The sequence below is a fragment of the Mesonia profundi genome (genome assembly GCF_031085155.1).
GTDB classification, from domain to species: Bacteria; Bacteroidota; Bacteroidia; order Flavobacteriales; family Flavobacteriaceae; genus Mesonia; species Mesonia profundi.
In genome coordinates this window covers 1-42,543 of record NZ_JAVHUL010000025.1, presented here as the reverse complement: position 1 = coordinate 42,543, position 42,543 = coordinate 1, and the positions used below count along the sequence as shown (strand labels likewise).

The 42,543-nt window shown below is 35.9% G+C and carries 37 protein-coding genes; 22 read left to right on the top strand and 15 right to left on the bottom strand.

Features of this window, described 5'->3' with window-relative positions:
- Window positions 1-346 precede the first annotated feature (346 nt).
- The 3 genes from fumC (at window position 347) to RBU60_RS09980 (ending at window position 4,199) form a co-directional block, all read left to right on the top strand.
- On the top strand, window positions 347-1,744 hold the full coding sequence (gene fumC, locus RBU60_RS09990; RefSeq protein ID WP_308864775.1) for a class II fumarate hydratase: 1,398 nt from the start codon (window positions 347-349) through the stop codon (window positions 1,742-1,744).
- A 96-nt stretch (window positions 1,745-1,840) separates the two neighbouring features.
- Window positions 1,841-3,460 carry a sulfatase-like hydrolase/transferase gene (locus tag RBU60_RS09985; protein ID WP_308864774.1) on the top strand — a complete coding sequence of 540 codons (1,620 nt, stop codon included), beginning with the start codon at window positions 1,841-1,843 and terminating at the stop codon, window positions 3,458-3,460.
- Window position 3,461: 1 nt separating this feature from the next.
- Complete coding sequence (locus tag RBU60_RS09980) at window positions 3,462-4,199, top strand: hypothetical protein (protein ID WP_308864773.1); 738 nt, start codon at window positions 3,462-3,464, stop codon at window positions 4,197-4,199.
- Here RBU60_RS09980 and RBU60_RS09975 read toward each other — a convergent pair.
- Window positions 4,196-4,807 carry a class I SAM-dependent methyltransferase gene (locus RBU60_RS09975; protein WP_308864772.1) on the bottom strand — a complete coding sequence of 204 codons (612 nt, stop codon included), beginning with the start codon at window positions 4,805-4,807 and terminating at the stop codon, window positions 4,196-4,198. The two genes, RBU60_RS09980 and RBU60_RS09975, sit on opposite strands and share 4 nt — an antisense overlap.
- Before the next feature lie 112 nt (window positions 4,808-4,919).
- On the bottom strand, window positions 4,920-8,108 hold the full coding sequence (gene ccsA, locus RBU60_RS09970; RefSeq protein ID WP_308864770.1) for a cytochrome c biogenesis protein CcsA: 3,189 nt from the start codon (window positions 8,106-8,108) through the stop codon (window positions 4,920-4,922).
- Between the two features lie 120 nt (window positions 8,109-8,228).
- Between ccsA and RBU60_RS09965 the strand changes: the two genes are divergently transcribed.
- The 7 genes from RBU60_RS09965 (at window position 8,229) to RBU60_RS09935 (ending at window position 15,937) form a co-directional block, all read left to right on the top strand.
- The gene (locus RBU60_RS09965; RefSeq protein ID WP_308864769.1) at window positions 8,229-8,987 is read left to right on the top strand and encodes a Rossmann-like and DUF2520 domain-containing protein; all 759 of its coding nucleotides are present in this window, start codon (window positions 8,229-8,231) and stop codon (window positions 8,985-8,987) included.
- Window positions 8,971-9,480 (top strand): KdsC family phosphatase, encoded by a 510-nt coding sequence (locus RBU60_RS09960; RefSeq protein ID WP_308864767.1) that lies wholly within the window; start codon window positions 8,971-8,973, stop codon window positions 9,478-9,480. Before RBU60_RS09965 ends, RBU60_RS09960 begins: the two co-directional genes overlap by 17 nt.
- Before the next feature lie 2 nt (window positions 9,481-9,482).
- A complete protein-coding gene (locus tag RBU60_RS09955) occupies window positions 9,483-10,397 on the top strand; it encodes a geranylgeranylglycerol-phosphate geranylgeranyltransferase (protein WP_308864766.1) in 915 nt (304 codons plus the stop codon).
- Window positions 10,388-10,981: a Maf family nucleotide pyrophosphatase gene (locus tag RBU60_RS09950; protein ID WP_308864764.1), complete on the top strand. Its 594-nt coding sequence runs from the start codon at window positions 10,388-10,390 to the stop codon at window positions 10,979-10,981. Before RBU60_RS09955 ends, RBU60_RS09950 begins: the two co-directional genes overlap by 10 nt.
- An 84-nt stretch (window positions 10,982-11,065) precedes the next feature.
- On the top strand, window positions 11,066-11,605 hold the full coding sequence (locus RBU60_RS09945; RefSeq protein ID WP_308864762.1) for a mechanosensitive ion channel domain-containing protein: 540 nt from the start codon (window positions 11,066-11,068) through the stop codon (window positions 11,603-11,605).
- Between the two features lie 58 nt (window positions 11,606-11,663).
- On the top strand, window positions 11,664-14,153 hold the full coding sequence (locus RBU60_RS09940; RefSeq protein ID WP_308864761.1) for a PIG-L family deacetylase: 2,490 nt from the start codon (window positions 11,664-11,666) through the stop codon (window positions 14,151-14,153).
- Between the two features lie 110 nt (window positions 14,154-14,263).
- On the top strand, window positions 14,264-15,937 hold the full coding sequence (locus RBU60_RS09935) for a sodium:solute symporter (protein ID WP_308864760.1): 1,674 nt from the start codon (window positions 14,264-14,266) through the stop codon (window positions 15,935-15,937).
- 210 nt (window positions 15,938-16,147) lie between these two features.
- Here RBU60_RS09935 and RBU60_RS09930 read toward each other — a convergent pair whose 3' ends face one another.
- Entirely contained in the window at window positions 16,148-16,993 is an 846-nt protein-coding gene (locus RBU60_RS09930) for a DUF2911 domain-containing protein (protein WP_308864759.1), read from the bottom strand.
- A gap of 142 nt (window positions 16,994-17,135) precedes the next feature.
- On the opposite strand from RBU60_RS09930, the gene RBU60_RS09925 reads away from it, so the two are divergent.
- The 3 genes from RBU60_RS09925 (at window position 17,136) to RBU60_RS09915 (ending at window position 21,611) form a co-directional block, all read left to right on the top strand.
- Window positions 17,136-19,397 (top strand): zinc-dependent metalloprotease, encoded by a 2,262-nt coding sequence (locus RBU60_RS09925; protein WP_308864758.1) that lies wholly within the window; start codon window positions 17,136-17,138, stop codon window positions 19,395-19,397.
- A 94-nt stretch (window positions 19,398-19,491) separates the two neighbouring features.
- On the top strand, window positions 19,492-21,021 hold the full coding sequence (locus RBU60_RS09920) for a helicase HerA-like domain-containing protein (RefSeq protein ID WP_308864757.1): 1,530 nt from the start codon (window positions 19,492-19,494) through the stop codon (window positions 21,019-21,021).
- Complete coding sequence (locus RBU60_RS09915) at window positions 21,021-21,611, top strand: pseudouridine synthase (RefSeq protein ID WP_308864756.1); 591 nt, start codon at window positions 21,021-21,023, stop codon at window positions 21,609-21,611. Before RBU60_RS09920 ends, RBU60_RS09915 begins: the two co-directional genes overlap by 1 nt.
- Here the strand turns inward: RBU60_RS09915 and RBU60_RS09910 are convergent.
- The 4 genes from RBU60_RS09910 to RBU60_RS09895 form a co-directional block, all read right to left on the bottom strand.
- Window positions 21,599-22,273 (bottom strand): N-formylglutamate amidohydrolase, encoded by a 675-nt coding sequence (locus RBU60_RS09910; RefSeq protein WP_308864755.1) that lies wholly within the window; start codon window positions 22,271-22,273, stop codon window positions 21,599-21,601. The two genes, RBU60_RS09915 and RBU60_RS09910, sit on opposite strands and share 13 nt — an antisense overlap.
- On the bottom strand, window positions 22,270-23,493 hold the full coding sequence (locus tag RBU60_RS09905; RefSeq protein WP_308864754.1) for a carboxylate-amine ligase: 1,224 nt from the start codon (window positions 23,491-23,493) through the stop codon (window positions 22,270-22,272). The genes RBU60_RS09910 and RBU60_RS09905 overlap by 4 nt, the downstream gene beginning before the upstream one ends.
- Window positions 23,483-24,934 (bottom strand): RimK family protein, encoded by a 1,452-nt coding sequence (locus RBU60_RS09900; protein ID WP_308864753.1) that lies wholly within the window; start codon window positions 24,932-24,934, stop codon window positions 23,483-23,485. Before RBU60_RS09900 ends, RBU60_RS09905 begins: the two co-directional genes overlap by 11 nt.
- A gap of 116 nt (window positions 24,935-25,050) precedes the next feature.
- Entirely contained in the window at window positions 25,051-27,009 is a 1,959-nt protein-coding gene (locus RBU60_RS09895) for an endonuclease (protein WP_308864752.1), read from the bottom strand.
- Window positions 27,010-27,269: 260 nt separating this feature from the next.
- Here RBU60_RS09895 and RBU60_RS09890 point away from each other — a divergent pair, with 260 nt between their 5' ends.
- Window positions 27,270-27,911, top strand: coding sequence for an NAD(P)H-dependent oxidoreductase (locus RBU60_RS09890; protein WP_308864751.1), 642 nt, complete (start codon window positions 27,270-27,272; stop codon window positions 27,909-27,911).
- Here RBU60_RS09890 and ribB read toward each other — a convergent pair.
- The 8 genes from ribB to RBU60_RS09850 all read right to left on the bottom strand — a co-directional run bounded on the left by ribB (window position 27,908) and on the right by RBU60_RS09850 (window position 35,573).
- Window positions 27,908-29,053, bottom strand: coding sequence for a 3,4-dihydroxy-2-butanone-4-phosphate synthase (gene ribB, locus RBU60_RS09885; RefSeq protein ID WP_308864749.1), 1,146 nt, complete (start codon window positions 29,051-29,053; stop codon window positions 27,908-27,910). The two genes, RBU60_RS09890 and ribB, sit on opposite strands and share 4 nt — an antisense overlap.
- 29 nt (window positions 29,054-29,082) lie before the next feature.
- The gene (locus RBU60_RS09880) at window positions 29,083-30,588 is read right to left on the bottom strand and encodes an LptF/LptG family permease (protein WP_308864748.1); all 1,506 of its coding nucleotides are present in this window, start codon (window positions 30,586-30,588) and stop codon (window positions 29,083-29,085) included.
- On the bottom strand, window positions 30,589-31,233 hold the full coding sequence (locus RBU60_RS09875; protein WP_308864746.1) for a LolA family protein: 645 nt from the start codon (window positions 31,231-31,233) through the stop codon (window positions 30,589-30,591).
- Window positions 31,234-31,242: 9 nt separating this feature from the next.
- Window positions 31,243-33,681 (bottom strand): DNA translocase FtsK, encoded by a 2,439-nt coding sequence (locus RBU60_RS09870; RefSeq protein ID WP_308864745.1) that lies wholly within the window; start codon window positions 33,679-33,681, stop codon window positions 31,243-31,245.
- 65 nt (window positions 33,682-33,746) lie between these two features.
- Window positions 33,747-34,121, bottom strand: a complete 375-nt coding sequence (locus RBU60_RS09865) for a diacylglycerol kinase (protein WP_308864744.1) — start codon at window positions 34,119-34,121, stop codon at window positions 33,747-33,749.
- 124 nt (window positions 34,122-34,245) lie between these two features.
- Complete coding sequence (locus tag RBU60_RS09860) at window positions 34,246-34,494, bottom strand: DUF6952 family protein (protein ID WP_308864743.1); 249 nt, start codon at window positions 34,492-34,494, stop codon at window positions 34,246-34,248.
- On the bottom strand, window positions 34,475-34,789 hold the full coding sequence (locus tag RBU60_RS09855) for a thioredoxin family protein (RefSeq protein ID WP_308864742.1): 315 nt from the start codon (window positions 34,787-34,789) through the stop codon (window positions 34,475-34,477). Before RBU60_RS09855 ends, RBU60_RS09860 begins: the two co-directional genes overlap by 20 nt.
- Window positions 34,790-34,937: 148 nt before the next feature.
- The gene (locus RBU60_RS09850) at window positions 34,938-35,573 is read right to left on the bottom strand and encodes a peroxiredoxin (protein WP_308864741.1); all 636 of its coding nucleotides are present in this window, start codon (window positions 35,571-35,573) and stop codon (window positions 34,938-34,940) included.
- Between the two features lie 222 nt (window positions 35,574-35,795).
- Between RBU60_RS09850 and hutI the strand changes: the two genes are divergently transcribed.
- The 8 genes from hutI (at window position 35,796) to RBU60_RS09810 (ending at window position 42,262) form a co-directional block, all read left to right on the top strand.
- Entirely contained in the window at window positions 35,796-37,034 is a 1,239-nt protein-coding gene (hutI, locus tag RBU60_RS09845; protein WP_308864740.1) for an imidazolonepropionase, read from the top strand.
- A gap of 7 nt (window positions 37,035-37,041) precedes the next feature.
- Window positions 37,042-38,019, top strand: coding sequence for a formimidoylglutamase (locus RBU60_RS09840; protein WP_308864739.1), 978 nt, complete (start codon window positions 37,042-37,044; stop codon window positions 38,017-38,019).
- A gap of 15 nt (window positions 38,020-38,034) precedes the next feature.
- Entirely contained in the window at window positions 38,035-38,838 is an 804-nt protein-coding gene (locus RBU60_RS09835) for an MBL fold metallo-hydrolase (protein WP_308864738.1), read from the top strand.
- A 125-nt stretch (window positions 38,839-38,963) separates the two neighbouring features.
- Window positions 38,964-39,206 carry a tyrosine-type recombinase/integrase gene (locus RBU60_RS09830; RefSeq protein WP_308864736.1) on the top strand — a complete coding sequence of 81 codons (243 nt, stop codon included), beginning with the start codon at window positions 38,964-38,966 and terminating at the stop codon, window positions 39,204-39,206.
- A 17-nt stretch (window positions 39,207-39,223) separates the two neighbouring features.
- Window positions 39,224-39,484 carry a tyrosine-type recombinase/integrase gene (locus tag RBU60_RS09825; protein WP_308864734.1) on the top strand — a complete coding sequence of 87 codons (261 nt, stop codon included), beginning with the start codon at window positions 39,224-39,226 and terminating at the stop codon, window positions 39,482-39,484.
- Window positions 39,485-39,664: 180 nt separating this feature from the next.
- The gene (locus RBU60_RS09820; RefSeq protein WP_308864732.1) at window positions 39,665-40,087 is read left to right on the top strand and encodes a GNAT family N-acetyltransferase; all 423 of its coding nucleotides are present in this window, start codon (window positions 39,665-39,667) and stop codon (window positions 40,085-40,087) included.
- Window positions 40,088-40,299: 212 nt separating this feature from the next.
- Complete coding sequence (locus tag RBU60_RS09815; RefSeq protein WP_308864731.1) at window positions 40,300-40,623, top strand: hypothetical protein; 324 nt, start codon at window positions 40,300-40,302, stop codon at window positions 40,621-40,623.
- A 388-nt stretch (window positions 40,624-41,011) separates the two neighbouring features.
- On the top strand, window positions 41,012-42,262 hold the full coding sequence (locus RBU60_RS09810) for a GmrSD restriction endonuclease domain-containing protein (protein WP_308864730.1): 1,251 nt from the start codon (window positions 41,012-41,014) through the stop codon (window positions 42,260-42,262).
- Window positions 42,263-42,543: the final 281 nt, after the last annotated feature.

Sequence of the window (42,543 nt, the reverse complement as noted above, 5' to 3'; positions counted from 1 at the left end):
GAAATGGAACTAAAATTAAAAGGATTTTTTAACAAAGCGGCCTAATAAAATTAGTCACAAAATTACTAGGAAGTCCATTCATCACAAACGGCTAAAAGAGATCTCTTTTAGCCGTTTGTGATTTAAAACGAATTTAATAAACTTGCCTAGGTTCTTGATTTCTACTTACAATTTATTTACTAATGCGCAATTCACTCCCATCGGCTCAATAAACCTGACTTATTCCCTAAAAACTAATAAAAAAAGACTTGTATTTGAGAGAATACAGACTTATTATGAGAACTTTTTACGCTATCATAGCGGAAATCATTAAATTTGTAACTACTTACAAAAAACTTACAGTTTCATGGAATATAGAATAGAGAAAGACACTATGGGCGAGGTAAAAGTACCAGCCAATAAACTTTGGGGAGCGCAAACCGAGCGTTCTAGAAATAACTTTAAAATAGGTCCCGCGGCTTCTATGCCTTTAGAAATCGTTTACGGATTCGCTTATTTAAAAAAAGCTGCGGCTTACACCAACGAAGAAGCAGGAGTACTTCCTATAGAAAAGAGAGATCTTATCGCACAGGTTTGTGAGGAGATTCTTGAAGGCAAGCACGATGATCAATTTCCATTGGTAATCTGGCAAACCGGATCGGGGACACAAAGTAATATGAACGTAAATGAAGTGATCGCTAACCGCGCGCATCAATTGGCAGGAAAAACCATTGGTGAAGGCGATAAAACGCTTCAACCTAATGATGATGTCAACAAATCTCAATCTTCTAACGATACTTTTCCTACAGGAATGCATATTGCTACCTATAAGAAAATTGTGGAAGTAACGATTCCTGGAGTAAAACAATTAAGAGATACACTTCAGAAGAAAGCAGAAGAATTTAAAAAAATAGTTAAAATTGGACGGACGCATTTTATGGATGCTACGCCATTAACCTTGGGACAAGAATTTGGAGGTTATGCTTCTCAGTTGGATCACGGTTTAAAAGCTTTAGAAGCCACGCTTCCACATTTAGGAGAATTAGCTCTAGGCGGAACTGCTGTAGGAACGGGATTAAATACGCCTAAAGATTACGCAGTAAATGTAGCAAAACATATTGCCAACTTTACGGAACTTCCTTTTACTTCCGCTAAGAATAAATTTGAAGCCTTGGCAGCTCACGATGCCTTGGTAGAAAGCCACGGTGCCTTAAAACAATTAGCGGTTGCCTTAAATAAAATAGGAAACGACATTAGAATGTTGGCCTCTGGACCTCGAAGCGGAATTGGAGAAATTAGCATTCCGGCAAACGAACCTGGTTCTTCTATTATGCCAGGAAAAGTGAATCCTACCCAATGTGAAGCTTTAACCATGGTTTGCGCGCAGGTGATGGGTAACGATGTGGCGATTAGCGTTAGCGGTATGCAAGGACAGTTTGAGCTGAATGTTTTTAAACCCGTAATGGCAGCCAATTTATTGCAAAGTGCAGAGCTTATTGGAGACTCTTGTGTTTCTTTTGAAGAGCATTGCGCCGCAGGGATTGAGCCTAATCAAGAACGTATTGATGAATTGTTGCAAAACAGTTTGATGTTGGTAACTGCTTTAAATACCAAAATTGGATATTATAAAGCCGCCGAAATTGCCAATACTGCACATAAAAACGGAACTACCTTAAGAGTAGAAGCCGTGAATTTAGGCTACACCACTGCCGAAGAATTTGATGCTTGGGTGAAGCCAGAAGATATGGTGGGTGAGATAAAGTAAATTTAATAAGTCGGGGTTTGCAGATTTCTTCTAAATTTGTGAAGAATGCTCATTAGATTTTTAAAAGCTTAATTGGCATAATAGATTGACTATCTCATGTTTACTAAAAATAATCTTGCACATCTTATTTTATTATCAATTCCGCTATGGGTGTTATGCCTTAGCGGAATTTTTTTGATTCCCCAACAAGCACATTTTATTCGGGAAGTGTGTAATTTTGTCTTGCTCACTAGCTTTCTTTATAGTCTTTGTTTTCTAATTCCTTCCCAAAAGCTAAAAGCCATATGCTCTTGGATCATAGGTTTTTTACTGAGCCTTCTTTTATTGATAAAGCTCAATTTTTATCATATTTATCAGGTAAAACTGAGCGCCTCTGCCCTATTTGTCATTTTTGAAACTAATGCCCAAGAAACTTCAGAGTTTCTAGAAGTCTATATAAGTAGTACGTTTTTATTTTTGGCGGGGATTTTCATCTTGTATCTTTTGGGTTATGGGTACTCGCTTTTCAAGAGAAAAATAATATTCCAGCTTGACCTAAAACCTTCGTTCCAAATAATTCTAAAAATAGGATTGCTTGGTCTTGCGGTACTTTCAGCGTACCTTATTCATTGGAAGTTTTCTGAATTTAATATTCTCTACACCACTAAAACTTCTTACGCAGATTACAAAACCACCAAAAAACTGATTAAAGAAATGCTGGCTCAACCTACTTCTCCTTATTTAAAAGAGGTAAAAAAAGACCGCAAGGCTCCCAAAATTGGAGTCGTAATTATTGGAGAATCTACCAATAGAAATCACATGTCGCTATATGGATATTATCGAAATACAAATCCGCTATTAGCGAAACAAAAAGAATTATGGATTTCTAAAGATGTAATAACGCCGCACGTGCACACCGTCATCGCTTTAGACAAGATTCTCACCTTAAATTCATTTGAGAATAAAAGAAGAGAAGACAATGCTTCGGTGATCCAATTAGCCAATCAAGCGGGATACAAAACCTTTTGGCTTTCTAATCAGCGGCCCGTAGGCATCAACGAATCTGTGCCTACTTTAATTGGTTATGCCGCGACTGAGAAGAAATTTTTAAACACCGATAATTATAACCGAAAAAGTTATGACGAGGTTCTATTACCCGCATTCAACGAGGCTTTACAAGATCCTGCACCTTACAAAATGATTTTCTTGCACCTTTCGGGAACGCATTTGGGGTATCAGGAACGTTATCCTAATACTTACGAGCATTTTAAAGACATCCCAAAAACGAAGTTTCAACACGAGCGAGCCTATGGGTTTATCAACCAATACGATAATGCTGTTCGCTATAATGATTATATCATCAACGATCTTTTGGAGCAATTAAAAGCACAGCAGACCTCTTCTTATATGATTTATTTTTCAGACCACGGGGATGATGTGTTTGATGATTATGATAATGCGGGACACAGCGAAGATATTGGCACCAACGGAATGTTCGAAATTCCTTATATTACTTGGGTTTCTCCGCAATTTAAAGAGCAGTTAAAATCAGATTTAGAGGTTACTAAAATTGAGAATCGGAAGTATTTAATGGATAAATTTATTCACGCTTTCGCGGATTTGAGTCAGATTTTTTTTGATGGTTTAGATAAAACTAAAAGTATTTACGATTCTACCTACGTTGAAAAACCAAGGCTGATAAAAGGTAAAATAGATTATGATGCGCAAAAATACTAAGATGATTTTTATTGCTATACTTGCTCTGGTTTTGATTTTGGCGATTGCATATCGCTACAGCAGCAAGCGCGTTGAATTTTACGGCTTCTACGATAAAGTTTGGGCTCATCGAGCAAACGATCTTAAAAAGCTAGAAAGCAGCGAAGCCCATTTTAAAGGTATCGAACTGGATTTATTGTATCAAAAAGATGGTGATTGGCTTGAGGTGAATCATCCTCCCGCCCCATCTACGGGTTTGTCTTTTCAAGAATATGTGAATCATGTGAGCAACAAAAAAATAGGCATGTGGTTAGATCTTAAAAATTTGACGGCAACAAATCAACAGGCGGTATTTAATCGTATTGATACAGGTATCGCTTCCGCGGAAATCAAACGAGGTCAGGTAATTATTGAATCTTCAAAAGCAGAACTTCTAAATGTTTTCCAAGAAAAAGGCTATCGCGTAAATTATTACCTCCCGCCAAAACTTCATGAAAAAACGAAGGAAGAGTTAAGCAAAAGCCTTCAGGAAATCAAAGCACAGCTTAAAAATAACCCTAACTTAGAAATCTCGACCGATTTTAATGATTATTCCCTAATCGCTAAACACTTTCCGAAAAGGAAAAAGAATTTTTGGGTGTTGCACAGCACGTATTCTCCAAAAATCTTGATCAATTATACAGAATTGAGAACAATGCTTCAGGATTCAACCGTACAAACGGTGTTAACACCTTACAATAATTGGAATCAGTATTTCTAAATCTTCTCAAAACTACAAAACAAGAAATTTTGAGTGGTATCAAACGGAGTTAAGTGATCTTCCGTAAAGCAAGTTAACGGAGTAAAATTGTCTTTAAATTTATCTTTCAAGTCTTCTTCGGCGTATTGGGTGATCTCTAGTCCGCTACATTTTAAAGGTCCGTTTTTAGAGAAGGTCCCCATAGCCAAATAACCGATGACATTTTTTGAAACGATTTTGAGGTATTGAGCAATCTGTTCTTCCGAAGTTAAGAAATGAAAAGCAGCTCGATCGTGCCAAACATCATAAGTAGTTTTGGGGGTGAAGTCTACCACATCACTTACAATCCAACTTACCTTACTGGCTTTAGCACCCAATCTAATTTTTGCTTTCTCTAAAGCTTTTTCTGAAATATCTAAAACGCTAATGTTCTCATAACCTTCTTTTAGTAAATGGTCTACTAAATTGCTATCGCCTCCGCCCACATCTATAATTCTTGCTTGCTTATTTAGCTTAAACGAATGAATAAGAGCTAAGCTAGTTTTAGGATTTTCTTGTGTCCAACTCACTTCATCTGGATTCTTGGTTTGGTATACATTTTCCCAGTGTGTCTTTTTAGTAGTTTCCATATTTTGAAATTATGATTTTACTATTATTTAATTATTTTCAACAAATCAAAAAAGCTAAGTCACAAGTAACTTAGCTTTTTAAACTCTTATTTCCAATATTTCATCAGAAGAATTATTTCTTATAAAAGCGTTTATATTTTCTGTAAGCTACAGCTCCTAAAAGTGCCCAAGCTCCAAACGCGATAAAGATAAATTGATAGCTGATGATTTGATCTCCACTTGCGTAAGAGTGCAATCCAGTAAGGTAAAAATTAACTCCAAAGTATGTCATTAAGATAGAAGCAAAAGCGAGAATCGCTGCCCAGTTAAAGGCAAATCTTCCGCGTAAGCCTGGCACTAAACGCATATGAATTACAAACGCATATACCATAATACTAATTAATGCCCAAGTTTCTTTAGGATCCCAGCCCCAATATCTACCCCAACTTTCGTTGGCCCATTGTCCACCTAAAAAGTTTCCAATGGTTAACAGCACCAAACCTACGGTTAAACAAAGCTCTGTAATAATGGTTAATTCTTGTATATTGATGGCCATTTTCTTTTTGTTCTTCTCATTGGTAAGAATCATAAGCAGGAGCGAAACCAAGCCTAAAATCATTCCCAATGTAAACGGACCGTAACTAGCCACAATCACTGCTACGTGAATCATTAACCAGTAAGAATCTAATACCGGTTGCAAATTAGCGATTGCAGGATCCATCCAGTTCCAATGCGCAATCATAAGAATCATCGAAGTAACAAATGCGGTAGATGCTGTAGTTAAATCACTTTTTCTACCAAAGGCCAATCCAAAGAACATCGTTGCCCAAGCCACATAGATCATACTTTCATAAGCATCACTCCAAGGAGCATGACCAGAAATATACCAGCGCGCTATTAAGCCAGTAGTATGGACAAGAAATAATATAAAAATAAGAATTTGGAAGAATTTGATACTTCTTCTAATGTTCTTGGTATTTCTAAAAATTTGAATAATAACCACTACAAACATGAGTAACCCAACCACCATATATTGCCAGAACAGGTTTTTAAACACATCGTATTTATTGTAGAGGATTTCGGTGTCAATCTTTTCTTGCGAAGGCATCACTTCCTCTCCATATTTTTTCTGAAAGCCTTCAATACTGCTCAATACCTCATTGGATTTACTATAATCCTCGGTAGTTCTTGCCTTTCTCAAGGTTTGCATATAAAGCGGTAATACATTTAAAGTATATAAAGAATCTACTCCTTTAAACTTACCCTCTAATTCTCTCGCTTCGGGATAAGAAACCCATTTATTGTTTTCGGCTTCGGGGATTGGGAAAATTTTTAATATTTTTCCTTCCAAAGCATTGTACAATAAGTTCACTTTTTCATCGGCTGAAATAAAGTCTTTTTGAAACTGATTTTTCACCTTTGCTCTATAGGCTTCTTCTAGAAACGGAGACAGTTTATAGGCTCCTCGTTCATCAAAGAATTGAGCTAAAGGAATATGTTTGGCTCCTTCCTCTACTCCAATAACGTGATGCAAACTATCATTTTTTGCTTTCACATAGATTAAAGGTACATTATACCACATCGCAGGATTTTCGGTCATAGAAACCAATACTTGGTCACTGTTTAATCCTTCGTAATGATCGCTCTTACTCAGTTTTCTTATTAATTCAGACGAGTAGGTATTGGCGGGTTTCATTCTTCCGCCAGCATCTTGGATAATCAACCTTCCAAATTTAGCAGCGTGTTCTTTACTTACCGCAGTAGCCATCACTACCGAGTCTACCTGTGATTTGGGAGAGATCATAGAAGTGCTATGCTCGTGAGCAGCATCTCCATTGTCTTGATTATCTTGTGCAAACCCAGAAACACAAAATAATAAAGCGGCTATAACTCCTAAACTCGCTTTCTTAGCTTTAATCTTAGTTAATTTTCTTTCTAGCTCTCCAAAACGTGAGCCTCTTTCAAATAACAAAATCATCATTCCTAAATACAATAAAAAGTAACCTATATACGTAATCCAAGTTCCCCACCAATCGTGGTTTACAGAAAGTACCGTTCCTTTTTCGTCGGCATCAAAAGAAGCTTGAAAAAATCGGTAGCCTTTATAATCCAATACATTATTCATAAAAACCTCGTGCTTAGTCACCTCTCCACCGTCAATAAGATCTACTTTACTTTTAAAAGCAGAATAGCTGGGCATAGGATTATTCTCGGTTCCGGGATATTTATCTGCAATAAAATCATTTAATTTTAAGGAAAAAGGAAGTTCATACTCTTTACTTCCGTAGCGAGCGTAAATCTCTAAGCCTCCAACATTTACTTGTTTATAATCGTTTACGTATCCTTTAGCACCCAACATTTTTACTTGCTGCGTTTCTCCATTACTGGTAATGTTTAACACGACTCCATCTGGCTGTCCTTCTTCTTTGGTTTCAGAAGCAATTAAATCATATTTTCCTTTTACGGGAGCATCTGGAAGTACAAACTGCATTTCTGCCATATTATATAACGAACGCATCATGAGCGGCTGAAGTGAATCGGCCACAACAATACCTTTCTTTTGATCTGACATACGCATATAATCTCCTTCAAACGGAGAAGAAATGGTACTCCCTTCATCGCTAATATTAATATTGATAGCTCCTTCCGTAGGTTTGTTAAAAGCGAATAAAATATTATGTATAGAAGTAACTTCGTTTTCCTCTAAATAATGATCGTGTCGATCTCCTCCACTAGCTTCAACAATCTTCAAGTATGTATTCCCATCTTCGGTCTCTACTAATCCCTCTTCTGCTGCAGGAATAAATTCAACCACTTCAAAATCTACCTCTTGTCCTTTAAAGTCGGTCGATAAAGTCTTATGATTATTAATTTTAGGAGCCAAATTTAAGCTTAAATCTTGAGCTCTTCTTAAAGGTTCTCCGTCTACTTCCCCATCCATCATAATCGAAAGGTATGTTTTTTCTGAAAGCATAATATTGGTAGTTTCTCCTTCACGAATAGGCATAATTCCCTCATAACCAATATATCGCGTTACTCCTGCACCCACCAAAATCAGTAAAAATGACAAGTGGAAAATTAAGGTGTTGAGTTTTTCTCTTCGTAATAATCGGTATCTTTTTATATTCCCTAAGAAGTTAAGAGCGAATACAATCATGATGGCTTCAAACCACCAAGCATTGTAAATCCAAGCTCTAGCGGTGGCGGTACTGTAAGAATTTTCTACAAAAGTTCCTACCGCCATGGCTACTGCAAAAGAGATGAACAATAATGACATAGTTCGGGTAGAGAAAAGAATCTGGGCAACCTTCTTCTGAAACATAAAAAGCATTTTTATAAACGCTGCAAATTTACCATTTTTGTGGGATATACTTCTTATTTTAGCGGTAAAATATAGAGTTATTCGTTAAAGTTAACCGACTCTTTTTTAAAGTGCTCTTATATGATTAAAGTTTCTATTCTTGGCTCTGGAAATGTAGCTACTCATCTTTATCGCGCTTTCGCGGAAAGCAACGAAGTTCAGCTAGTTCAAATCTATGGCAGGAACCCCAAAAAACTGATTCCATTTGGAGATGATGTTTCCACCTGCAGTCGTTTAGAAGATTTAAAAGAGGCCGATGTTTTTTTGCTAGCTATAAAAGACGATGCCATTGAAGAATTTATCCAAAAAATTAAATCTAGCAATGCGATTATTGCGCATACTTCCGGGAGTATTCCGCTTTCTCAATCGGCTCAAAAGAATGGTGTTTTTTATCCGCTGCAAACCTTTTCAAAAGATACGCCGGTAGATTTTAAAAGTATTCCGCTTTGCTTAGAAGCTTCCGATAAGGAAATCTATAGCGTATTAGAGAAATTAGCCTTGGCCATTTCTCCCAAAGTGTTTTCTATTTCTAGTCCGCAGCGAAAATCCTTACATCTTTCAGCCGTATTTGTGTGTAATTTTGTAAACCACCTTTATCACATAGGGGAAGATTTATGTGCAAAAAATGAAGTTCCCTTCGAAATTTTACACGCATTAATTACAGAAACCGCAAGAAAAGCAAGCCTCCATTCGCCAAAAACCGTACAAACAGGCCCTGCTTTAAGAAACGACCAGCAAAGCATCGCGAAACATTTAGAACTTTTAACCAACGAAAACTATACAGAAATTTATAAATTACTCACCCAATCGATACAAGCTACCTATGGAACGAAATTATAAAGAAATTCTTAACGACATCACCACCTTTGTTTTTGATGTAGATGGAGTACTTACAGACGGCACAGTTCATATTTCTGCCGAAGGAGAACTTTTACGGAGCATGAACATTAAAGACGGTTATGCCTTAAAAAAAGCAGTGAAAAGCGGGTATACGGTTTGTATTATTTCAGGAGGAAAAAATGAAGCGGTAAGAAAACGCTTAAACGGTTTGGGAATCACCGACATTCATTTGGGTGTAGAAGATAAAGTAGCATGCTTGGAGGAGTTTTTTGATTCTCATGGCATCAAAGCCGAAAACGTAGCCTATATGGGCGACGACATTCCAGACCTCTACCCCATGCGATTAATTGGATTACCTACTTGCCCACAAGACGCTGCTCCAGAAGTGAAAGCGATTTCTAAATATATTTCTCATAAGAATGGCGGAAAAGGCTGTGGACGCGATCTTATTGAACAAGTGTTGAAAGTGCAAGAAAAATGGCTTAACGATTAATTATGAAGAAATATTTACAACTGGTTCGTCTTCCCAACTTACTCATGATTGCCGTCACCCAATTGGTGATTAAATATTGCTTTCTTGATCCTTTCCCGGTTGAAATTACCTTGAACGGATTTGGTTTTTCCCTTTTGGTTTTAGCAACAGTTTGTTTGGCTGCTGCCGGAAATATCATCAACAGTATTTACAGTGTAAAAGCCGATGAAGTCAATCAACCCGCCAAAGTAATTGTTGGGAGGCAAATTTCAGAAAAGACAGCCTATAATTTATTTATAACTTTCAACATAATTGGCGTGTTACTTGGTTTTTATCTTTCTAATATGATTGGAAGACCTGTTTTTAGTGGAATCTTTATTATGGTTTCAGGAATTCTATACCTGTACGCCACCTCCTTTAAATCGTATTTGGTAGTGGGTAATCTTCTCATAAGTGCACTTGTAGCTTTGGTGATTATTCTCCCAGGATTATTTGATTTACTGCCCGCGATTACACCTCAAAACCAAGACTCGCAAAGAACATTTCTATCTATTTTGGTAGATTACGCCATTTTTGCTTTCTTAATCAACTGGCTAAGGGAGATGGTCAAAAACCAACAAGACATTCAAGGAGACCATAAAGCCGAATTACAAACCCTGTCTATTGCGCTAGGCCAAGAAAGAACCAACAAGCTGATTTCCGCCATTAGCATGATTCCGTTTTTGGCTATTTTATATTATATCTACGCGTATCTATACCAAAATATATACGCTATGATTTATGCAATTATTTTTATTCTAGCCCCCTTATTATGGTTTATGTTTAAAATTATTTCTGCAAAAAATAAAAAAGAATTTAGTAATTTGAGCGGAATATTAAAACTGATATTAGTTTTCGGAATTGTATCAATAGCCTTATATCCCTTTTTATGGAAGTAAACCCTTTAAAAGACCGACTAAAAGACAAGAATATCATTCTAGCTTCAGGGTCGCCTCGAAGAAAACAAATCTTGGAAGAACTCGGACTTTCTTTTTCCATAGAAATAAGAAAAGTGATCGAGAGCTACCCTAGTCATTTGAGTCCGCCAGAAGTGGCTTTATATTTAGCAAAACTCAAAGCAGAGCCTTTTAAAAAAGACTTAGGCGAACAGGATATTTTAATCACTGGCGATACAATTGTTTGCCTTGATAATGAAATTTTGGGGAAGCCTAAAGACCGTGAAGAAGCTTTTGAAATGCTTTCTAAGCTATCTCAAAAAGAACATCAGGTGATTTCATCTGTTCACTTAAGCTCTAAAGAGAAGTCTGTTGATTTTAAAGATATTACCACTGTTCACTTCGATAAATTATCGAATTCAGAAATTGATTATTATTTAGATTATTATCAACCTTTTGACAAAGCTGGCGCCTACGGAATTCAAGAATGGATTGGCCAAATAGGCATTAAAAAGATTGAAGGTTCTTTTTATACCGTTATGGGAATGCCTACACATTTGATCTATGAAAATCTGATGAAATTTTAACCTAATTTTATCATCATTTAGGATCACAAAAGTCAACCTATTGTAATTGAATTATGTAATTTTGCATCTCAATTACGATTCCCTATGCGCGATTTTTTTTCACCTCATTCCTCCGATTTTATTATCAGTATAGCGGTTCTTGTTGGCTTGTTATTACTGCGCTTAATTTTAACCACTACCGCAAATAAAGTAGGTAAAAGACAAGGCATTAACTTGGCGCGTGTAAGATTGATGGTAAAGTACATTAATGTCTTAATGATCTTTATCGCCATCTTCCTACTCATGATCGTTTGGGGAGTTAAAGCCGAAGATTTAGCACTTATTTTCTCCTCGGTATTTGCCGTGATAGGAATTGGTCTCTTTGCAGTTTGGTCCATCTTAAGTAACATCACCTCTGGCGTGATTATGTTCTTTTCTTTTCCCTATAAAATTGGAGACGAAATAAAAATACACGATGCAGATGTTCCTTTAGAGGGAATCATCGAAGACATTAAAGCTTTTCACGTGTATTTGAGAATCCCTAATGGAGAATTGGTCACTTACCCCAACAATTTGGTATTGCAAAAAGCCATTTCTTTGGTAAAGAAAGATGCTTTTGTAGACGATGGTTCAGATTCTTTATAAGATTAACTTTAGGATGCTTTTAAAGTTCTTATATTTGGCAGCACCCAAATTGATGTCAATGAAAAAGTTCGCTTTAGTTCTACTCATTTTACTAAGTAATTTTACCCTATACGCTCAAAAACCTTATCAACTCAACAGTTCCGAAATATATCAACAGCTAGAAAAGTTAGATTTCCTAGGTTCGGTTTTATACCTTGCTGCGCATCCCGACGATGAAAATACGAAGCTTATTTCCTATTTTTCAAATCAGGTGCATGCCAATACCGCATATTTATCGCTTACACGCGGAGATGGAGGTCAAAATCTTATTGGCCCAGAACTAAGAGAAAAACTGGGACTCATACGAACCCAAGAATTATTGGCTGCTAGAAAAATTGATGGCGGACAACAATTTTTTACCCGAGCCAATGATTTCGGTTATTCTAAAACGCCACAAGAAACCTTAGAGATTTGGAATAAAGAAGAGGTATTAAATGATGTGGTAAAAACCATTCGTAAATTTCAACCCGATGTAATCATCAACCGTTTTGATCATCGCACCGAAGGAAATACGCACGGTCATCATACGGCCTCGGCTAGATTGAGTTTAGAAGCCTTTCAAAAAGCAGCCGATAAAAATTACGCTTCCGCGGAAGCAAAAACAGTAGGCATTTGGCAGCCTCAACGTTTATTTTTTAATACTTCTTGGTGGTTTTACGGAAGTCAAGAGAAATTTGAATCTGCAGATAAAAGCAGGATGACAGTCATAGACGCCGGAGTTTACAATCCGCTTACTGGAATTTCTAACAGTGAAATCGCGTCCCATAGTAGAAGTCAGCATAAATCACAAGGTTTTGGAAATACGCCAGAAAGAGGCGAACAATTAGAGTACATAGAGTTAATCAAAGGAGATCACCTGAAAGGAAATTCGATTTTTGAAGGCATCAACACCACTTGGACTCGTGCACAAGGAGGAAAAAAAATCGGAATCTTAGTTGCTAAAATTAAAGAGGAATACGATTTTAAAGCGCCTTCAAAAAGCGTGAAAGACTTGGTAAAGGTCTACCAACTTATTAAGAAAATTGAAAATAAGCATTGGAGAGACATCAAGCTTAAAGAAACTAAAAATCTTATTGCTGCTTGTTCGGGGCTTTATTTGGAAGCCGTTACCGAAACCGCCTTAACCACCCCGGGAGAAAAACTTTCCTTACAAATTGAAGCTACCCAACGCGTAGGAAACTCTGTGCTGAAAGAAATAACGATCAGCAATTCTAACTTCAGTAAAAAATTAAAAACTGCTTTAAACCCGAATCAAAGAATTACGCTAGAACAAGAATTTACGGTTCCTGAAAACACGCCATACACGAATCCATATTGGCTAGAAAAGCCTAGTGGAATAGGAATGTACGAAGTAGAAAATAAGGATTTAATCGGTTTACCCGAAACCCCATCTACCCTAACCGCTCATTTCACCTTAGAACTAGAAGGAGAAAACATCACTTTCGAGAAAGAATTGGTTTATAAATATAATGATCCTGTAGAAGGAGAAGTCTACGAGCCTTTTCAAGTGGTTCCTGCCATTTCGGTAAGCATAGAAAAACCTATCCTCATTTTTGGAAATGAAAATACCAAAGTATTACCTATACGTATAAAGTCTTTTTCTGATAAAATTTCAGGCCGACTTGAATTAAACGTTCCTAATCATTGGAAAGTAGAATATTCTAAAGACGAGATACAATTCAGTAAAAAAGGAGAAGAAAAGCGCATCTATTTGAGCATCACTCCGCCCAAAGAAGGAACCGAAGATGAGTTAAAAGCTAGTTTTATCACTTCAGGTAAAACCTATGAACAAAATGTAGTAGAAATAGATTACGAGCATATTCCCAAACAGATTTTGTTAGAGCCTGCAAATGCTAAGCTCATCGCTTTAGACATCAAAAAGAAAGGAGATAAAATTGCGTATATCGAAGGCGCGGGAGATGTAGTTCCAGAGAGTCTACGGGAGATTGGTTACCAAGTAAGTATTTTATCACCTAGTCAAATTTCTTTAGAAAATTTAAAAGCTTTTGATGCCGTGGTGATGGGAATTAGAGCTTACAATACCGTAAATGAATTGGCTTATAAACAAAATATTTTATTCGCTTACGTAAAGCAAGGCGGCAATATGATTGTGCAATACAACACCAATAGAGGTTTAGTTACTCAGGGTTTGGCGCCGTTTTCGCTTGAACTTTCTAAAGATCGGGTAACCGATGAATTTTCTGATGTAAAATTTTTAGCAAAAAAACATCCCGTACTCAACTCTCCCAATAAAATCACTACTAAGGATTTTGAAAACTGGGTGCAAGAACGCGGCTTATATTTTCCTGGTAAATGGGACAAAAAACACTTCACTCCTATTCTTTCGTTAAAAGAAAAAGGAGAATCTTGGATGGACGGCAGCTTACTGGTCGCCCCTTACGGAAAAGGAAATTACATTTATACAGGATTAAGTTTCTTTAGAGAGTTTCCCGCAGGTGTTTCGGGGTCTTATCGCTTATTTGCCAATTTAATTTCACTCGGAAAATAATGGAAAAGCCCGAAAAATATACGTGGAAAAAAAGCTACACCTTGCTCTTAATAATGAATGTAGTTTACGTTTTGTTTTTTTATATCATCATGAAATATTTTCAATAAGCCATGCATACCTTAGATCTTGTCATTCTCTTTTCTACCCTGGCTTTTATTGTCATTTACGGTTATTATCATTCTCGCGGTAGTAAGAATGTAAGCGATTTTTTAAAAGGAGGTAATGAAGCGCGTTGGTGGACGGTTGGCCTGTCTGTAATGGCTACTCAAGCCAGTGCGATTACGTTTCTATCTACTCCTGGGCAAGCTTTTCATAGCGGAATGGGGTTCGTCCAGTTTTATATTGGTGTTCCCATTGCGATGGTGGTGATTTGTATGGTTTTTCTCCCCATTTATCACCGTCTAAAAGTATATACCGCTTATGAATACTTAGAAACCCGTTTCGATTTAAAGACTCGAACGCTTACCGCACTTTTGTTTTTAGTTCAGCGAGGATTAGCGGCTGGGATTACCATTTTTGCACCATCGATTGTACTTTCCGCAGTATTGGGATGGGATTTATTTACGCTTAATATACTTATCGGAATATTGGTTATTATCTACACCGTTTCTGGCGGAACCAAAGCGGTGAGCGTGACCCAAAAACAGCAAATGGCAATTATTTTTACCGGAATGTTTGTGGCTTTTTTCCTCATCTTAAAATACTTACCGGAAGGAATTACCTTTACCAAAGCCCTAGACATTGCAGGAGCAAGCGGAAAAATGGAAGTATTGGATTTCTCTTTTGATTTTGAAAATCGGTATACCATTTGGAGCGGACTTATTGGAGGGACATTTTTGGCGCTCTCTTATTTTGGAACCGACCAAAGCCAGGTGCAACGTTATCTTTCGGCCAAAAGTTTAAAACAAAGTCAGATGGGGCTTATTTTTAACGGCTTGTTAAAAGTTCCTATGCAGTTTTTTATTCTTTTGGTGGGGGTTATGGTTTTCGTGTTTTATCAATACCATCCGTCGCCACTTAATTTTAATCCGGTTTCCACACAAGTAATTGAAAATTCTGCTTATCAAGACGAGTATCGTGAATTGCAAGAGGAGCTTAATCAGCTTCAGCTAAAAAAAGCAGAAAAATCTACCGCATTTGTGAAGTTGTCTATTCCTGCAGAGGCTAATATCGCTAAAGCGGAATTAAATCAGCTCCAACAAGAAGAATCAGTATTGCGAGAAGAAGCCAGTGTCTTAATTAAACAAGCCGATGAAAGTATTGAAACCAACGATAAAGATTATGTTTTTATTCACTTTATTCTGAACCACTTGCCTATAGGCTTGATTGGTTTATTGTTGGCAGTGATTCTATCGGCGGCGATGTCTTCTACGGCTTCAGAGTTAAATTCGTTAGCCTCTACAACGGTGATTGATTTGTACAAAAGAAATGTCAAAACCGAAAAATCTGAAAAGCATTACCTAAATGCTTCCAGAATTTTTACTCTTATATGGGGGATAATCGCCATTATAATTGCGTGTACGGCCAATCTATTTGATAACTTAATTCAGCTGGTCAATATTATAGGCTCTATTTTCTACGGAAATGTTTTAGGAATATTCTTACTTGCGTTTTTCATAAAATATGTAAAAAGCAATGCTACCTTTATTGCGGCCATTATTACACAAGTTATTGTGGTCATAGGATGGTGGAATGATTGGATGCCGTATTTATGGCTTAACTTATTTGGTTGTGCGCTAGTGATGGGAATCGCGACAATCCTTCAAATAGGGACAAAAAAATAAGGAAGTAAAAAATTACTTCCTTATTTAAAAATTTATAAGAGGTGAACTTATACCAATTCTATTTTAAAATGAGCCATTGGATTTGAAAATGTATTTTTTCAAGCACAAGGCAAAAAACGCAGTCATAGCCATAGCTATGCCGAGTATTTTTAACGCAGTAGTTGGTGAAATACATTCAATTATATAGCTTATTTTAAGGTAAAATTGGTATTACTTAGCTCCCCATTCTTTTAAAGAATCTTCATTCATTTTAACGTAATCTTTATTCCCTTCTTTTTTAGCACCTGCCAATGATTTTTTAGCGGTAGCAATGGCATCTTTCTTATTTCCTGCTTTAGCTTCAATTAGAGACTTCTTTCTTAACATGTAGTAAGGAACATCTTTTTGCATATCCACCGACTTATTTATCCATGTTAAAGCTTGTTTGATGTCTTTTCCTTCTTCAAAGTAATACACTGCTGCGCCATAATAATCGCTTGCCGTAGGACCGTTAAGGGCTTTCTCAATATTAGCCATAGTTTTGCTTTCTGTAGGTACATCTACCTTAAAAGAAGCTACGGTATCACCCCATAAAAAGCTAATGACAGCAGAGTTGTTCGTTAATTCGTCGATAACCATGGTAAAAGTTTCCATTTCCATCGGCATTTTTTGAGCTTCAGCGGTAGCTTTTAAAGCTACTTTGCTTTCGTTCCACTTTTCTGGAAGACCCCAATTATTAGTATCAGTATAAAAAATCACCTCCCAAGATTTTTTATTCGGTACGGTAAAAATAGCGTAAGCACCGGCTGGAAGTTTTTTTCCTCCAATCATTACGTCATCACTAAAAGAGATGGTGGTATTCGTATTTGCTCCAGCTCTCCACATTTTATCGTAAGGAACCAAATTTCCGAAGACTTCTCTTCCTCTCATAGAAGGTCTAGAATATTCTAGCTGAATACTTGTTAAACCTACCATTTGCTCCATTTTAGCGCTTGGACTAGGTTGCGGCGTTTGAATTTGTGCAGATGCGGTACCTGCAAGCAAAATACAAACTAATAAAAATGTAAACTTTCTCATAACTTATTTTATTTTTTTTAAGTATTGTAAAAATAGGAAATCAAAGACTATAATTCTTACTATAAGTATAAAAAAAGCCTTATAAACTTTAGATAATGAGATTTGAAACGTATATTTATGGCCTATATTTTAAAATGAAATTATGAAAAACAAAAAAATTACAAATTTGCTATTGATTTTGATAGCTTTACCAACATTCGTATTTGCCCAAAACAGAAATTTCTGGACACAAAGCGATGCTAATAAAGTAAGTCAAAATGACATTAGAGAAAGTGTTACTAGTGTAAATAAGTTTGAGGTTTATGACTTAAATTTAGATATCTTTCAAAATGAAATTTTACAAGCTCCATTTAGATTTCAAGGAGTTACTAGTGATGTAGAATTAACTTTCCCTGTGGGAAACTCTAATTACGAGACCTTCACCATTTACAAAGCGCAAACGATGAGTGATGAGATGGCTGCTAAATATCCTGCAATATCTTCTTATGTTGGTATTTCTAAAGATAAAAAGAACAGCTTAAGACTTACGTCGACGAGTCAAGGTATATTTGGTTCTGTTTCTACAGAGAATGGTATTTTATATATTAACCCATATACTTTATCTGGAAAAGAATACCAAGTATTTTTTAGAAAAAATACAGTTAATAATTTAGAATTCAGTTGTTTATTTGACGAGCAAATAGACGAAGAAGCACAGGCATCAAATAGCAACACTTCTAATCTTTCAGATGTGAATGACTCTACCTTGAGAAGTTATAGAATTGCTGTAGCTGCTACTGGAGAGTATTCTGCATATCATGTGGGTCAAACAGGAAATAATAGTAGCTCAGACGCGGTTAAAAAACAAGCGGTTGTAGAAGCCATTGTTGCCGTAGTAAATAGATTAAATGTAATTTATGAAAGAGATGCTGCTGTAACTTTTACTTTAGTAGACAATGAAGATATTATTTTCTTGGATGGAAGTAGTGACCCATTTGATAATAATAATACACAAGTACTTATTAATCAAAGTCAAACCGTAATTGACGCAAATGTAGGTCTTGCTAACTATGATATTGGTCATACCTTTAGTACTGGAGCTGGAGGATTAGCTCAGTTATATTCTGTGTGTAGTACTCAAGGAAAAGCAAGAGGAGTAACAGGGATTACTGCTCCAATTGGAGATGCTTATGCCGTTGATTTTGTAGCTCACGAGGTTGGACACCAGTTTTCTGCTACCCATACCTTTAACTCTAGCGCTAACGGCTGTGTGCAAAATAGAACGGGCTCTACAGCTGTAGAACCAGGAAGTGGTTCTACGATTATGGCCTATGCTGGTTTATGTGATGGAGAAAATGTACAGTTTTCTAGTGATCCACATTTTCACGCTGCAAGTATTAATCAGATCTATACCAATATATCGAATTTAAGCGGTAGTACTTGTGCCGAAGAAATATCGGTAGATAATGCAGCTCCAACAATTACGGCAACACCAGATTATACCATTCCTTACGGAACAGCTTTTGAATTGACTGCTTCTGCAACAGATCCTAACGGAGATAACCTAACTTATTGCTGGGAACAAATGGATACCGAAATCGCTGTAGCCCCACCAAGTTCTCAATCTACTGAAGGTGCTTCTTTTAGATCTATAAGTCCTATGGAATCTCCTACCAGATCTTTTCCGAATGCCTCTAAGGTTAATAGTGGGAATTTAACTCCAACATGGGAAGTAATAAGTAACGTGGCCAGAGAATATAATTTTGCCGTAACGGTAAGAGATAATAATCCTGTTGGCGGACAAAGTAAAAGAGACGATATGACGGTAACTGTTGCAGATTCAGGTCCTTTTAAAGTGACTTCTCAAAACACAAGTGGTCTTAGCTATGATCAAAATGAAGCCATAGAAATAACTTGGGATGTTGCAGGAACGACAGGAAATGGAATTAACACTTCTCAAGTTGACATTTACCTTTCTTACAATGCAGGAATAGACTATGATGTTTTAATTGCTTCTTCAAGAACCAATGACGGTTCTGCGATGGTTCAAATGCCAATAGGGCAAGCTTCCTCTCTTTGTAAGTTAAAAATTAAGGGAAGGTATAATGTTTTTTACGCAGTAAATGAAGGTTTCTTTAAAATTACTAATGAATTAGGTACAGATTCTAATGAGTTGTCTCAACTGTATTCTGTATATCCTAATCCTAACAACGGAAGCTTTACCATTAATTTCAATGAAGCCTCAGGGGACAAATATTCAGCTAAAGTTTATGACTTAAGAGGAAGATTAATTAGTAAGTCTACGATCTCTACTTCAGAGTCATTAATAAAAAACATAAATTTAAATCAACCTCAATCAGGAATTTACATTCTTAAGGTTTCTAACGGTTCTCAGGAATCAGTTAAGAAATTAATTGTGGAGTAAATAAAATTTATATTTTATATTTAAAGCTCTATCCTAGGATAGAGCTTTTTTATTTTAACTTCGTTTTTTTTAAGCCCGTTTTACACCATATACTATGAATCAACAAGAGCCTTTTATTCAGCATATACAAAAAGGATATCAAACCAAAGGAGATTATATATATTTAGGAGCTGCTATGCTTAACGGGGAACCTAATCCCGATGCTTCCGTAAAGATTCCTTTAAAAACCTTAAACAGGCATGGCTTAATTGCTGGAGCTACCGGAACAGGAAAAACTAAAACCCTTCAAATAATAGCCGAAAACCTTTCTCAAAAAGGAGTTCCCGTAGTATTGATGGATATGAAGGGAGATTTAAGCGGTCTAGCAAAAGCTTCCACCAATGCCGAAAAATTAGCAGGAAGACATCAAAAAATTGGTTTTGAGTTTGAAGCTTGCGCCTCCCCTGTTGAAATTTTATCTCTTTCGGAACAAAAAGGAGTCAAATTAAGAGCTACCGTAAGTGAATTTGGACCAGTCTTGCTTTCACGAATTTTAGATTTAAGCCCTACGCAAACCGGAATATTAGCCATCATATTTAAGTTTTGCGACGATCAAGAAATGCCATTATTAGATTTAGAAGATCTTAAAAAATTGGTTCGTTACATTACAGAAGATGGAGAAGATGCTTTTGAAAAAGAATATGGTCGAGTTTCTAAAGCCTCTACAGGTGCTATTTTAAGAAAAATTGTAGCCTTAGAACAACAAGGCGCCGATCTATTTTTTGGAGAACCCTCTTTTGAAGTAAACGATTTGCTTAAAAAAAATGCAAAGGGAGAAGCCTTTGTCAATATCATTCGATTAACTGATATTCAAGACAAACCCGCTCTATTCTCCACTTTTATGTTAAGCCTTTTGGCTGAAATTTATTCTACTTTTCCAGAAAAGGGAGATAGCGAAAAACCTGAGTTAGTCATGTTTATCGATGAAGCACATCTTATTTTTAACAATGCTTCAAAAGCATTATTAAATCAAATAGAAAGCATTATTAAGCTAATTCGATCTAAAGGAGTTGGAATCTACTTTGTGACACAAAACCCGACTGATATTCCTAGTGAAGTATTAAGTCAGCTGGGACTTAAAATTCAACATGCGTTAAGAGCTTTTACTGCAAAAGATCGTAAAGCCATCAAATTAACCGCTCAAAATTATCCCCTATCCGATTTTTATGACACCGAAGAAGTGTTAACCTCTTTAGGAATTGGAGAAGCTTTGGTCACCGCGCTAGATGAAAAAGGCCGCCCTACTCCACTAGCTGCGACTATGCTGAGAGCCCCTATGAGCAGAATGGATATACTTCATCCCTCGGAAATTGATGAAGTGTTGAAATCTTCTAGTTTGATAGATAAATACAATACGCCGATTAATCGGGAGAGCGCTTATGAAATGCTCACCACTAAAATTAAGGTAGCCCAAGAAGAAACTCAAAAAGAGAAAGCCAAAGAACAACGTGAAATCGTAGAAAAAGAAAGCTCGAAGTCTACTAAAAGTAGCGGTAAATCTGCTACAGATCATATTTTAAAAGTATTAACCAGCGCGACATTTATTCGCGGGGTGATGAGTATTTTAAATAAAGCATTTAAGTAATGCATCAACATTTTAAAATCTATAAGCCTTACGGTTATTTAAGTCAGTTTATCAGTAATGAGTCCAAAAGAAAAAATAAGAAGAAACTAGGAGAATTGTATGACTTTCCTCCAGAGACCATGTCTGTTGGTCGTTTGGATGAAGACTCTGAAGGCTTACTTATTCTTACCACAGACGGTAAAATGAGTCATCAAATACTATCGAGATCATTTGAAAAGGAATATTATGTGCAAGTAGACGGCATTATCTCTCCAGAAGCTATTGAAAAGCTTCAAAAAGGAGTAGAGATTAGCATTCACGGAAAAAAATATCAAACCCTGTCTTGTAAAACTAAGCTTCTTGCCGAACGTCCCATCTTCCCGGAAAGAGCAAAAAAAGTTAGAGACGAACGTCACGGACCAACAAGTTGGGCTTCTATTACCTTAACGGAAGGAAAATTTAGACAAGTAAAAAAGATGACAGCAGCCATCGGCTTTCCCACGCTTCGCTTGGTTCGCGTGAGAATAGGTGATATTTATATTGACGGAATGCAAGCGGGAGAAGTGAGAGAAATTACCCAAGAAGTAGACGAAAAATTCTATAAACGCTGAATCATATTTCTAAGATTTTGCTTTACTCTTAAAGGAAAGTGACCTTCTTCTAATAATCCTTGATTGAGTTCTATCTCGATTCCACTATAATTTTTAGGAAATTGTTTCCGCAAATGAGTTGTAAATCCATCTGCCGTTCCTAAATAAGGATAATTCATTCTAATTTTTAGGGATGAAAGCGTTTTCCAAGAGTTCTTTAATTTATTTACCCAAAATTTTTCTATTGTTCTTTTGGGATCGTAAAGAAGCCCTATTTCTGTAGTTCTTTTTTTATCTTTCCATATGGGAGTAAATGAGTGTAATGAAAGGTGTAACACCTCGTCTCCATCATCGAGAAAATTCTTTATTTTTTCTTCTACTTCTTTCCGATAAGGTAAATAATGCATTTCTATAATTTCTTGCTTTACGGAAAAGGCTAAGGTTTTGGTAATTGGCGAAAATAAATTTGGGTGATGCAAAGATCTATTCTTTTCAATAAGCAGGCGTGAAATGCTGGATGATTTAGAAAAATCTGCATCTTCTTTAACAAAATTGAAGGCATCTAGAATTCCTAAATCCCAAGCTCGATGAGAATTTAAAAGCTCCTGTTGATTTTTAAAAATAAAAGTGTAAGCAGAGGGAATTTGATTCCCTCCGTGCTCGCAAGTAATCACTAATTTCACGGTCTAAACAGTTGATTTTCTGCTAGACAATGCGACAATTGATGGTATGTCTCTTTAATTTTCATTTCTGATGGATTTTCTCTGATTACTTTCAAAATTCGCTCTGCCAACGCACCTTCATTCAGCATCACAAGAATACTTTCTTGAGCATCTTTAGATAACTTAGAAACCACCTTTTTATATAAGAATTCCCACAACTGCTTTACGGAAACCTTCTCTGCCTCCAGCTCAAATAAGCTTACAAAAGAATCTGGCAGGATCACCTCATTTCCTTTAGAAATCACCTGATTAAAAATAGAAAACAATTCATTTTCATGCCATGATTTTAATTCTGCTAAATCTAAATGAGCAATCATATACTTCAAACTTTCTACCACCAATTCCGCGACAGCGAGATCTGCTTTAGGACATTCTTGTAGATCTATAACTCTAATTTCGATAGCATTCCTATCAAAACGAGCTATGGCACCGCGGGAGTTTAAAAATAAATGATCTAGTACTTTCTCTGTATCGTAAGGGTAAATCGCTTCTTGTATAGGTTTAAAAATTTTTTGATGATATTCTTCCGAAGAAAATACTTGTTCAGGAATCACCTTTCCCGTCATCTCTGGAATCTTCTTTTGATTGTTTTTATAATACTCCAAACGTGTATCTAAAAAGCCAGTGATTTTTCCATCCAAAATAGGAGAACTTGCAGTTAATGCTGGAAGTATAGGTAACAATACACGTATTGCCGCATGCAATTGCTCAAATTCACTTTCATCATAAAACGGAAGGTTAATATGCATGCTTTGCACATTAGACCAACCGTGTCCTTTACAGTTAAAAATACGGTTGTATAGCTCGTAAACTTCGCTGTAGTTATGTTTCCACAAAACAGTTTCGGTTAAGGGATCCATAAAAGGATGTGAAGCCGTAGGCATTAATTGTAGCTTCTTTTGGTGTAATAATGCATTGATTTCCTTTATATTGCTATGAAAATCATCTGCAAGTTCTTTTAATTGTGACGAAGGACCGTTAGTTTTAATCTCTATCACATGAGCAACCAATTCGTTACTCCAAGCGATGTTTCCATTTTCTACATCAGAGATTATACTTGCACATTTAAGCGTGAATAATTCATCCACTTTTGGAGCTATTTTTAAGGTATCTTGAGCAACAAGCATATACTCAAGTTCAATCCCAACCACATCAAACAAATGGTATTTTTTATTTTTCATTTAAACGTTTAATTAGTGCTTTTAAGATTTTGGAGTAAATTTCATCTCCATAATAAGCATCTTCTACTCCAGCATCAATATTGGGATTATCATTGATTTCTATCACCAAAGCTTTCCCATCTATTTCCTTTATATCAATCCCAAAAAGACCTTTTCCCATAATTTTGGTGGCTTTAATTGCCGCCTCTATAATTGGCTTTGGTACTTTTTCTATAGGTAAACAATCTGCATTTCCATCTTGATCACCTTTCTCTTTAGCATCCCAATTATAGATTTGCCAATGTCCTTTGGCCATATAGTATCGGCAAGCGTAAAAAGGCTCACCATCTAACATGCCTATGCGCCAATCGTAATCTGAAGGACAAAATTCTTGCGCAATAATCAGCTCAGATGTTTTAAGCATTTCTTTCACTAACTGATGATATTCATCTACAGTTGTGGCTTTTTTTACGCCAAAAGAGAAGGTAGAATCGGGAGCTTTTAATACACAAGGTAACTTTATAAGATCCAGCACAGATTGCGCGTTTTCTTGATAGACTATTTTAGTCTTTGGCGTTCCAATGCCCGCAAATTCCAAAGCTTCGGCCATAAATACTTTATTACAACATTTTAATATAGCCTCTGGTTCATCTACAATGGCAATATTCTCTTGTTTTGCTTTACGAGCAAAAGTATAAGCTTCATTCATCACCTCTGTACTCTGTCTAATCAATAATGCGTCAAAAGAAGAGAGTCTAGATAAATCTTTAGGAGTCACTATCTCTACATAAAACTGTAATTTTTCTGCAATATCTATAAATTTCTTGATTGCTTTTGCATTACTTGGTGGCGCTACATCGCCTTCTTTTACCAAAATGGCCAAATCATATATCGTTTTAGAAGATCGTGCTACATCATATCTTTTTTTAGAAAAATACTGTTGTGTAGACATCTTTAAACTCTCTTGATGGTCTTCTGGTATTTCAGAAACGCCAATGGCTTTAATTTGCTGAATATGCCATTTGTGTGTAAAGTTGAACTTTACTCTTAAGAGAGGAATTTGAAAATGGCGATGAATCATCGCACTAAGGTCTTTGTATTTTTTAGCTACATTTTGACCAAAATAAATACTCAATACAAATTCTCTCGACTTTACATTTTTTAAACTTTGCTGAATTAAATCATCAAATTCTTGAGAAACAATTTTTACTAGCTTTAATGCTCCTAAATCTACTAAATTTTTCACCGTAGGTAAAGGTGAATGCCCTCTAGCTTCTGCCAATAGAGAAACATAATACCCTTTAGATTGATAAGAGAAATTTTTGCATAAATTAAAAACCCTTGCTTTTTTTAAAGAAGCAAAAGCAGGATTTGTTAAATATTCTTTAGCAGAAATAATTTGTGCATTTTCTTCTAGAAAACGCCAAGCTTTGGGTTGGTCAACTACTATAAATTTATTCATTTGATGATTAAAGTGTAAACGAATGTAGTCTAAAAAAAGATGGAGAAATCAAAAATTTTCATAAAAAAAACCTTAGCACATAGATGTTAAGATTTTAATTATAAGCAAGTTGTATGCTATTGAATAATCAATTTCTTGGTATATTGTTGTTGTCCAGTTTTTAGTTGAATTAAATAAATTCCGCTAGGTAGATTCAGCTGAATTTCTTCAGAAGAAATCGCATCCAAAGTGTTTAATTTTTGTCCGGTAATATTATAAACAGATAAGCTAAACTGAGATTTTATTCCGGTTACGAAAATACTTCCGCTTGACGGATTAGGATAAACGCTAATTGCATTCTCATTCACATCATCTACACTTAAAGGATTTTCCCAAGTACTCCCTACTTCATTTCCCCAAATATATTCTACCAATTCTGGATAGTCAATAAACGGATTTCTATTTTTTTGCCATTCGTAAACGACATTATTACGGTTCATTTCGTAATCATCTGGTGGGTCATTCCTATGCCAGTCCAATAAAGTGGCCAAATCTCCCAATTCTCCAGCTCCGTTTTCTGGAAAACCATTCACAATTTCTAAACCATTATAGCGAATCGCCATATATAAAACGCTTCTCGCCACATCTCCTTTAAAACTTCCTTGCGTATTTTGCGGACCCGTATATTGCCCGTAATGTTGATTGTTTCGAGAGCTATTCTCTGGACCATCAACCGCTCTTAAAGCGTGAGCGTCTGAATTTCCATGACGAAGTGAATCTGCTGTAGTGTTCCAAAAAATATCTTTTCCATCGGCAAAATCATCATCATCAATACTAAAATAACCCGCTCTAGATCTAGGATACGTGTGTTCTCTATTCCAAGTTCCAACATTATTAGAGGTGGTTTGGAAATCTAATTTAGGTCTAGGAATTTCTAAATACACCAACCAAACCTCGTTGCTGTTTTCTGGATTTTGATCTGCCTCTTTTAAAATATCAATCACATCGGCATACGTTTGCGCTCTTACCACGCCTTCTTCTGCGATAATGCCTTGCAAAGCGTTGGTTAAATTAGTGTTAGATAAGCCATCAATAGCGGCATAATATCCACCAGGTTTCGTGTTAGCCACTGTTCCGTAGGTAGGATTTGTTGGAGTTCCCCACGAAGAAATCACATAATCATTATCTACAATACGCAATTCTATTTGGTCGTTTAACGCAATAAAATCAGTAGGCAAATTCGTTAATTGAATCACCGCTATTTCGTCACCTTCATCTATAGCGTCGTCTATCAATTGTATGCTCGTTGTCACGGAATTGTTTCCGTTAAGAATTGTAAGCGTAGTATTTCCGGTAAAATCTGCCGCATCAAAACCGGCGTTATTTAAGGTAAACCCGAAACTTTGATCTTGTGCTACCGCATTTTCTGTCGTAAAAGTAATATCAAACGTATCGCCTTCCTCATATTGAGTTGCCGTTGTAGAAATACTTAATCCGTTTAAGATAATTCCCATCCCATCATTTAATTGTCTTGGGGTTGGGGTGGTTACCGTATAGGTTACTCCGTCATTATTAAGCTGAATAGATTCAAAATCTTTATTGTTGTTTTCATCTTCATTAATTTGCACGGTTTCGCCCAAAAGAGACATCAAGGTAGTATCGTCTGGATCACTGGTGTCATACACCAAAGCATCTATTAAATTGGTTTGTGTGGCCAAAGTACCTTCAGGAAAATCTGTAAAAGCAGCTTGATATATAGCAACCGCATCGGCGCCATTTTGAATTAAGTTGGGATAAATGATGTATTGAGGTACCGGAGAAACTTGACTGCTTCCCATCAACAACAATCCGTTAATATCTGTAGTGTAACCCGATAAATCGAAAGTTAAATAGCTTTTGTTTCCTCCCGAGTTGGACCCATTAAAGAACACGATTACATATCCGTCAAGGTTAAAATTAGGAGTGTTCGATTTTATTTCTACAAACTCAAGATCGTCAATGCTGTCGCTATCAGAATCTAATTCATTAATAACCAGCTGTGATTGAGCAGTTAAAGAGATAAGAAAAACCAAAAAAATTATAATTGTGGATTTCATAAAAGTTATTTTATACAAATATACTTTGTGAAGATGAAAAAAATAGATTTTAGCTGATAATTCTTAAAGCAACAAGCTTAAGCCTTTTTTCCGCAGAAAGAGAATTTTATAGACTTAAGCAACTAAAAGTTTTCTTCTCCTATACCGCTTAGTTTCTGTACTACCTGTTTTGAAAGTATTGCAAAATAAGAAGCCTAAGAATTTATAAAATGACTTTGAATCTTTGTAAATTGCCAAAAATATAAACAAAGTTTAAGTTGATGGATGTTATAAATTCGCTAGAATGGCGTTACGCTGCTAAAAAATTTGATACTGAAAAAAAGATTCCTGAAGATAAAATTGCTATCCTAAAAAAGGCTTTTACTCTTACGGCAACTTCTTATGGTTTGCAGCCTATAAAGATGATGATTATTGAAGAGCAAGAGGTATTGCAGCAACTTATGGAGTCGTGTTTTAATCAGGAGCAAATAAGCTCCGCCTCGCATCTACTTATTTTATGCATTGAGGATGATATAGATGAAGAGTTTATTCTTAGTTATTTTAAGCGCGTAAAAGACATTAGAGATACGCCCGATGCCATCTTAAATCCGTTTCAAGATTTTCTTCTGAAAGATTTTGAAAAAAGTAGTAAAGACAAAATCGATGCTTGGGCCAAAAATCAAGTTTATCTTGCTATGGGGAATTTACTTACGGTCTGCGCTTTAGAAAAGATTGACTCCTGCCCTATGGAAGGTTTTCATCCTGAGAAATTGGCAGAGGTGTTAGACTTGAAAAAACTCCACTTAAAACCTACCTTGCTTCTTCCTATAGGTTATCGTGCCGAAGATGATATGTTTGCCGAATTTAAAAAAGTTAGGAAAACAATGGACGACACGACGCTACATTATAAAAATAGAACTTAGTAATTAACGTATTCGGTAATTTCAAGTCCGTAACCTATCATTCCTACTCTTTTGGTTTGCTTAGAGTTAGAAAGTAATTTTATTTTATGGATGCCTAAATCGTGAAGAATTTGTGCGCCAATTCCAAAGTCTTTATTGTCTAAAGCCAAACTTGGAGCTTTAATCTCTCCGTTTTCTTGTAAAATCTTTAGTTCTTCTAATCTACTTAATATATTTAGGTTCGCCATCTCTTGGTTAATAAATACGATGGCACCACTTTCCGCTTTGTTTAAAGCTTTAAACATTTCGTCCAGCTTCTTATCGGCGTTATTGGTAAGTGTTCCTAAGATATCGTTGTTGACCAAGGTAGAATTTACGCGCACTAAAACCGACTCTTCTGTACTCCAATTTCCTTTAGTTAAAGCAATGTGTACCTGATTGTTGGTAGTTTGTTTATAAGCTCTTATTCTATAATGCCCAAAACGGGTTTCAATATCAAAGTCTTCTTTTTTCTCAATCAACGAATCGTGTTGCATTCTATATGCCACCAAGTCTTCAATAGAAATTAGTTTAAGATCAAACTTCTTAGCAACTTCTACCAATTGCGGTAAACGCGCCATCGTTCCATCGTCGTTTAATATTTCTACTAAGATTCCAGCCGACTCAAAGCCTGCTAATCGTGCTAAATCTACAGAAGCTTCTGTATGTCCTGTTCTTCTTAAAACTCCGCCATTTTTCGCTTTAAGCGGAAAAATATGACCTGGTCTTCCCAAATCGTGAGGTTTAGTTTCTTTCTCTACTAAAGATTTAATGGTTTTGGCGCGATCGTGAACTGAGATTCCTGTAGTACAACCGTGACCTATTAAATCTACAGAGACCGTAAATTGTGTATGATGCAACACGGTATTGTTGTCTACCATCATATTAAGCGCTAATTCATCACAACGATCTTCGGTAAGCGGAGCACAAATAAGTCCGCGACCATGCTTGGCCATAAAATTAATCATCTCTGGCGTTACAGCTTCCGCGGCAGCGATAAAATCACCTTCATTTTCTCTATCCTCATCATCTACTACAATCACCATCTTTCCTTGGCGAATATCGTCTATGGCTTCTTTTACGGTATGGAGTTGTATCTGGGTAGGTTTAGTATCTTGAGTCATCTTATTTTCTTTTTTGCAAAGTTAAGTATCTATTTCTTCTCTTTCTTTGCTAATCCTATTTTTCTAAAGAATTTTTTAATGGGTAAAAGTATTACATCAGGGTTAAAAAAGCCTTGGTCTGTGGTTGCTCTATACGTTAAAAATACGCCTAACGGAAGCATAATAAATGTGGACAACCAAGAAGCGAGAAATGGACTTACAGCGCCATTTTCTGCACTATTTTTAGCGAATATTCCTATAAAGTGATAGGTTAAAAATAGCAAGATCGCTACCACCATGGGTAAACCCAAGCCTCCTTTACGAATTATGGCTCCCAATGGAGCGCCCACAAAAAACAATATAAAACACGCCATGGCTAGGGCATATTTATCGTGCAACTGAATTTCGGTTTTATTAATAGTCGTTGCCTTTTTCTGTAAAATTTCTTTCTTTCCTTTTATATTAGAAAGCGTTCCTCGTATCCCTCCTATGGCAATATTTAAATGCTGCTGCTGGTCTCGAAGGTCGTAAGAATCATAGAGTTCATCTATATTTTTAATATGGTAATTTATAGGCTCTTCTCCTTGAGGCGTTTTAGCAACAATACTCTTTATTTGGGATGTGTCTTTAGGTTTTTTAAGATTGATTCCTATTTGCTCTACTCCACTTCTATTGATAATGTTATTTGAAAAGTTTTTCTTATCTTGATTCAAATCCTCAGAAAGAGAATCTAAAGCGATTCTTAGTTCTTCACTATCCAACATTTTGTACGAGTAGTTGAATTTCTCCTCTTCTAAATCTACCTCATTAAAAGTCGATAAATCAATATTAATTTTATACTCATCAAAATAACTTCTTACAAAAGGTTTTTTTCTTCTCGCTTTATAATCATTAGGCTGAACTTCGTCGTAATAGTTTCCATTAAAAAGAATAAGCGATAAAATATCTGAATTTTCATCTCCTACTAGTTCTCCCCTTTCCGATTTAATAACCGTAAAATTCCCTCTTCTCTCTGGGTTTTTCTTATGAATGGTTACGGTACGAAGAAGCTGATCATTTTTACCAGATTTGCCATCTACCTTAATGTTTATATCTCCTATTTCATTAAAAGCACCCTCTACGATTGCCATAGCCGGTTTTAACTTTGAGATGTTTTTCCTCAAGTTAATCGATTTAAATTCTGCCCAAGGAATAACGTTATTGGCGAAAAAAAAGGCCGTAATACTTAGAAAGGAAACAAATATAATGAGACTTTTCATAGCTCGCTGCAGTGAAATCCCGGAAGATTTCATCGCAGCAAACTCATAGTTCTCTGAAAAATCACCAAACGTCATAATCGACGTCACCAAGATGGTTAATGGCAATACCAGCGGAATTAAGTTGGGAGCAAAATAAAATAGAAAGCGTCCAATAATCAAAAAGTCCAAATCTTTACCGGCAAGCTCTGATATATATAACCAGATGGTTTGCAGTAAAAAAATGAACATTAGAATCGTAAAAACTGCAATAAAGGTTTTTAGAAAGCTAGTGAATATGTACCTATCTATGATTTTCAATTATTCCAGTCTATTGATGTAATAGCCGTTATATTTATTCTCGTCAAAAGAAAATAACTTATTAGAAAGTGGCTCATTTGTTTTAAACGTATTTACTCTTATGGTTACCTTGGTCCCATTATCCTGCTGCTGAATCAAGTTATAGATATGCTTGGTTTGCACATCTACTCCCAATAAAATTTCTTTGATTTCTGCATCAGAATCCATAGGATTCAATTTGATATACTGAATCGTTCTTCCTTTTACATTCTGAGTGATATCCCATTTATACGTATAGCCATCCTCGTAAAACGTAAGCATTTTTGAAGGCGTAATCCCTTGGTCATTTTTAGGATTGTAGGTAGAAATGGTAACTTCTTCGTCTTCAGGAACAATGGTATATAATTTTTTACCATCAAAAACCCGAGTAATTCCCATCAGGTTAAGTCGGTATAACTCTCCCTTAAGGCTTACATCTCCTCTGGTTTCTTGTTTAATATTCTCTTCGGTATTTTCTAAGGTGTATTTAAAATCTACCACCATATTGTTGTAAGATTTTACTTTTTGAGACACCTCATTTAAAAGTTTTTCTGCTTTCGCCGAATTTTGTGCTTGTGCAAAACTGGTAAGTCCTATAGCTGCAACTAATAAAAAAATCTTTTTCATTATCTTTATTTATTCGTTATTTAAATAATCTTCTAAGGCATTTAAATCGGTGATCAATACCTGTCTAGCCTTACTTCCTTCAAAAGGTCCTACTATTCCCGCTGCTTCCAACTGGTCAACGATTCTACCGGCTCTATTATAACCTACTTTTAGCTTTCGTTGAAGTAAAGAAGCAGAACCTTGTTGAGCGATCACCAAAATCTCGGCAGCTTCGCGAAACAGTTTATCCCTTTCGCTTACATCTATATCAACTCCTGTGCCACTTTCCTCCCCTTCATACTCTGGCAGTAAATGCGCATCTGGATATGCTTTTTGAGATCCAATAAAATCTGTTATTCGTTCTACCTCTGGCGTATCTACAAAAGCACATTGCAAACGCACTAAGTAATTCCCTTGAGTATACAACATATCTCCTTTTCCTATCAATTGATCGGCTCCCCCGGTATCTAAAATAGTTCGAGAATCAATTTTACTGGTCACTCTAAAGGCGATTCTTGCTGGGAAGTTGGCTTTAATCATCCCTGTAATCACATTTACAGAGGGTCTTTGTGTGGCGATGATTAGATGAATTCCAATTGCTCGCGCTAATTGTGCTAATCTGGCAATAGGCGTTTCTACCTCTTTCCCAGCAGTCATAATTAAATCGGCAAACTCATCGACCACCAAAACAATATATGGAAGGTATTTATGCCCGTTTTCCGGATTTAATTTTCTTGCTTTAAACTTCTCGTTATATTCTTTAATATTTCTAACCATGGCGTCTTTAAGCATGTCGTAACGGTTATCCATTTCAATGCATAAAGAATTAAGCGTATTAATCACCTTGGTATTATCGGTAATAATGGCATCTTCAGAATTAGGAAGCTTCGCCAAGTAATGTCTTTCTATTTTATTAAATAAAGTAAGTTCTACTTTTTTGGGATCTACCAGCACGAATTTAACTTCGGCGGGATGCTTTGAATACAACAGCGAAGTAAGCACGGCATTTAATCCAACCGATTTACCCTGACCCGTAGCTCCTGCCATTAACAGGTGAGGCATCTTGGCTAAATCTACCACGTAGGTTTCGTTAGAAATGGTTTTTCCTAAAGCCACCGGAAGTTCCATTTCTGCATTTTGAAATTTGGAAGAAGCAATCACCGATCGCATACTTACAATGGTCGAGTTTTTATTGGGCACCTCAATCCCGATTGTTCCTTTTCCAGGAATAGGTGCAATAATTCTAATTCCTAGTGCTGCAAGAGACAAGGCAATATCATCTTCTAGGTTTTTAATTTTTGAAATACGCACTCCAGCTTCAGGTACAATCTCATATAAAGTCACGGTAGGACCTACCGTCGCTTTAATTTGAGCAATTTCAATCTTGTAATTTTTAAGCGTCCTTACAATATTGTTTTTATTCTCTTCGAGTTCTTCTTGGTTAATGGTAATTCCGCCACCGCCAGCATTATAATCTTTTAAAAGATTTGTGCTAGGAAATTTATAATTTTTCAGCTCTAGCGTAGGATCAAACTCTCCAAAATCTTTCACCAGTTTTTTACTCAGGTTACCTACTTCTTCCTCTTCTTCCACGGTGGTTTCCACTTCCATAGAAACATCGCCGTCCTCTTTATTCCCTTCAATTACAATTTTTTCAGGTTTAGGTTCGGGTTGAGGCTCAACCTTGGTTTCTGGAGTTGGAGGTGGAGTTGGCGCTAGATTAACTTCTTTTTTCGCTTCCGCGGAAGCCCTATTGGTATCACTTATCGGCTTAGGCTCCTCTTTTGGAGGCTGATTCTCTTTCTCTTTCTCTAAAAAATCCTGAAGAACTTTTTCTTCCTTCGCTTTAGAATCTTCAAAATCTTGCGTCACTTCATCTCGAGTTCTCTTAAAATACCCACCAATAAGCTCTGGCGTCACATTAAGCCGAATCACAAAATAAACTATAAGTACAAAAATAAGTACTAATACAGTTCCTGCAAAGCCCAAGTAGTCCTGAAGAAAATCGTTGGTTTCAAAGCCTATCACTCCGCCTAGCAAAGCATTTTTATCGGCAAAAAAACCGAGTACCGTCGCCAACCAAAGCATCACTAAAATTCCCCAAAACCAAAAACTTATCAAGGATTTAGTTTTAAGATTTAAGAAAAGGTAAACACCTGTTAAAAAAGTTAATATAGCAATGCTAAAAGAAGAAACACCAAAACCATTATAGATAAAAAAGTGACTTACTTCTGCCCCAAATTTACTGAGCCAGTTTTTGGTTTCTAGCTGTCTGTCGGCGAAATGACCTATCGTATCTTGATCGTATTTCCAATTGAATAGAAAAGAGACAAAAGCAATCATGAGGGCAAGCCCTAAAAGCAATAAAAAACTACCTAGAAGCACTTTATGCTTCCTGGTGAAATTCACTTTAGGAAGTTTATAGGAAGCTTTTTTTGTCTTTTTTGCTTTTGTTTTTTTCTTCGCCATTTACAATTAAATAAGCCGCTAAAATACAAATATGATTGCAAATTCTAGGCAGGAAATTTTACGCTTTATAGATTAATATTGACAATATAAGGGTAATAGATTAGTATTCCTATGATTACGGCGGCTACGGCGGCAAAAAAAACAGCGCCCGCTGCAAAATCTTTAATCAGTCCTATTTTGGTATGAAACTCTGGATGAATAAAATCGGCTATTTCTTCTATGGCGGTATTGGCGCCTTCTAAACTCATTACCAATCCAATAGCTAAGGTTTGCAGCATCCATTCTTCTCTAGAGATATCAAAATAAGATCCTGCAACAACCATGAGTATAGAAATCCCCGCTTGCACTTGTATGCTAGGTTCGGTCTTTAATAGCAAATAAAAACCTTTCATGGCATAGATTCCGCCTTTTAATCGCTTAGTAATAAAATTAGCTTTCATCGTTTTCCTTATAAAGTTTAAAAGTAACCATAATCTGATAACCTTAACATAAATCCATAAAAAAAAAGGCTACTTAAAAAAGCAGCCTTTTTGTATTTGTATTTGTATCTGTATTTTAAGAATGTTATCTATCAATAGAACCCATCACTTTTTTTGCAAAGCTATTGGCGGCATCTTTTTCTGCCATTCCTCCATCAATCATTTCGTGTACTTCTATAGCGCCACAAATATTGGTGATTAATTCTCCAATTACATCCATATCATTTTCAGTCACCGAGCGGTGTTCTGTAAAGGATTCTAGAACTTCTAAGGTATGTTCTAGTTTCTGTTGTTCATTATTTTTCTGCAGGTGTCTAATTACTGGCAACTTCATCTACAATCTGTTTTAATGATTCTAATTTATTGGTTTGCACTTGGTTGACAAAAGAACCTCCTTTATAGGTAGCAAAAGTTGGTAAATTATCAACTTTAGCTAATTTTCTTGATTCGGGAAATTTCTCTGCATCTACTAATATGAAATGTGCGTTTTCATTTTCTGAAGCTAATTTTTTAAATTTAGGCTTCATTAAGCGACAGTTTCCACACCATCCCGCCATGAATTGCACCACAACCGTATCATGATCTGAAACTATTTCGCTTAAATTGTCTTTTTCTAACTCTTTTACCATAGCAATTTTTTTTCCTAGTTGAGGACTAAACCTTCAGGAGGTACCTCCCAAACATTTAAATGATTCTTGTTTTTGATAACCTGGCAAGTAAGACCTAGCAGGTTGGTAAATTTCTTCTAACAATTCCGTAAAGGAAAAATTAGAAATATTATTTAGACAAATAAGAAGCTACTCCTTCTCTATCTGCTGTCATTGCTTCTTTTCCTTCTTCCCAGTTGGCAGGACAAACCTCTCCGTTTTTTTGAATGTGGGTATAAGCATCAATCATTCTCAAGTATTCTTTCACGTTTCTACCTAATGGCATATGGTTGATCCCTTCGTGAAATACCGTTCCTTCTTCATCGATTAAGTAAGTAGCTCTATAGGTTACATTGTCTCCATCTACAGTGATTGCACCAGACTCTTCGTCGTACTGCTCATTTTCGATATCTAAAATCCCTAATCTAGAACTTAAGTTTCTGTTAGAATCTGCTAAGATTGGGTAAGATACGCCTTCGATTCCACCATTATCTTGAGCCGTGTTTAACCATGCAAAGTGAACTTCTGCCGTGTCACAAGACGCTCCAATTACAATTGTATTTTTCTTTTCGAATTCTGGTAAAGCTTCTTGAAAAGCAAGTAACTCGGTTGGACACACGTATGTAAAGTCTTTTGGGTACCAAAAAAGGACTACTTTCTTGTTGTTTTTTTGTGCTTCTTCTAACACGTTAATCTGAAAAGTATCGCCCATTTCGTTCATAGCGTTTACTTTTAAATTTGGAAATTTTTTACCTACAATAGACATATTTATAAATTTTATGATTACTAAATTATTTCTTTTTCTACTACAAAAATACAGGCTTATTTCTATTATAAACCTAAAGTTTTCTTATAATTTTTTATAGTAAAATAGATTTACTCTATTGTTATGGGTTTCATCTATCAATTTAGACTATTTACGCCCGTTTTATTAATAATACGCCACTTTTTAAGGAGTTATTTCGAAGCTTTTTATATCTTTATCTTTATGAAAACACTTATTACGAACATCAAAGAACTCCTACAGGTTAGACACACCTCTATAGATAAATTACAAGGCCAAGAAATGAAGGACTTACCGAGCATAAAAAATGCTTGGCTTCTTCTCCATGACGATCTTATTGAAGATTTTGGAACGATGGATTCTCTTCCTTTCCTAGAAGCCGATTCTACTATTGATGCTACCGGAAAAATTATTTTACCCAGCTGGGTAGATTCTCACACCCATTTGGTTTATGCTGGCAATAGAGAACAAGAATTTGTAGATCGCATTCACGGCTTAACCTACGAGGAAATTGCCAATAAAGGCGGCGGAATTGTAAATAGCGCCCAAAAATTACAAGCAACCGACGAAGAAAGCCTTTACCAGCAAACCTTAACTAGGTTAAAAGAAGTGATGCGATTAGGTACGGGCGCCATCGAGATTAAATCGGGTTACGGGTTAACGCTTGACGCGGAATTAAAAATGCTTCGCGTAATTAAACGACTGAAGCAGGATTCTCCTATTCATATTAAAGCGACCTTCTTGGGAGCTCACGCTTTACCGAAAGCATATAAAGACCGAAGGGTAGAATACATCGATGAAATTGTAAACGTGATGATTCCTAAAATTGCCGAGGAGCAATTGGCAGATTATGTAGATGTCTTTTGTGAGAAAGGTTATTTTACGGTAGAAGATAGCGTACGCATTATGGAAGCCGGTAAAAAATACAATTTACCCGCAAAAATTCATGTAAATCAGTTTAATTCTATTGGCGGGATTAAGGCTGGCGTAGAGAATTCCGCGCTAAGCGTAGATCATTTAGAAGTGATGACGCCAGAAGACATAGAAGTTTTAAAAGGCAGCGATACCATGCCGGTGGCACTTCCCTCCTGCTCGCTGTTTTTAAGCATCCCTTACACTCCGGCTCGAGAGATCATCGACGCAGGATTGCCCTTAGCATTGGCCACCGACTATAATCCAGGAAGCACGCCTAGCGGAAATATGAATCTCGTAGTTTCTTTAGCTTGCATTAAGATGAGAATGACGCCAGAAGAGGCGATTAATGCGGCGACGATCAATGCAGCTTATGCAATGGGAATTTCTAAAACCCACGGCTCTATCACCAAAGGAAAAAAAGCCAATTTAATACTTACTGAATCTATTCCTTCTTACGGATTTTTACCCTACTCTTTTGGTAGCAATCATATAGAATCTGTATTTTTAGAAGGGAAACCTATTAACTAATTTGACTATGAATTTTTTTAATTTCCTTACCGAAAATTCCGCGAAAGCGTATATCAATTCCAGAGACGGCGAGACCAAATTGGGAGAAAGCATCAACTACGTTTCTTCTTTTAAAGAATTAGAAAATACCGCTGCCCACTACGTAATTTTTGGAATCCCTGAAGATATTGGAATACGTGCCAATCTAGGGAAACCCGGCGCATCAAATACTTGGGAACCTTTTTTAAAAGCTTTTTTAAATATTCAGTATAATGCTTACAATGGGAACGATTGTGTGGTTTTAGGACATATAAAAACCGATGATTTCCTACAAAAAGCGAAGAATATAGAAGACCCAAGAACACTTGGAGAGATGCTTCCCGAAATTGACGATATGCTAAGCCAAGTGGTGGAAAAGATTGTCTCGTTAAAGAAAATACCTATTATTATTGGCGGAGGTCATAACAACAGTTACGGCAATATTAAAGGCTGTTCTAAAGCTTTGGAGCAGTCTATTAACGTGCTCAATATTGATGCTCATACCGATTTGCGAACGCCCAATTACCGTCATAGCGGAAATGGTTTTAGTTATGCTAAAAAAGAAGGCTTTCTAGAGTATTATGCCATGGTGGGGATTCATCAAAATTATACTCCGCGTTATATTTTTGATATGATAAATGATGATAAAACCATGAGTTACAGCTTATTTGAAGACTACTTGCATTTAACGACCATCGATAAATTGATAAAATTTAAACGCGCTATAGACTTTGCAAAGAATAAATTTGCCTTAGAGCTAGATTGTGATGCGATTCAGGATTTTGATAGCAGTGCGATGACGCCTTCAGGATTTACGACTAACGAGGTTAGAAGTTTTATTAATCTAGCCAAGAAACAACACGTACATTATTTGCATATTTGTGAAGCAGATGCGGGAAAAAATCCGCTTATAGCGAAAGCATTATCTTATTTTGTATCAGATTTTATTAGACCCGAAACTAAATAAACACTAAATTATACTATGAAAAAAATACCTCTTTTATTGGCCTTTACGCTAGTCACTTTTTTAAGTTGTAAAAATGAAGCTGATAAAAAAATAGATATTAGCGATCCTGTTGCTGAGCAAAAAGCTGAACAAGACGAAGTAAAAATTACGCCTATTGAACATGCTTCTATGATTTTAAGCATGGGAGATTTCGTGCTTTATATTGATCCTACGGGCAAAAAAAATTATTATAAAGGACAACAAGCTCCTACACATATTTTTATTACCGACATTCATGGAGATCATTTTGATATGAAAACGATAAAATACATCTTTACTGAAGGTGTAAAAATTATAGCTCCCAAAGCTGTCATAGATCAATTACCCCAAGAGATTCATCCCAACACCATTATGATGAAAAATGGAGATGAAAAAAAGATAGATGGGTTGCTTGTTGAGACCATTCCTATGTATAATATGCGCAAAGAAGCCTTAGAGTATCATCCTAAAGGAAGAGGAAACGGCTATGTGCTCTCTTGGAAAGACGAGCGAATCTACATCTCCGGAGATACGGAAGATATTCCTGAAATGAGAAATCTAAAAGGAATTACCAAAGCTTTTGTTTGCATGAATTTACCTTACACCATGCCTGTTTCTACTGCTGCCGATGCAGTTTTAGACTTTGAACCTAAAGTGGTTTATCCTTATCATTATAAAGGTGAGAATGGGTATGCCGATGTAAGAAAATTTGCTAATATTATTAAAACCAACCGTCCCAACACTAAAGTGGAGTTGTTAACATGGTATAAAGACGAACCTAAAAAGAAAAATATAGAATAGTTGTTTTACAAAAAGAATTCTAAAGTCAAAAAAGTGCTTCCTCGTTAGGAGGCACTTTTTTTGGGTTTTCTCTTTTCAGCATTACAAAAAGCAGGACATTACCTACCGTACTTTCTCAAGAGGAAGTGATTCGTATTTTACAGGTTACCAAAAATTTAAAACATCGGTTTATTTTGGCGCTCATCTATTCTTCTGGTTTGCGTATAGGAGAATTACTTGCGATGAAAGTGACACATATTGATGTGGACCGGAAGCAAATATGTATTGTTTCGGGCAAAGGAAGAAATGATAAAACGGTACTCTTAGCCGAAAGTGTGCTGCCTTTACCCTACAATTACATAGAGATACATAAGCTTTCCAGTAGTTAGCTTTTTATTTAAAAATATTGTCAACATGCAAAATTTTAAAACGAGTAACGCCACACACCTTAAGGCATTCTGATGCCACACAGATGTTGGAGGGTGCTGTTAATTTGCGGTATATTCATTTGCTTTTGGGACATAGCAGGCCTGAAACCAATATAATTTATACGCACGTCACTAGGAAAGATTTGTTGGAAACTAGAAGTCCGTTATACACGGCAGTCATGCATTTGAAAGAAACGGGATATAATTACGAAAAAGTGTTGTTATCCCGCAAATTTTAACGTTAAAGGTGTATATTTGAGCTGATATAACTAGTTGTGCGTCAGCTGAACAAACCATCGAAAATTGAGCTAAAATTCAAACATTTAGATATTTACGAACGAAAAATAAAGCGGAATTTTAATCGGAATCTTAAAAATATTAACTTGACCTAAACTAAATAAGCTTTGACATAATTTGAAATGAAATTAAAGGTAACTGATAAAATTGACCAAAAATCCTACGACAGGGTTGTGGAATTACTCGTTGAATATAATTTGAGTAAAACAAAACAGTTCGAAAAAGAAATTAATAAACCGATTGAGATAATCGCACGAAATGAACTGAATGAAATTATTGGTGGTCTTTATGGACGTTCACTTTGGGGAACATTAGAGATTAAAACATTCGTTGTGAAAACCGAAAATAGAAACGAAGGAATTGGTCGGAAATTAATTAAGGAAGCCGAAAAAGAAGCTAAAAATAGAAATTGTAGATTTGTAAGTTTGGATACTTTTTCATTTCAAGCACCTGAATTTTATGAAAAACTCGGATTTATAAAAATTGGAACGGAAACTGATTTTCCAAAAGGATTCGAAAAACACTATTATAGAAAGAAATTATAAAACAGACATCAAAATAAAAGTTTATAAAGAGAAAATAAAGCCGAACGCACAACACCGTGTATAATTAATGGCTGGTTCTCGCCTACTTACGAAAATCCTCGCGGATTTTCTATTCGGTTTTTATTTGCTAAATTAGGTGCTTAAACACGCCACTAATCATACACAAAACCGTTGTATGCAATTAAAACAATAGAGATAATAGAAAGACAAATATGGAAATAAGTCAAGAAGATAAAGAAAAAATGAATGAAATAAAGTATAATGCAATGTTAGACAAGTGCATTGACAAAAGTTATGCTGATATTATATTCAATCCAACTGGGTTTGTAAGAGGAATTACGACTGAATTAAAGAATGATATGGTTATCATTAAAGGACAGAACTACCCAATAAAACCAAAAAAGGAAACATTAGAAAGGTTAAAATATATATGTGAATATACTTTACCTAAAATTAAGAAAAAACAAAATTTAAGAGTGGTTAACGAATACCAAAATGCTTACGTATGGGTTCAAGAGCGTCTGAAAGATTTTTAAGATGTTCTGTGTATAATTTATAATCGTCTTTGTTTGTAAATGTCAAAAATCCCGATTTTGAATGGAAAGAATGACTTGCAAAGTGGAGATAAGGAAGCATTTTAGTGTATTTGCGCATACAATCTTCGTAAACAGAATAACATTCTTCTTTCATTATTGCTAATTGTTCATCTGACAAAAGTTCATCCGACTTAAAACTCATACGATTAAATAATAACTGCATACAACAATGTATATAAAAAATGCTTACTTTGTGTTGTTCCTATGCATAGTGCAACTTTAGTTTATTTGTTCCCTTACGAAACATCGGATTAATATATTCGCACTTTTCATATACTAAACCGTTAGCCCTCATTAAAGAAAAACCGAACTAAAATTTAAAATATAAATGCCAACCATTCAAAATTTTCTTAACGATAAAAATAAATACATTGTTGACAGAACTTATCAAAGACCTGTTGATGCTTGGTCAAAAACGGACAAACAATGTTTAATCGATACTATTTTAAGAGAAGAACCGCTTCCGATTTTCTTTATGAATTATAAATCTGATGAAAACAAATACTACATTGTTGACGGACAACAAAGATTACATTGCATCAAACAATTTTTCGACAACAAATTACCTCTTAACAAAAAGTTTTCAGGATTAGAAAATCACGGTTTGACTTTCAATTCCGACAAAGCACTTGACGACGAACAAAAGGCAAAATTCCTAAATTATAAATTGAATTTTCATATAATGGAGGACTACGATGATGAACGTGTTCGTATGATTTTTTCTCGTTTGCAGAGAGGTAAACCACTTCAATTAGGCGAAAGATTAAACGCAAAGCCAGGTACTATTGTCGAATGTATGCGTGAAATAGCAAATCACGATTTTATGAAACATTCAGTCGGTCTTTCTCAAAACAGATACGGAGTTTTTCCAGATGCGGCAAGAATGCTATTCTACGAAATGTACGGAGCAAAACAAATGGGCTCTAACGAACTTTATAAATTTTTCGACAAGCACAAAGATTTAAGCAAGAATTCAAAAGAATATAAAAATTCAATAAGTATTCTAAATTTTCTCGAAAAAAGCTTCCCAAAAGAACCGGGAAAATATAAATATCTTGAAAAACACGCTTGGGTAATCGCCGTTTATACGATGGTTAGAGATTTAAAGGTTGGCTATTCACTCAAAGGACAAGAGGAAAATTTAAGAAACTTTATTAAGTCATTTCACTTAAAAGTATATGACGAGTCATTTAGAAGTTCAAAAGCCAATTATCAAAGATTTTACGATAATGTTCGAGGTGGTTGGTCAGAAAAAATATTAACACTTCGTAAAAAAATACTGATTGACGAATTCTTAAAAAAATACAATGTTTCAGAATTGGACGACAGAAGACAAATCAATGACGAAGAAAAAATTACAGCCTTTCGTAAGGCGAACGGACATTGCGAATACCCAAACTGTGAAATTGAATTTAAAGATTACAAAGAGGCGGAATATCATCACAAGGAATTATATTCTGAAGGAGGAAAATCTGAATTAAGTAATATTATGGTTCTTTGTACAAAGTGTCACGATAAAATTCACGGGAAAGACCACGTAGAAAATGAATTAGAGGAAGAATACGAAGAAATAGAATAACCGAGGAATAACGAGGGCTAACAACGTATAAAAACAATAGGGCAATGAGTGCTTAACCCAATGGACAAAGCACATTTGCAAGGTCGCCAAATTTTTAAATTTGGCTTATTGAGAAAAAAAAGTAATAAGAAAAATTTAAAAATTCGGCTTGTGTTTAACCGAATGGATAGCGTGCAAATCTGCCCTACTGTTCTTATACACATCCGTTGCATGCAATAAGATCAGCCTTTTGGAAATTTAAGAGATGATGATTAGGTGTTAAAAAACGGATATCAAATGTT

What these genes read in the sequence shown, in the direction of transcription:
- RBU60_RS09965 (WP_308864769.1), top strand. Translation starts at nt 8,229, where the DNA reads ATGATTAAAGTTTCTATTCTTGGCTCTGGAAATGTAGCTACTCATCTT.
- RBU60_RS09950 (WP_308864764.1), top strand. Translation starts at nt 10,388, where the DNA reads ATGGAAGTAAACCCTTTAAAAGACCGACTAAAAGACAAGAATATCATT.
- RBU60_RS09810 (WP_308864730.1), top strand. Translation starts at nt 41,012, where the DNA reads ATGCCAACCATTCAAAATTTTCTTAACGATAAAAATAAATACATTGTT.
- RBU60_RS09930 (WP_308864759.1), bottom strand. Translation starts at nt 16,993, where the DNA reads ATGAGAAAGTTTACATTTTTATTAGTTTGTATTTTGCTTGCAGGTACC.
- RBU60_RS09905 (WP_308864754.1), bottom strand. Translation starts at nt 23,493, where the DNA reads ATGAAAAATAAAAAATACCATTTGTTTGATGTGGTTGGGATTGAACTT.
- RBU60_RS09925 (WP_308864758.1), top strand. Translation starts at nt 17,136, where the DNA reads ATGAAAAACAAAAAAATTACAAATTTGCTATTGATTTTGATAGCTTTA.
- RBU60_RS09890 (WP_308864751.1), top strand. Translation starts at nt 27,270, where the DNA reads ATGGATGTTATAAATTCGCTAGAATGGCGTTACGCTGCTAAAAAATTT.
- RBU60_RS09835 (WP_308864738.1), top strand. Translation starts at nt 38,035, where the DNA reads ATGAAAAAAATACCTCTTTTATTGGCCTTTACGCTAGTCACTTTTTTA.
- ribB (WP_308864749.1), bottom strand. Translation starts at nt 29,053, where the DNA reads ATGACTCAAGATACTAAACCTACCCAGATACAACTCCATACCGTAAAA.
- RBU60_RS09985 (WP_308864774.1), top strand. Translation starts at nt 1,841, where the DNA reads ATGTTTACTAAAAATAATCTTGCACATCTTATTTTATTATCAATTCCG.
- RBU60_RS09920 (WP_308864757.1), top strand. Translation starts at nt 19,492, where the DNA reads ATGAATCAACAAGAGCCTTTTATTCAGCATATACAAAAAGGATATCAA.
- fumC (WP_308864775.1), top strand. Translation starts at nt 347, where the DNA reads ATGGAATATAGAATAGAGAAAGACACTATGGGCGAGGTAAAAGTACCA.
- RBU60_RS09940 (WP_308864761.1), top strand. Translation starts at nt 11,664, where the DNA reads ATGAAAAAGTTCGCTTTAGTTCTACTCATTTTACTAAGTAATTTTACC.
- RBU60_RS09870 (WP_308864745.1), bottom strand. Translation starts at nt 33,681, where the DNA reads ATGGCGAAGAAAAAAACAAAAGCAAAAAAGACAAAAAAAGCTTCCTAT.
- RBU60_RS09960 (WP_308864767.1), top strand. Translation starts at nt 8,971, where the DNA reads ATGGAACGAAATTATAAAGAAATTCTTAACGACATCACCACCTTTGTT.
- RBU60_RS09875 (WP_308864746.1), bottom strand. Translation starts at nt 31,233, where the DNA reads ATGAAAAAGATTTTTTTATTAGTTGCAGCTATAGGACTTACCAGTTTT.
- RBU60_RS09895 (WP_308864752.1), bottom strand. Translation starts at nt 27,009, where the DNA reads ATGAAATCCACAATTATAATTTTTTTGGTTTTTCTTATCTCTTTAACT.
- ccsA (WP_308864770.1), bottom strand. Translation starts at nt 8,108, where the DNA reads ATGTTTCAGAAGAAGGTTGCCCAGATTCTTTTCTCTACCCGAACTATG.
- RBU60_RS09850 (WP_308864741.1), bottom strand. Translation starts at nt 35,573, where the DNA reads ATGTCTATTGTAGGTAAAAAATTTCCAAATTTAAAAGTAAACGCTATG.
- RBU60_RS09855 (WP_308864742.1), bottom strand. Translation starts at nt 34,789, where the DNA reads ATGGTAAAAGAGTTAGAAAAAGACAATTTAAGCGAAATAGTTTCAGAT.
- RBU60_RS09815 (WP_308864731.1), top strand. Translation starts at nt 40,300, where the DNA reads ATGGAAATAAGTCAAGAAGATAAAGAAAAAATGAATGAAATAAAGTAT.
- RBU60_RS09935 (WP_308864760.1), top strand. Translation starts at nt 14,264, where the DNA reads ATGCATACCTTAGATCTTGTCATTCTCTTTTCTACCCTGGCTTTTATT.
- RBU60_RS09820 (WP_308864732.1), top strand. Translation starts at nt 39,665, where the DNA reads ATGAAATTAAAGGTAACTGATAAAATTGACCAAAAATCCTACGACAGG.
- hutI (WP_308864740.1), top strand. Translation starts at nt 35,796, where the DNA reads ATGAAAACACTTATTACGAACATCAAAGAACTCCTACAGGTTAGACAC.
- RBU60_RS09980 (WP_308864773.1), top strand. Translation starts at nt 3,462, where the DNA reads ATGATTTTTATTGCTATACTTGCTCTGGTTTTGATTTTGGCGATTGCA.
- RBU60_RS09840 (WP_308864739.1), top strand. Translation starts at nt 37,042, where the DNA reads ATGAATTTTTTTAATTTCCTTACCGAAAATTCCGCGAAAGCGTATATC.
- RBU60_RS09860 (WP_308864743.1), bottom strand. Translation starts at nt 34,494, where the DNA reads ATGAAGTTGCCAGTAATTAGACACCTGCAGAAAAATAATGAACAACAG.
- RBU60_RS09915 (WP_308864756.1), top strand. Translation starts at nt 21,021, where the DNA reads ATGCATCAACATTTTAAAATCTATAAGCCTTACGGTTATTTAAGTCAG.
- RBU60_RS09900 (WP_308864753.1), bottom strand. Translation starts at nt 24,934, where the DNA reads ATGAATAAATTTATAGTAGTTGACCAACCCAAAGCTTGGCGTTTTCTA.
- RBU60_RS09945 (WP_308864762.1), top strand. Translation starts at nt 11,066, where the DNA reads ATGCGCGATTTTTTTTCACCTCATTCCTCCGATTTTATTATCAGTATA.
- RBU60_RS09865 (WP_308864744.1), bottom strand. Translation starts at nt 34,121, where the DNA reads ATGAAAGCTAATTTTATTACTAAGCGATTAAAAGGCGGAATCTATGCC.
- RBU60_RS09975 (WP_308864772.1), bottom strand. Translation starts at nt 4,807, where the DNA reads ATGGAAACTACTAAAAAGACACACTGGGAAAATGTATACCAAACCAAG.
- RBU60_RS09955 (WP_308864766.1), top strand. Translation starts at nt 9,483, where the DNA reads ATGAAGAAATATTTACAACTGGTTCGTCTTCCCAACTTACTCATGATT.